This window comes from Palleniella muris (genome assembly GCF_004792655.1).
In the GTDB taxonomy this organism is placed as follows: domain Bacteria; phylum Bacteroidota; class Bacteroidia; order Bacteroidales; family Bacteroidaceae; genus Prevotella; species Prevotella muris_A.
Genome location: NZ_SRZC01000023.1, coordinates 1 through 57,671, shown reverse-complemented (window position 1 = coordinate 57,671; position 57,671 = coordinate 1). Strand labels below are relative to the sequence as shown.

General features: G+C 45.5%; 43 protein-coding genes and 1 pseudogene (1 of these 44 running past the window's edge). 27 read left to right on the top strand and 17 right to left on the bottom strand.

Going from position 1 to position 57,671, the window contains the following annotated elements:
• The 6 genes from E5358_RS12385 to E5358_RS12360 form a co-directional block, all read right to left on the bottom strand.
• Window positions 1-1,136, bottom strand: the 5' portion of a protein-coding gene (locus E5358_RS12385; protein ID WP_135940488.1) for an alpha amylase C-terminal domain-containing protein. The gene continues 937 nt to the left of window position 1, outside the view; 1,136 of the gene's 2,073 nt are visible here — the first part of the coding sequence; its start codon is at window positions 1,134-1,136; its stop codon lies beyond the left edge, outside the window.
• A gap of 42 nt (window positions 1,137-1,178) precedes the next feature.
• Window positions 1,179-1,622: a NanQ anomerase/TabA/YiaL family protein gene (locus tag E5358_RS12380; RefSeq protein ID WP_135940487.1), complete on the bottom strand. Its 444-nt coding sequence runs from the start codon at window positions 1,620-1,622 to the stop codon at window positions 1,179-1,181.
• Between the two features lie 42 nt (window positions 1,623-1,664).
• Entirely contained in the window at window positions 1,665-2,735 is a 1,071-nt protein-coding gene (locus E5358_RS12375; RefSeq protein WP_277821292.1) for an MORN repeat-containing protein, read from the bottom strand.
• A 131-nt stretch (window positions 2,736-2,866) separates the two neighbouring features.
• Entirely contained in the window at window positions 2,867-3,367 is a 501-nt protein-coding gene (locus E5358_RS12370; RefSeq protein WP_168354664.1) for a C-GCAxxG-C-C family protein, read from the bottom strand.
• Between the two features lie 40 nt (window positions 3,368-3,407).
• A complete protein-coding gene (kdsB, locus tag E5358_RS12365) occupies window positions 3,408-4,172 on the bottom strand; it encodes a 3-deoxy-manno-octulosonate cytidylyltransferase (protein ID WP_135940486.1) in 765 nt (254 codons plus the stop codon).
• A 97-nt stretch (window positions 4,173-4,269) separates the two neighbouring features.
• Window positions 4,270-5,616, bottom strand: coding sequence for a nucleotide sugar dehydrogenase (locus tag E5358_RS12360; protein WP_135940485.1), 1,347 nt, complete (start codon window positions 5,614-5,616; stop codon window positions 4,270-4,272).
• A gap of 188 nt (window positions 5,617-5,804) precedes the next feature.
• On the opposite strand from E5358_RS12360, the gene E5358_RS12355 reads away from it, so the two are divergent.
• Window positions 5,805-6,938 (top strand): SGNH/GDSL hydrolase family protein, encoded by a 1,134-nt coding sequence (locus tag E5358_RS12355; RefSeq protein ID WP_135940484.1) that lies wholly within the window; start codon window positions 5,805-5,807, stop codon window positions 6,936-6,938.
• Between the two features lie 286 nt (window positions 6,939-7,224).
• Here the strand turns inward: E5358_RS12355 and E5358_RS12350 are convergent, their stop codons facing one another.
• The gene (locus E5358_RS12350) at window positions 7,225-7,782 is read right to left on the bottom strand and encodes a sugar O-acetyltransferase (protein ID WP_422121084.1); all 558 of its coding nucleotides are present in this window, start codon (window positions 7,780-7,782) and stop codon (window positions 7,225-7,227) included.
• Between the two features lie 189 nt (window positions 7,783-7,971).
• On the opposite strand from E5358_RS12350, the gene E5358_RS12345 reads away from it, so the two are divergent.
• The 5 genes from E5358_RS12345 to queF are packed head-to-tail and all read left to right on the top strand — an operon-like array spanning window position 7,972 to window position 10,700.
• Window positions 7,972-8,364, top strand: a complete 393-nt coding sequence (locus E5358_RS12345; protein WP_135940482.1) for a SprT-like domain-containing protein — start codon at window positions 7,972-7,974, stop codon at window positions 8,362-8,364.
• A gap of 7 nt (window positions 8,365-8,371) precedes the next feature.
• The gene (gene purN, locus E5358_RS12340; RefSeq protein ID WP_135940481.1) at window positions 8,372-9,055 is read left to right on the top strand and encodes a phosphoribosylglycinamide formyltransferase; all 684 of its coding nucleotides are present in this window, start codon (window positions 8,372-8,374) and stop codon (window positions 9,053-9,055) included.
• Window positions 9,056-9,106: 51 nt separating this feature from the next.
• Window positions 9,107-9,841 carry a YczE/YyaS/YitT family protein gene (locus E5358_RS12335; RefSeq protein WP_135940480.1) on the top strand — a complete coding sequence of 245 codons (735 nt, stop codon included), beginning with the start codon at window positions 9,107-9,109 and terminating at the stop codon, window positions 9,839-9,841.
• 33 nt (window positions 9,842-9,874) lie between these two features.
• Entirely contained in the window at window positions 9,875-10,204 is a 330-nt protein-coding gene (locus tag E5358_RS12330; RefSeq protein ID WP_135940479.1) for a cupin domain-containing protein, read from the top strand.
• Window positions 10,205-10,226: 22 nt separating this feature from the next.
• The gene (queF, locus tag E5358_RS12325) at window positions 10,227-10,700 is read left to right on the top strand and encodes a preQ(1) synthase (protein ID WP_135940478.1); all 474 of its coding nucleotides are present in this window, start codon (window positions 10,227-10,229) and stop codon (window positions 10,698-10,700) included.
• 78 nt (window positions 10,701-10,778) lie between these two features.
• On the opposite strand, the gene E5358_RS12320 is transcribed toward queF, so the two are convergent.
• The 3 genes from E5358_RS12320 to proS are packed head-to-tail and all read right to left on the bottom strand — an operon-like array spanning window position 10,779 to window position 13,861.
• The gene (locus E5358_RS12320; RefSeq protein WP_135940493.1) at window positions 10,779-12,014 is read right to left on the bottom strand and encodes a M64 family metallopeptidase; all 1,236 of its coding nucleotides are present in this window, start codon (window positions 12,012-12,014) and stop codon (window positions 10,779-10,781) included.
• The gene (locus E5358_RS12315; RefSeq protein ID WP_135940477.1) at window positions 12,014-12,349 is read right to left on the bottom strand and encodes a 2-amino-4-hydroxy-6-hydroxymethyldihydropteridine diphosphokinase; all 336 of its coding nucleotides are present in this window, start codon (window positions 12,347-12,349) and stop codon (window positions 12,014-12,016) included. The genes E5358_RS12320 and E5358_RS12315 overlap by 1 nt, the downstream gene beginning before the upstream one ends.
• 30 nt (window positions 12,350-12,379) lie before the next feature.
• Entirely contained in the window at window positions 12,380-13,861 is a 1,482-nt protein-coding gene (gene proS, locus E5358_RS12310; protein ID WP_135940476.1) for a proline--tRNA ligase, read from the bottom strand.
• 812 nt (window positions 13,862-14,673) lie between these two features.
• Here proS and E5358_RS12305 point away from each other — a divergent pair.
• From E5358_RS12305 to rpiB, 8 genes are all read left to right on the top strand, one after another.
• Complete coding sequence (locus E5358_RS12305; RefSeq protein WP_277821291.1) at window positions 14,674-15,849, top strand: aldose epimerase family protein; 1,176 nt, start codon at window positions 14,674-14,676, stop codon at window positions 15,847-15,849.
• Window positions 15,850-15,899: 50 nt separating this feature from the next.
• Window positions 15,900-17,882: a sodium:solute symporter family transporter gene (locus E5358_RS12300; RefSeq protein ID WP_135940474.1), complete on the top strand. Its 1,983-nt coding sequence runs from the start codon at window positions 15,900-15,902 to the stop codon at window positions 17,880-17,882.
• Window positions 17,883-17,959: 77 nt separating this feature from the next.
• Window positions 17,960-18,625 (top strand): NUDIX hydrolase, encoded by a 666-nt coding sequence (locus E5358_RS12295; RefSeq protein ID WP_135940473.1) that lies wholly within the window; start codon window positions 17,960-17,962, stop codon window positions 18,623-18,625.
• A 33-nt stretch (window positions 18,626-18,658) separates the two neighbouring features.
• Window positions 18,659-19,357 carry an L-ribulose-5-phosphate 4-epimerase gene (locus tag E5358_RS12290; protein ID WP_135940472.1) on the top strand — a complete coding sequence of 233 codons (699 nt, stop codon included), beginning with the start codon at window positions 18,659-18,661 and terminating at the stop codon, window positions 19,355-19,357.
• A 117-nt stretch (window positions 19,358-19,474) separates the two neighbouring features.
• The gene (araA, locus tag E5358_RS12285) at window positions 19,475-21,022 is read left to right on the top strand and encodes an L-arabinose isomerase (RefSeq protein WP_135940471.1); all 1,548 of its coding nucleotides are present in this window, start codon (window positions 19,475-19,477) and stop codon (window positions 21,020-21,022) included.
• Between the two features lie 32 nt (window positions 21,023-21,054).
• Window positions 21,055-22,644 (top strand): xylulokinase, encoded by a 1,590-nt coding sequence (locus E5358_RS12280; RefSeq protein ID WP_135940470.1) that lies wholly within the window; start codon window positions 21,055-21,057, stop codon window positions 22,642-22,644.
• Between the two features lie 24 nt (window positions 22,645-22,668).
• The gene (locus E5358_RS12275) at window positions 22,669-24,693 is read left to right on the top strand and encodes a transketolase family protein (protein ID WP_135940469.1); all 2,025 of its coding nucleotides are present in this window, start codon (window positions 22,669-22,671) and stop codon (window positions 24,691-24,693) included.
• A gap of 74 nt (window positions 24,694-24,767) precedes the next feature.
• On the top strand, window positions 24,768-25,229 hold the full coding sequence (gene rpiB / locus E5358_RS12270) for a ribose 5-phosphate isomerase B (RefSeq protein WP_135940468.1): 462 nt from the start codon (window positions 24,768-24,770) through the stop codon (window positions 25,227-25,229).
• A 608-nt stretch (window positions 25,230-25,837) separates the two neighbouring features.
• On the opposite strand, the gene E5358_RS12265 is transcribed toward rpiB, so the two are convergent.
• Window positions 25,838-26,647: an ATPase gene (locus tag E5358_RS12265; RefSeq protein WP_135940467.1), complete on the bottom strand. Its 810-nt coding sequence runs from the start codon at window positions 26,645-26,647 to the stop codon at window positions 25,838-25,840.
• A 183-nt stretch (window positions 26,648-26,830) separates the two neighbouring features.
• Between E5358_RS12265 and E5358_RS12260 the strand changes: the two genes are divergently transcribed.
• From E5358_RS12260 to E5358_RS12235, 6 genes are all read left to right on the top strand, one after another.
• Entirely contained in the window at window positions 26,831-29,197 is a 2,367-nt protein-coding gene (locus E5358_RS12260) for a mechanosensitive ion channel family protein (protein ID WP_135940466.1), read from the top strand.
• Window positions 29,194-30,453, top strand: a complete 1,260-nt coding sequence (locus E5358_RS12255; protein WP_135940465.1) for a phospholipase D-like domain-containing protein — start codon at window positions 29,194-29,196, stop codon at window positions 30,451-30,453. The genes E5358_RS12260 and E5358_RS12255 overlap by 4 nt, the downstream gene beginning before the upstream one ends.
• A 12-nt stretch (window positions 30,454-30,465) precedes the next feature.
• Entirely contained in the window at window positions 30,466-30,876 is a 411-nt protein-coding gene (gene tsaE, locus E5358_RS12250; RefSeq protein ID WP_135940464.1) for a tRNA (adenosine(37)-N6)-threonylcarbamoyltransferase complex ATPase subunit type 1 TsaE, read from the top strand.
• Between the two features lie 164 nt (window positions 30,877-31,040).
• Complete coding sequence (locus tag E5358_RS12245; RefSeq protein WP_135940463.1) at window positions 31,041-31,796, top strand: biotin--[acetyl-CoA-carboxylase] ligase; 756 nt, start codon at window positions 31,041-31,043, stop codon at window positions 31,794-31,796.
• 159 nt (window positions 31,797-31,955) lie between these two features.
• Window positions 31,956-32,666 carry a UMP kinase gene (gene pyrH, locus E5358_RS12240; protein ID WP_135940462.1) on the top strand — a complete coding sequence of 237 codons (711 nt, stop codon included), beginning with the start codon at window positions 31,956-31,958 and terminating at the stop codon, window positions 32,664-32,666.
• 56 nt (window positions 32,667-32,722) lie between these two features.
• Window positions 32,723-35,266 (top strand): M6 family metalloprotease domain-containing protein, encoded by a 2,544-nt coding sequence (locus E5358_RS12235; RefSeq protein WP_135940461.1) that lies wholly within the window; start codon window positions 32,723-32,725, stop codon window positions 35,264-35,266.
• Window positions 35,267-35,398: 132 nt separating this feature from the next.
• Here E5358_RS12235 and E5358_RS12230 read toward each other — a convergent pair whose 3' ends face one another.
• The 3 genes from E5358_RS12230 to E5358_RS12220 all read right to left on the bottom strand — a co-directional run bounded on the left by E5358_RS12230 (window position 35,399) and on the right by E5358_RS12220 (window position 41,764).
• The gene (locus E5358_RS12230) at window positions 35,399-37,162 is read right to left on the bottom strand and encodes a BACON domain-containing protein (protein WP_135940460.1); all 1,764 of its coding nucleotides are present in this window, start codon (window positions 37,160-37,162) and stop codon (window positions 35,399-35,401) included.
• 26 nt (window positions 37,163-37,188) lie between these two features.
• A complete protein-coding gene (locus E5358_RS12225) occupies window positions 37,189-40,470 on the bottom strand; it encodes a TonB-dependent receptor (RefSeq protein WP_135940459.1) in 3,282 nt (1,093 codons plus the stop codon).
• Between the two features lie 409 nt (window positions 40,471-40,879).
• Complete coding sequence (locus E5358_RS12220) at window positions 40,880-41,764, bottom strand: Rpn family recombination-promoting nuclease/putative transposase (protein WP_135940492.1); 885 nt, start codon at window positions 41,762-41,764, stop codon at window positions 40,880-40,882.
• A gap of 240 nt (window positions 41,765-42,004) precedes the next feature.
• On the opposite strand from E5358_RS12220, the gene ettA reads away from it, so the two are divergent.
• Together ettA and E5358_RS12210 are read left to right on the top strand one after the other, a co-directional pair.
• The gene (gene ettA, locus E5358_RS12215; protein WP_135940458.1) at window positions 42,005-43,702 is read left to right on the top strand and encodes an energy-dependent translational throttle protein EttA; all 1,698 of its coding nucleotides are present in this window, start codon (window positions 42,005-42,007) and stop codon (window positions 43,700-43,702) included.
• Window positions 43,703-43,838: 136 nt separating this feature from the next.
• On the top strand, window positions 43,839-45,191 hold the full coding sequence (locus E5358_RS12210) for a glucose-6-phosphate isomerase (RefSeq protein ID WP_135940457.1): 1,353 nt from the start codon (window positions 43,839-43,841) through the stop codon (window positions 45,189-45,191).
• 159 nt (window positions 45,192-45,350) lie between these two features.
• Here E5358_RS12210 and E5358_RS12205 read toward each other — a convergent pair.
• The 3 genes and pseudogenes from E5358_RS12205 to E5358_RS12195 form a co-directional block, all read right to left on the bottom strand.
• Window positions 45,351-47,408, bottom strand: a pseudogene (locus E5358_RS12205) (ATP-dependent Clp protease ATP-binding subunit); the annotation flags it as partial.
• Between the two features lie 237 nt (window positions 47,409-47,645).
• Window positions 47,646-48,326, bottom strand: coding sequence for a polysaccharide deacetylase family protein (locus E5358_RS12200; protein WP_135940456.1), 681 nt, complete (start codon window positions 48,324-48,326; stop codon window positions 47,646-47,648).
• A gap of 3 nt (window positions 48,327-48,329) precedes the next feature.
• Window positions 48,330-51,656, bottom strand: a complete 3,327-nt coding sequence (locus E5358_RS12195) for a glycosyltransferase family 117 protein (RefSeq protein ID WP_135940455.1) — start codon at window positions 51,654-51,656, stop codon at window positions 48,330-48,332.
• Window positions 51,657-52,469: 813 nt separating this feature from the next.
• Here E5358_RS12195 and E5358_RS12190 point away from each other — a divergent pair.
• The 5 genes from E5358_RS12190 to E5358_RS12170 form a co-directional block, all read left to right on the top strand.
• Entirely contained in the window at window positions 52,470-53,654 is a 1,185-nt protein-coding gene (locus E5358_RS12190) for a hypothetical protein (RefSeq protein ID WP_135940454.1), read from the top strand.
• Window positions 53,651-54,166, top strand: coding sequence for a hypothetical protein (locus tag E5358_RS12185; protein ID WP_277821290.1), 516 nt, complete (start codon window positions 53,651-53,653; stop codon window positions 54,164-54,166). Before E5358_RS12190 ends, E5358_RS12185 begins: the two co-directional genes overlap by 4 nt.
• Before the next feature lie 16 nt (window positions 54,167-54,182).
• The gene (locus tag E5358_RS15125) at window positions 54,183-55,694 is read left to right on the top strand and encodes a hypothetical protein (protein ID WP_168354663.1); all 1,512 of its coding nucleotides are present in this window, start codon (window positions 54,183-54,185) and stop codon (window positions 55,692-55,694) included.
• Window positions 55,627-55,944, top strand: coding sequence for a hypothetical protein (locus tag E5358_RS12175; protein ID WP_135940452.1), 318 nt, complete (start codon window positions 55,627-55,629; stop codon window positions 55,942-55,944). Before E5358_RS15125 ends, E5358_RS12175 begins: the two co-directional genes overlap by 68 nt.
• Window positions 55,934-57,671 (top strand): DUF6443 domain-containing protein (locus E5358_RS12170; RefSeq protein WP_277821289.1); only part of this gene is annotated, 1,738 nt, incomplete at its 3' end. The genes E5358_RS12175 and E5358_RS12170, both read left to right, overlap by 11 nt.

Below are 57,671 nucleotides of genomic sequence, written 5' to 3'. Positions count from 1 at the left end.
TCGTCCTGTCCGCCATTGAAATAATCGCCATAGCCGCCGAAATCCACACCAAGACCGTGATTATAGTAAAGCATGGAAGTCACACCGTCAAAGCGGAAACCGTCGAAATGGAATTCATCAAGCCAATACTTGCAGTTTGAGAGAAGGAAGTGCATCACTTCTCCTTTACCATAGTCAAAGCACAAAGAGTCCCACTGGTTATGCTCACGGCGGTCACCGGGATAGAAATACTGATTAGGATCACCACAGAAATTGCCAAGACCTTCCACCTCATTCTTCACCGCATGAGAATGAACAAGATCCATTATGACGGCAATGCCCTTCTGATGTGCAGTGTCTATGAGGTCTTTAAGCTCTTCCGGAGTTCCGAAACGACTTGAAGATGCAAAAAAGTTTGAGACATGGTAGCCGAATGAGCCATAGTAAGGATGCTCCTGAATTGCCATAATCTGGATACAGTTGTACCCACCTTTAATAACACGTGGCAGAACCTTCTCCTTGAATTCTGCATAAGTTCCGACCTTCTCCTCATCCTGCCCCATACCGATATGGCATTCATAGATGAACAGAGGGTCTTTCTTGGCTTTGAAACTCTTCTTTTTCCACTTGTACTCTGCAGCAGGAGCCCAAACCTGAGCGGAGAATATCTTTGTCTCCTCATCCTGAACCACACGACGAACCCAAGCAGGAATACGCTCACCTTCACCACCTTCCCACTTGACTTTCAGTTTGTACAAGTCGCCATGCTTCATTGCAGTTGCCGGAAGTTTCAGTTCCCAATTGCCGGTGCCTTTGATTCTCTTGCAGGCATATTTCTTCTGCTCTTTCCAGCCGTTAAAATCACCTATCAGATAAATCTCTGTGGCATTAGGAGCCCATTCACGGAACACCCAGCCACCTTTCGCGTCACGATGAAGTCCGAAATACAAGTATCCGCTTGCAAAATCGGAAAGTGTTTTCTTTCCACCATTTGTAAGCTCATTTATCATCCATTCTGCATGGTCATGACGTCCACGGATTGCAGTTTCATAAGGCTCAAGCCATGGGTCATTCTTTACCAAACCGATATGTTGCGGTTTCTTTGGGGATTTAGGGGTGACAGCTTTCTTTGTGGCTGTCTTCTTTGCGCAAGTCATAGTGTTTTCATTTGTTTGTTAAGGTCTATGACAGGAACACAATCAGCACTTCACTTTGAAGACTGCCTTGTGGATTGTTCCTGTGCCTATGCAAGGCTGGTGTCCGTCCTGTGGCCAGAAAATAGCCATCATTCCTGGATGGCATGTGCAGAATCCTTCTGCCATTACACCGGGATATTTTGTTGCATCCTTCTCTGCGTTATACTCACACTCTGGGAGGAGTTCTGTTGGAGTGTATCCGTAAATCTCGTCATTATTCAACGGAATCTGGATGTCAAGCATATTTTTGTGTGTCTCCATTACAGCCTCTTCCTTTGTCTTGCCTGCGGTGTCCATGATGTTGACGAAACAATTCTTTCCGTCGATTTCATGTTTTCCGTTCTCCAACTTATTGAGGTCTGTGTTTTTGATGAACTCAATAATCTGTGGGAAATAAGGGTTCAGCGATGCATAATGCTGAAGATTCTCAATTTTGTCAATTACCATAATGATTCGATTTTATGAATTACAATTATATTTTCTATTCTATCAATAATTTCCTTTCTTGGTGACACGTCCATTGCGGTCTTTCATGACATAAACTCCGTCACGCTCTCCATTGCGATAAGAACCTTCGAAACGGTTTCCGTCCTTGTCTTCTTCGATAGCCTTGCCATGAGGATAGCCGTCTTTATATGTTCCTTTGAACTTGCTGCCGTCCGCAAAATGTATAATCATCTCGCCATTCATCTTGCCATTCTTGAAATAGCCGTCAAATGTGTCACCGGTCTTTTTCCTTAAAGTACCTCTGCCATCATATTTGTCACCCTTCCATTGTCCGGTATAAGAGTCTCCGTTTCTCCATACGAGAGTACCTTGCCCGTCCTTCTCGCCTGCCTTGAAATGCCCAGTGTACACATCACCGTTGGCATAACGGAAGATGCCCTCGCCATCTCGTTCACCCTGAACATAATTGCCTTCGTACACATCTTTGTTGGCATAACGGTAAATGCCTTTGCCATGCTGGATGTCATTCTGCCACATTCCGTTATAGACATCTCCGTCGGCATACCGATATATGCCTTTGCCTGAACGCTGATTGTTGAGCCACTGACCGTCATACACGGAACCGTCTCCCCAATCGTATTTACCTTTGCCGTTCTTCATGTCATTCTGCCATTCGCCATCATAATACGCACCTGACGCGAACGTATAACGACCTTTGCCGGAACGCTTGTCCTGAAGCCAGTTGCCGTCATAGATGTCACCATTGTAATAGTACATCACACCATGCCCCTGCTGGTAGTCACGGAACCAAAGTCCGTCATATTTATTATTATTGGAAAAATAGAACACTCCTTTGCCATGCTGCTGGTCTTGAAACCATTGTCCCTCGTATTTCTCGCCATCGGAGAACGAGTAGACACCATATCCCTGGCGCTTTCCTTTTGCATAGCTTCCCTCGTACATGTCACCATTCTTGTATGTGGCAACGCCCTTGCCCGTAGCTTTGCCGGACACCATCTCTCCTTTATAAAGTCCACCGTCCTTTAAGGTGTAGGAGCCAAGAGTTATTTTTTGGGCAAGAGCCGTTCCGCAAAAAAGAAATGCACCTGTCACAAATGACAAGAGTATTTTATATATTCTATTAGTCACAATTATAATTCATTAGTTTGACAATTCTTTAGCTTTACAAAGATACCTAATTTTTACTTAAAAGCATACATAAAGGCACATTATTTCAAGTTTTTTCACTTTTCTGCACGTTCTTCCAAGAAATGCATATAAATCCTTATCGCTGTTTCCACCATTCTCACACATGGACGCTTTTTGTAGTATTCATCCGTCCTTGCCTCCGGAGTGGCAGTGATCACTATGTCAGGAATCGTTCCGTCGGCACGCTTTTTATTCAATCCAAGCAGTTCTTTGCAACAAATGCTTCCTGTATGTGCCTTAAAGTCAGCAGCGAGCTTCTGTACTGCTTCATAATTCCTTTTCTTCACCTCCTGATTAGCCTCAACACTGGCAATCTCAAGTCCGGCAAGCATAAACATGCCAAGAGCAGAGCCACAGGTTTCGCGCATACGCCCTATACCTCCTCCGTAGCTTGCTGACATACGTGTCATAAGCGGCAATGGCACATCGTACCATTCAGCAAATGCCATTGCAACACTTTGGGAGCAGTTATAACCTTGCTTGAAATAACCGACTCCACGCTCAACCATTCTTTCTGTTTCTTCTTGCCAATTCATAAGCACATTTTCTGAACATTGTCATCATCCACCGGCATTATCACCAACTCATTTTTGCAAGGAATTTCTCTGCATTCGCCAAATCGTCCGGTGTATCAATACCGATAGTCTCGACATCAGTCAATCCCACCTTTATCTTGTAACCGTTCTCCAACCAACGGAGCTGTTCAAGACTTTCAGCTATTTCAAGAGGAGACTGTGGCAAGCGTGTCACTTCACCAAGTACAGCTCTTCTGTAAGCATACAGTCCTATATGTTTCAGATAAGGGAACGAATCCGCCCATTCCTTCCTTTCCTTTCCTCTGCAGAAAGGTATTACAGAACGTGAGAAATACAACGCATAACCTTGCCGGGACACTGCTATCTTCGGAGAATTAGGGTTCTCAACAGCAGTAATGTCGTTTCCAAAAGGCTTGCCGAGGGTAGCTATCTGTGTATTGTTGTCCTCAAAGCATTTCATCACAGCCTCGATCTGTGAAGGCTGTATGAAAGGTTCATCACCTTGGACATTTATCACAACATCCGAAGGAGAAAGCAAAAGACGTGATTCAAGTATCTCCACAGCCTCTTCTATTCTGTCCGTACCACTCTTATGATCAGACCTTGTCATCACAACATCACCGCCAAACTGCATGACAGCCTGCCGTATACGCTCATCATCTGTGGCAACGAAAACATCGTCTATGACTTTCTTTGTCTGCGTGTAAACACGCTCTATGACAGTTTTCCCTCCAAGCATTGCCAAAGGCTTGCCGGGGAATCTTGTTGACGCATATCGTGCCGGGATTACCGAAATGAATTTCATAAGTTTGTTTTCAACGACCGTCACATATATAAACAGTCATCCTCTTTGCTAATGTTACTATATTTGCCTGTCGCTTTTATGAAACGGCAAAGTGCAATCAATCACGTAAGAAAATATCACGAGTATAGACCTTCTCCCGCACATCATCAAGAACAGAGTCATAACGGTTTGCTATAATCACTTGTGACATAGCCTTGAACTTGTCAAGGTCATTCACAACCCTGCTGCCGAAGAACAGCGAACCGTCCTCCAAAGTCTGTTCGTAAATGATTACATGAGCACCCTTTGCCTTTATGCGCTTCATGATACCCTGAATGGCACTTTGACGGAAATTGTCCGAATTGCTCTTCATTGTAAGGCGATAGACACCTATCGTCGGAGCTTCCTGAAAGGCTGCATCGTTAGAGTCAAACTGATTGTTGTGGGAATAGCCGTACCATCCTGCCTTTTGCAGCACAGCATCCGCGATGTAATCCTTACGGGTGCGGTTGCTCTCCACTATGGCTGTCATCATCTGCTGAGGCACATCCTGATAGTTTGCAAGCAACTGTTTTGTATCCTTTGGCAGGCAATAGCCACCATAACCGAACGAAGGATTGTTGTAATGCGTACCTATGCGAGGGTCAAGGCCTACCCCGTCGATAATCGCCTGTGTGTCCAATCCTTTCACTTCAGCATAAGTGTCAAGCTCATTAAAATAAGAGACACGCAACGCAAGATATGTGTTTGCAAACAACTTTACAGCCTCCGCTTCTTTCAAGCCCATGAACAGTGTCGCAATGTCCTTCTTTTCCGCGCCTTCCTGCAACAGCCTTGCAAAAGTCTCAGCATAAGTCCCGGCATGGTTGCTACCGACAGCCACAATGGCATCGTTCTCCTCGCCAGACTCCTTTATCATCTTCGGATAGCCCACAATGATTCGCGAAGGGTACAAATTATCGTATAACGCCTTCGATTCACGCAGGAACTCCGGAGAGAAAAGCAACTTAAGCTTATAGTCTACAGGACGGTTCTCCGCCTTAAACCTCTTTGCATATTTAACATAAAGCGAGCGTGTATAGCCAACTGGTATTGTTGACTTTATCACCATTACCGCTTCGGGATTAACCTCCAGTACAAGGTCTATGACCTCTTCAACATGTGAAGTGTCGAAATAGTTCTTCACCGGGTCGTAATTGGTAGGCGCAGCAATGACCACAAAGTCAGCGTCAGCATAAGCACTCTTGCCGTCAAGCGTCGCTTTGAGACGCAGATTCTTCTCTGCAAGATATTTTTCTATATACTCATCCTTTATAGGACTTTTCTTCTGGTTAATAAGGTCTACCTTCTCCTTTATCACATCAACAGCCACAACATCGTGGTGCTGAGCAAGAAGAGTGGCTATACTCAGACCGACGTATCCGGTACCGGCTACCGCTATCTTTATGTCTTTGAAATCACGCATAATCTTACATTTATAGATGCGGCATGGAGAATCAACTCTGAAAACCATGCTATTGGGCAACTCCCCTATCAGGCGGATTCCGCATCAAACCGCAATGTATTTTGTGCAAAGATAAAAAAAATATTTGATATTTGTCTCTTATTTCAGAAATTATTAATAGTTTTGTAAAAAATATTTTTAATAATACCATGCCACAACCTTCAAATAACTTCACAAAATGGGTTGCCTGCTGGGGCAATGCCACATCTATCACTGACAGAAAAGAGTGCGTCTATGCAAAGGACATCACCTTACGGTACCCTATACGGATTGTCTTCTCAGGCAGCAAACTGAGATTCCGATTTTCAAACCTCACAGGAACAGAACCAATCACAATATCAGCGGCAAAAATCAACCATACAGCAATCACATTCCGAACAGAAGAAAGCGTCATCATTGAACCGGGAAAGGAGGTCACAAGCGATGAGATTGCGTTTGATGTAACAGCAGGAGACACTGTGGACGTAAGCATTTATCTCGCCGAATACACACAGATGAATGCCGGCACACTGATTACCGGACCGCTTTCAAAGGGGAAATATGCATACGGGAACTTCATCGACGAAGAAGAGTTCCCGACGGATTTGTCACGGAACACCAACTGGTTTTATTTCCTGAACACCATAGACATCCTGACAGAGGAGAAGAACCACGCCTTGGTGTGCTATGGAGACTCTATCACGGCACAAAGCTGGCCTGACTATCTTGCCATGCGAGCTTGGGACAAAGGCTTCAGGAATGTTGCCGTCATAAGGCGCGCCGTAAGCGGAACACGCATCTTGCGCCAATATGACTGCATCACTTACCAGGCATACGGGCTGAAAGGAGAGACACGATTCCCTATCGAACTCAATGTCGCCGGTGCCCGAGACGTCATCATTCAGCACGGTATCAATGACATTATCCATCCGGTCGGCTCCGATGTCAACATCTTCCGACCTTGGAGCGATATGCCTACTGTCGACGAACTGAAGCAAGGAATGGAGAATCTCTATATCCGTCACGCCAAAAAACTTGGGCTGAAAGTATGGAGCGGAACATTGCTCCCGATATTCGGATGGCGCACATACAACGCCGAACGTGAAGCTATGCGGTGCGAATTCAATGAGTGGCTGCGCACATCAACGTTGTTTGACGGTTGCATAGATTTCGACAAAGCTGTCCGCAATCCCGAAAAGACTGAAGCATTCAACATCGGTTATGACTCCGGCGACCATCTTCATCCAAGTGAAAAGGCATACAGTGCTATGGCAGACGCAGTTATGGAAGAGTTGTTAAGGTAACATTTCAACACCGCAGGGTAACCTCCCTCCTTCTCTTCCGACATGACTATGCAACATGGTTCCATAAGCTAAAAAACAAACTGCCAACAAGCGAAATACAAAGTGTAACCCTTTGCATAACAAAAGGTTATCTTTTGCAGTGTAAAGGGTTACCTTTTATTGTGCAAAGGGTTACCTTTTAATACACGAAGGGTTACTGTCTGAAATTCAACACTTTACCCCATACAACAAAATCTTATAGGAAGTGAAGCAAAACCTTATCAGAAAGCCCCCGTACTGTTATTGTTCATTCAGCCTTCCGGTGTGGCCGGCATGGATTTCCGTATGCCACAGCGCCGGCAGGAATGTCTCGTGTAACAACACTTCCTGCTCCTATGACAGCACCGTCGCCTATTGTCACCCCCGGCAGGACAACCACATTGGCACCTATCCAAACATTATTGCCGACATGGATAGGCTTGCATGTTTCAAGACCGACATTTCTCCGTTCCACATCCAAAGGATGAGCAGCCGTAGTAAAGCAGCAATTGGGGGCAATGAAACAGTTGTCACCGAAAGTGACCGGTGCTGGGTCAAGAATGACAAGATTATAGTTTGCAAAGAAACCCTCACCGACACTGATATTACATCCATAGTCACAGACAAACGGTTGCTCTATCAGCAGATGCTCGCCGGTGCTCTTAAACAGCTTTTTCAGTATGGCTGTCCGCCCCTCCTCCTCTGACGGGCGGGTGTGGTTATAGTCATAACACAACTCTTTCGCCTCCATACGCATCTTGACAAGCTCGGAATCGAAATTAGCATCATAGAGCATTCCTGCATTCATTTTCTCACGTTCTGTCATATTTTCCATACTATACTTTGTTTTGTTTCTATACCGCAAAGATATAAATTACCATGGATTTTTCAAAAGAAAACACCGAATTATAAGAAATAATTTCATTATTTGAGGATTATTTTGTATTTTTGCATTTATATTTCAACATACCTGCCATAATTTTTCCAAAGGAGATTTACAGGATAAAAGCAAAGGATGATAGCAACAATCCCATATATAGAAAACAAGTTTCAGGAATACAACGAATTGATATTTGACGGGAAACTGCCGGAACTGCCGATTAAACTAAGCAAGGCAAAGACATCACTCGGTCAGCTTGCATTCAAACGCAGGCGGACATGGTATGGCAGAACCGTATATTCGGATTTCCGACTCCGTGTAAGCACTCATTTCGATTTGCCGGAAAATGAGCTTGAGGACATCATTATCCATGAGATGATACATTATTATATATTCGTCAACAGACTGAAGGACAAAAGCGCACACGGCCCGTTGTTCAGACAGATGATGAAGGACACAAACATCAGATATGGCAGAAACATATCTATCTCGCGCAAGCAAAAGGAACTTACAACAGCAACACAATAACAGTGCCATGACAAAGAAGATAGCTGTTTTCGCAAGTGGCAACGGCACAAACTGTGAAAACATAATACAATATTTCAGAAACAATGGAGGTGCGGAGGTTGCACTCGTAGTCAGTAGCAGCAAGAGCGCATTTGTCCTGCAACGTGCGGAGAGATACGGCGTGCCGTCTGCTGTAATCACAAAGCAGCAATTCGAGAACGAGCAGGCTCTTGTCCTGCAAACCGTGGCGGAATGCGAATATATTGTACTCGCCGGATTCCTGTTAAGGATACCTGATTATCTTATAGAACGGTTCCCGAACAGAATCATAAACATCCACCCTTCACTGCTGCCGAAGTTCGGCGGAAAGGGGATGTGGGGACATCATGTACATGAAGCGGTGAAAGAAGCCAAAGAGGCTGAGACGGGAATCACTATCCATTATGTCAGTTCGGAAATAGACAAGGGCGGACATATCGCTCAATTCCGTGTCGCAATAGACGAGAATGACAGCGTGGAGGACATTGAGAAGAAAGTCCATGACCTTGAAAAAGAGCATTTCCCACGAGTACTTGGTAAACTGTTCTCAGAGTCGGATATGACGGAATATGAGCGTTACTGCAGGGAGCAGGCAGTGATACAGGAAGAGGAATTCGACGAAGAGCGGTGCTTTCCGGAAATGCCGGAAGGTCAGTTTGTCAGAGGTCACTGACCTAATAGTTCTTCTTCCACAAAAATATATTGAACATAAACACATAAATCCATGAACGTTAAAGACAGACTGATTTCTTTTCTTTGGCAACATTTTCTACTACTTGTATCCCTTTACATCATGACCTTTGGTGTAGCCGTATGCGTCCGTTCAGGTGCCGGGTCAAGCGTAATCAGTGTACTTCCTTATGTATTTGAAAGTGCAGGCAAGACTTTCCATAATGTCCCCTCATTGACAATAGGTCAATACACGTATGTCATGAACGGCATTCTTGTCTTAGGGCAGATAATGGTTTTACGGCGTAAATTTGAGTTGGTACAGCTCTTCCAACTTGTGATAGGGACAGTTTTCGGGGTTCTCATTGACATAAACATGTCCTACACAGTCTGGCTTGCTCCTGCGGATATATGGCAGAAAGCTGTAGCCCAGCTTGCAGGATGCACCATTCTTGGTTTCGGCATAGCATTTGAGGTCAGATGCGGCAGTGTCACCATGCCCGGCGAGGGATTCCCTGTGGCTTTAAGCAGAATCTCCGGAGTACCTTTCCCTAAAGTAAAGATAATAGTCGATACAGCGCTTGTAACCCTTGGAGTGATAGCCAGTTTCGCATTTTTCAACGAATGGATGTGGCATATCATTGGAGCAGGAACATTATTTGCAATGTTCTATGTGGGAATGATAGTACGTATTGTAGGGAAGCATATCGGATGGTTTGACAGGATTCTGGCATACAGACCGGGATTCCGACGTTACATATACGGACTTGCACGACACATTTATAGGTAAGAGAACAGCTGATAATATATAAAACACAAGATTATGGTAATTGATTTCAACACAATGGAAGCTGAGGAGTTCCGCAATTTCAAGGGCGGCGAGAAAGAACTCAGCGCAAAAATGTTCTGGGACGGTACGAACAGAATCTTCAAAGGCTCACTCTGCCCGGGCGCAAGCATAGGAGAGCATCTGCACGACACCAACTCTGAAATACTGTTTGTAATAAAAGGCGAAGGCACAATAATCGACGATGGCATCGCATCACCTGTCAAAGAGGGGCAGTGCGTCTATTGTCCGAAAGGTCATTCACACAGTCTTGTGAACACCGGCGAAGAGGATTTAATCTTCTATGCAGCTATCCCCAACCAATAAACCAACACACCAAAAGAACAAAATGAGTTACGACAGAGAAAGCGAAGGGCTTATGCTGCTTGGCAAAAAGACTGAATACAGAAGCGACTATGCTCCTGAAGTTCTGGAGACTTTCGAGAACAAACATCCGGAGAATGACTATTGGGTGCAATTCAACTGCCCAGAATTCACATCACTGTGCCCTATCACAGGACAGCCGGACTTCGCCGAAATAAAGATAATGTACCTGCCGGACAAGAAGATGGTGGAGAGCAAAAGCCTGAAACTGTATCTGTTCAGTTTCCGCAATCATGGCGATTTCCATGAGGACTGCATAAACAAGATTATGAAAGACCTTGTCCGTCTGATGAGCCCGAAGTACATTGAGGTGACAGGAATCTTCACTCCACGAGGAGGAATAAGCATCTATCCGTTCGCAAACTATGGACAGCCGGGCACAAAATACGAAAAACTTGCTGAGCAGCGGCTCATGAACCATGGCCTTGTACAAGGATAACAGACGAAACAGCTGACAAAGAATTGTGATGAAAACATACAATCTTTGTCAGCTGTCTTGCTATCATAAAAAACGGATTCATTCCGTATAGAACTTTATAAGTTCGGCGATTGCCTGACGACATGCGGGGCAGAACTCCGGATTCTCATTCGTACGCATACGGCAGTCACGGCAAGCGCGATAGACCCCTTTTAGAGAATAGCCCGCACCCTCAAACTTTCCGACACCGGGAACCTTGCCGATAAGATTCTCCCATTTGCCCTTGAAATCGACATTTGTCGTTATGTTCTTTTCCCATGGCTCAACATCAAGAGGATACATCGGAATACTTTCTTCCTCGTACGCATACTCGTCCGCCAATCCGGCAAAGCTATGACCGAACTCATGCACAACAACAGGACGGAATTTCGGATGGTGTGCCATTGCAAGATTATAGGAGTTCAAGATTCCACCTCCACCATACTTATCTGTATTCACAAGGACAATGATGTGCTCATAAGGTATTCCGGCAAGCCAATTGTGCAGGTCTTTCAGATGCAATGTTGTCAGGTACCTGTCGCTGTAGAATGTATCGAAGTTTGAATGCAGTGCGGTGTTGAGCCACAAACCTTGTCCCGGTTCGCTCGTACCACTGTCTACAGAAGGTGATTTGACTGCCACAATGCCAAACTTCTCACGGTAGGACTTGAACGGTTCATGTGCAAACAATGCCTCGACAGCAATCTGGGCATCACGGACAAACACCGGCATTTCTGATTCTTTATACCCTTCTGCAACAAACGCTATACGGATACACTTTTCCGGGTCGGACGGCTGTTGCAGAATCTCGTACGGAGTGGTTCCCGATTGAGCCAGACGGCGGATAAGAATGTCATTCGGGACAACAGTATGGGTCATCGTTGACATTACGTTACGTCGGTTATCCATCAGGTTGACAGTGACATCGACAGTATCCTTGGGCATCGGTACGAGGAAGACATTTTCAAAAGAGCGGTTCTTCTCCTTTGCCTCGTCATAACTGAGCCACTCCTGAAACAAAGTGGAGAATGAGTTGCGGTAAATCACACTGCCGTCCTTATGGGCACGGACGATTATTTGTCCATTGCCTTCCACTGGCACTTCAGGAAGATTATTCCGCTTTCCGTACCAACCATCGAACACAGACAGCTCGTCTACAGCAATCATCTGAGTATTGACATTGCCAGAGAATATATAGTCTATACGCAAGGTCTTGTCTGTAAAATAATCATCAAACGTCTGCGCTCCTGCCCAATAATGGAACATAAAGCACAAGATTGCAAAAAAGTATCTCATCATTCTAACTCCTTTAATAATATAATGTTATATTCACGCGCCATGTCTTCCGGTTTGTGGCAATGACCATTTTGCTCCAATATGTCAACATCTATCGGTATGGTTTCCCTGTCATCGGTTCTGCCGAGTCTCTTTTCCAAGCTCTTGGCATGTAACCTCAGTTCATCATATGAAAGAGCTGTCTCTCCCACCCCGACAGCATTGTAATAGCCGTCACCGGTATATTGCGTCGTAGAAAAACGAATAGCAGAGAAGAATGTCTTCAGCTCCTTCTCTGCTATCTCTATATTCTCAATTTGGTTCTTGTTTGAACCTAATGATACAATGACTTTCATAATAATGTATCCTTAACGGAAACTGTCGGTTTAGTATGAACGTGCGATGATGACACGGTGCTTAGCCGGTTTGCCTGAAACCATATCCACACCAGGAGTCTGCTCGTAGGCGAACGGCACGCAACGGATTGTCGCCTGTGTGTCCTCCTTGATTTTCGCCTCTGTCTCTTCTGTGCCGTCCCAATGGCAAAGGAAGAAGCCGCCGTCCTTCACGCGCTCCTTGAACTCTTCGTAGTTGTCACACTCGTAGACATGCTCGTCACGATACTTGCGCGCCTTCTCAAAAATGTTCTGCTGAACATCGACAAGAAGTTTCTCAACATACTCCGCAATGCCTTCAAATGATACAGTCTCTTTTTCAAGAGTGTCACGGCGCATCACTTCGATAGTGCCGTTCTCTATGTCTCGCGCACCCATTGCCAGACGGACAGGCACACCCTTCAACTCATAGTCTGCGAACTTGAATCCCGGACGCTTGTTGTCAGAATCATCGTACTTGACAGAAATTCCCTTCTTGCGAAGCTCTGTAATGACCGGCATTAACTTTTCTGTAACAGCCTCTCTCTGCTCCGGCTTGTTGGCAATAGGGATTATAACCACTTGGATTGGAGCAAGTTTCGGAGGAAGCACAAGACCGTTGTCATCGGAATGGGTCATGATGAGCGCACCGATAAGACGCGTTGACACACCCCATGAAGTAGCCCATACATATTCAGGCTTATTCTCCTTGTTGAGGAAAGTGACATCGAATGACTTCGCGAAGTTCTGTCCGAGGAAGTGTGATGTACCGCTCTGCAAAGCCTTGCCGTCCTGCATCATTGCCTCAATGGTGTAAGTGTCCAATGCGCCGGCAAATCGTTCTGTCTCAGACTTGACACCCTGCAGTACAGGTACTGCCATGAAATTCTCTGCAAAGTCCGCATAGACCTTAAGCATCTTCTGTGCTTCTGCCTCTGCCTCCTCACGTGTGGCATGAGCAGTATGGCCTTCCTGCCAAAGGAATTCTGATGTGCGCAGGAACGGACGGGTGCGCATCTCCCAACGCATCACATTGCACCACTGGTTGCACATCAAAGGAAGGTCACGGTAAGAGTGAATCCAATTCTTGTATGTGTTCCAGATTATTGTCTCTGATGTAGGACGTACAATGAGTTCTTCTTCAAGACGTGCCTCCGGATCAACAACCACGGAGTTGCCATCCTCTGAAGATTTCAGGCGATAGTGTGTCACTACGGCACATTCCTTGGCAAAGCCTTTCACATGCTCCGCCTCGCGAGAGAGGAAAGATTTCGGGATAAGAAGTGGGAAATAAGCATTCTGCACACCTGTCTCCTTGAACATACGGTCAAGTTCCGCCTGCATCTTCTCCCAAATAGCGTATCCGTAAGGCTTGATAACCATACAGCCACGCACTGCACTCTGTTCAGCAAGGTCAGCCTTTACAATGAGGTCATTGTACCACTGGCTATAATTTTCCGCTCTTTTCGTGAGCTCTTTCAATTCTTTTGCCATGTTTTTGTTTCTTTAATTCACATTTGGATGCAAAATTACAAAAAAAACTTGAATAATGTGTCATTATAAAAAAAATAATATCCTCCGTACGGAAAATATACAAGATTTTGTTTCCTGAACAACTCATACGGAGGATTTTTCGTACTGGCAAGCAACATACAATCTTTCAAAATCCGCTTTTTGTGGTTGGAAAAAAATGTGCACGAAAATGCGAAATTCTATCATGAGTTTTCTGATGTCCTATTTATCATAACGGGGAAACAGTATTCTGAATTCATTGTTCTTAGTGCTTGGAATAACCATTTTGATCTGTTATGCAGTCGTTTTTTGTCAAAAAACAAGCCAAAACACAAGTTTTTGCCATGCTGTCCGTTATACTTTGGACGGTAAAAAGTAATCTTTCACACTGCAAAAGGTTAGCTTTCACAAAAGCCACTGCCACACAAAAACGCGTTTATTTCCATAGCTCTCACAATAACAGCACATTAAAGCCACGCCTGAAAGTTTCTGTTTTTTCAACCAATGGAACTTTTTTTTATTTTTATGCGATTTATTTGAGTGTTTTTTTGGCGTGAGTTTTCTAAATTATAACAAAGGAATCCTGAATGCACAGACTATGGAAGCGAGCCAACGAGGCAATACGACAACAAAAAGGCATCATAGCACGCAAATCTGCAACCTACAAGGCGTTTTTTTGCAACAAATAACTTTTTTTTCATACATACAAGCAAAAAACATCATTTTTTGTCTTGATTTATAATAATTTTTAGTAACTTTGAACCCAAAATAGTTAAACTAACATGTTTTCAAAAATGAATTATCTAAAAACAATCCTAATTTCAACAGCTGCGGCTGCAGCCATAACAGCCTGCACATCAAACGATAACGCACAGTTAACTGTATCAGGGCTAAACCCTGCCGCATTCGATTCAATCATCGGCAACAAACCTGTAAAGCTATACACTCTGAAGAACAACAACGGCATGGAGGCGTGCATCACCAACTATGGAGGACGTGTCGTATCTCTCGTAGTCCCTGACAAGGATGGCAAGCCTACCGATGTAGTGCTTGGATTCGACAATCTGAAGCAATATACCGACACGCTGAATTCCCCAAGTGACTACGGCTCTTCCGTAGGACGCTATGCCAACCGTATCAACCAAGGCAAGATTACCATCAGCGGAACAGAGTACCAGCTAAAGCAAAACGACGGGAAACATTGCCTTCATGGTGGTGGCACAACAGGTTGGATGAACAAAGTCTATGACGCAGAACAAATCGGTGACTCCATCCTGAAACTGACAATAGTCGCTAAAGACGGAGAAAACGGATTCCCCGGCACAGTAACTGCCACCACAACATACAAAGTGACATCGGACAATACGCTTGACATCGTATGGGAGGCAACAACAGACAAAGAGACAATCATCAACCAGACCAACCATAACTACTACAACCTCAACGGCGATTTGTCACAGGTTGGAACAGACATGGTGCTTTATGTCAACGCTGACAACTTCACCCCGTCTGACGACACATTCATGACCACCGGCGAGATTGTCTCTGTAGAGGGAACACCTATGGACTTCCGCACTCCACATGCCGTAGGCGATTCCATAAACTCTGAATATGCACAGGTGAAGAATGCCGGAGGATATGACCACAACTACTGTCTCAACACTTACAAAGACGGTAAAGGTGACGACACTGCAGTCTGCGCTTCACTCTACTCTCCAAAGACAGGAATATTCATGGAGATGTTCACCAACGAACCGGGAGTGCAGGTTTACAGTGCCAATTTCCAAGGTGTCGGCAAGGAAGCCTCAATCGTACGCAAGCACGGTCTGAAATATCCTCAGCATGTCAGCGTATGCCTTGAAAGCCAGAAATACCCGGACTCTCCTAACAAGAAGGACTGGGTGCAGCCAACCTTGAAGCCGGGAGAGAAATATTACAGCCACGCTGCTTACAAGTTCTCTATCAAATAATAAGAAATAATAATAACAACTAACAATTAAATAGTAAAAACTAAAAACCAATGAGCGTAATTGAAGCATTACAGAACAACGGCTTTGCAACTATCGACTATGTCGTATTTGCCGCCTACATTGTCTTACTCGTAGGTCTCGGCATATTCCTCAGCCGTGGCAAGAAAGGAGAAGAAAAATCATCAACAGACTATTTTCTTGCAGGCAACACACTGACATGGTGGGCTGTCGGCGCATCGCTTATCGCAGCAAACATCTCTGCTGAGCAGTTTATCGGAATGTCCGGCTCGGCATTCGCATCAGGCATCGCACAGGCTGCCTATGAGCTTATGGCAGCTGCGACTCTTCTTGTTGTCGGCAAATTCCTTCTGCCACTGATGATTGAAAAGAAGATTTTCACCATTCCACAGTTCCTGCGTGAGCGTTACAACTGGGGAGTGGGACTCGCATTCTCACTGTTGTGGCTCTTCCTCTATGTATTTGTCAACCTCACTTCCGTAGCTTGGCTTGGAGCACTTGCCATACAGCAGATTCTCGGATTGCCGACGGACATGATTGTACAGTTCGGAGGAATGGAGATTGACCAGGTCCGCATGGTTATCATCCTTGTGCTCTTCGTCATTGCCGGACTGTATTCTATTTACGGAGGACTTGCTTCTGTTGCATGGACCGATGTGATGCAGGTGACATTTCTCGTTGGTGGCGGTCTCATCACAGCATACGCAGCACTTTCTGTAATCGGTGCCGAGGTGTGGGGCTGTGGAGCTCTTGAGGCTCTTGGCAACATCTACAGCTGGTGTATCGACCAAGCCGGCGACAAGCACTTCAATCTTGTAGTCACAAGAAATGAGGAGCTTTATCCTGTAATCAATGGTGTTGTTGAGAATGGAGTTACAGTACAGAAGGAAGACCCATACTTTACAAACCCTGGCATCGTGCTCATCTTCGGTGCTCTTTGGCTTACCAACCTTGGCTATTGGGGCTTCAACCAGTACATCATACAGAAAGGTCTTGCAGCAAAATCTCTTGCTGAAGCTAAGAAAGGTATGATTTTTGCAGCATTCCTCAAAATCCTTATTCCTTTTATTGTATGTATACCGGGTGTGTGCGCATTCTATATCATGAATGGCGATGGCGAAGCTCTTGAGGCTCTCCGACAGACTCTTGCCGGAGGAATCGAGCGTTCTGACGACGCATATCCTTTCCTTATCCGCAACTTCACCCCTACTTTCGTCAAAGGTCTTTCTTTCGCTGCTCTTGCTGCTGCTGTCATATCCTCACTTGCATCAATGTTCAACTCTACTTCAACATTGTTCACAATGGATATCTACAAGCAGTTCATCAACAAGAATGCCAGTGAGAAGCAGCTTGTCAACGTGGGTCGTATAACATCTGTCAGCGCACTTCTCATAGCACTCGTTGCCGTTTATCCTCTCATGGGAGGCATCGACCAGGCATTCCAGTTCATCCAGGAATATTCTGCATTCGTATATCCGGGCGTTGTCGTAATCTTCGGACTTGGCCTTCTTTGGAAGCGTGCATCCGGTGCAGCGGCAGTTGCAGCGGCATTCGGTACATTCTTCTTCTCTATCCTCTTCAAGTTCACATTGCCTGATGTACCGTTCCTCATCCGCTCCGGCTATGTATTCATTGTACTTACTGTGATGTTCGTCACAATATCTCTTTACAGCAACAAGGCTATCAAAGCAGACGAGCTCAGCGAGAAGACCATAAAGACACAGCTTTTCTGGAGCAAGGTGCTCTATGCTGTCTCTGTTCTTTCCGTAATAGTATTGGTGATGTCATTCTTCAATGAGACACTTACTATTCATGGTGTCCAGGGAGCGATGATATTCTTCGCTGCCATTACTGCTACTATCGGATTCTACCTCCGTTCTAATGCTCTTGACAAAGTACAAGACCCAAAACTTGTTGCCATAGACCTTGATATATTCAAGACAGACAACGCATTTAACATCGGTGCTGCAGGAGTTATCATAATACTTACCATACTGTACATAGTACTCTGGTAAACATGCATTTACAAAAGTGTAGCTTGCGGTCAGAAACCAAGAGCTGCACTTTTCAATATAATTCATTTGGCAAAAACATGATAGATCACTACAAAGAATACTCTCTGGCATACATCTCTGTAGACTGTATTGTATTCGGTTTCGACAATGGGAAGCTGAAAATGCTTTTAGGTCGCAGGCAGATTAATCCGGGACGAGGCGAATGGGCTCTCTATGGCGGCTTTGTCTCTGCAACAGAAAATCTCGAAAATGCAGCGGAAAGAGTGCTGACAAGTCTCACCGGACTAAAGAATATATTCATGCGCCAAGTTGGTGCATACGGAGCTGTCAACCGTGACCCGGAATCACGAGTAATATCAGTTGCATACTGTGCACTCATTAATGTAAAAGATTATGATGAGGAGTTACGGAAGCAATATGGTCTTGAATGGGTAAGCCTTGAGGAGATTCCTCCATTATTCTCCGACCATAGTAATATGGTGGAAGATGCGCTTGTCATGCTGCGAAGACGTATTTCCAATGAGCCAATATGCTTTTCACTACTTCCGGAGCTGTTCACTCTCACACAGTTGCAGAATGTATTTGAAGCAATAGTAGGCAAAGAGATTGACAAGCGCAATTTCCGCAAGCGTGCAAAGCAAAGCAATGTGATTGAGGAAACAAATATCATTGACAAACTGACCTCCAAACGTGGAGCTGTCATGTATCGTTACAATGGCAACGAGACTGACTTCAGACTCTAAACAGAATATCAACCTTAACAAACAGAAAGAACTATGTTGGAAGAACTCAAAGAAAAAGTATTCCAGGCTAACCTTGACCTTGTGAAACAGAATCTCGTGATTTTCACTTGGGGAAATGTCAGTGGAATAGACCGTGAGAAAGGACTCATGGTTATAAAGCCGTCAGGTGTTTCATACGATGATATGAAGGCGGAAGATATGGTTGTTGTAGAACTTGCAACAGGAAAAGTTGTAGAAGGGACGATGAATCCTTCTTCCGACACACCTACACACATAGAACTGTACAAAGCCTTCCCTAATATTTCCGGAGTCGTACACACACATTCCACATACGCGACAGCATTTGCCCAGGCAGGTCTCAGCATTCCTAATATAGGAACAACACATGCAGACTATTTCTATAAGGACATTCCATGCACACGCGACATGGTGGAAAGCGAGATGGCTGAGTATGAGAAAGAGACAGGAACAGTAATTATCGACGCATTCAAGGATATCAATCCGGATCACACTCCGGGTGTACTCGTAAAATGCCACGGTCCTTTCTCTTGGGGAACATCTCCGGCAAACGCCGTATACAATGCAAAGGTAATGGAGCAGTGCGCTAAAATGGCATTCGTGTCCTTAACACTCAATCCTGACACAAAGATGAACCCACTGTTGATTGAGAAGCATTATCTGCGCAAGCATGGTCCAAACGCATACTATGGTCAGCCGGGGCAGAAGCATTAATGCACTATTATAACAGGAAATACAGAAAACAATATAAATAACACTATGTTCTGAACATTCCCAATTTGGAATTGATATTCAACATATCATTCAGAGCATATTCAAAAACTAACCAATATGAAACCATTTGAAAATTTGGAGCTTTGGTGGATTACCGGAGCACAGCTCCTTTACGGAGGCGAAACAGTTAAAGTTGTAGACGGTCACTCACAGGAAATGGTAGACGGTCTTAACGCTACCGGCATAATTCCTATCAAAGTAGTATATAAAGGTACGGCAAATTCTGACAAAGAGGTTGCTGCCATAATGAAAGCAGCAAACAATGAAGAGAAATGTGTTGGTGTCATCACTTGGATGCACACATTCTCTCCTGCAAAGATGTGGATTCACGGACTGCAGGCACTTAACAAGCCTCTTCTCCACCTGCATACACAGTACAATCAGGAGATTCCATGGGACACAATGGACATGGATTTCATGAATCTCAACCAGTCTGCACATGGCGACCGTGAGTTCGGTCATATCTGCTCACGTCTTCGCAAGCCACGCAAGGTTGTTGTCGGCTATTGGAAGGAAAAGAAGACTCAGGAACACATCGCAGTTTGGGCACGTGTCGCAGCAGCAGTGGCTGATGCGAAAGACATGCTCATCATCCGCTTCGGCGACCAGATGAACAACGTTGCCGTTACTGACGGTGACAAGGTTGCCGCAGAGCAGGTTCTCGGCTATCATGTTGACTACTGCTGCGTATCAGAACTGATGGACTACTGGAAGAAGGTTGACCCGAAAGATGTTGACGCTCTGGTAGAGGAATACAAGAAACTTTACAAGATTGTTCCTTGTGAGGCAGGCGAAGAAATCGGCAACAAGAAAATCTGGAATGCCGCACGTGCAGAGCTTGCTCTCCGTGCCATTCTCAAAGCTAAGGGAGCAAAAGGTTTCACAACAAACTTCGACGACCTCGGTTCTTGGGATGACCCGGATTCAGAAGGTTTCGTAGGCTTTGACCAAATTCCAGGACTCGCTTCACAGCGTCTTATGGCAGAAGGATACGGTTTCGGTGCTGAGGGTGACTGGAAGTCTGCAGCCCTCTACCGCACATTGTGGTATATGACACAAGGAATGCCTACCGGATGTTCTTTCCTTGAGGATTACACACTGAATTTCGATGGTGAGAATTCTTCTCTCCTCCAGAGCCACATGCTTGAAGTCTGCCCACTCATTGCTGTCGATGACGAGCCGGTTCGCCTTGAGGTTCACCACCTTGGCATCGGTGTCCGCAAGCAGCAGACAGCACGTCTTGTGTTCAACTCAAAGGTTGGTGACGGTGTGACAGCAACAGTCGTGGACATGGGCAACAGATTCCGCCTTATTGTGAATGATGTGCACTGCATACAGCCAAAGCCACTGCCTAAACTCCCTGTGGCAAACGCTCTCTGGGTTCCGCAGCCAAACTTCGAGATCGGAGCAGGCTCATGGATTCTTGCAGGCGGCACACACCACTCTTGCTTCTCTTACGACATCACACCGGAGTATTGGGAAGACTATGCAGAAATGCTTAATATCGAGTACCTGCACATCGACAAGAATTCCACATTTGAGTCTGTAAAGCGCGACCTCCGTATCAACGAGGTATATTACATGCTTAACAAAGCATTGATGTAATATAGGACAAAGCGCTGAAATACAATACTATTATGACAGTAAAAGAAACTATCACTACAGGTAAAGCCATTCTCGGAATCGAGTTTGGCTCTACCCGTATAAAGGCTGTTCTCATCGACGAGAACAACAAGCCTATCGCACAAGGCTGCCATGAATGGGAGAACTCTCTCGTTGATGGACTGTGGACCTACTCCATTGAGGAAATTTGGTATGGCTTGCAGGACTGTTATGCGAATCTTCTCAAAGATGTAAAGGCACAGTACGATTGTGTCATTGAGAGCCTTTCTGCCATAGGAATCTCTGCAATGATGCACGGCTATATGGTGTTTGACGAGAACGACAAAATCCTTGTTCCTTTCCGCACTTGGCGCAATACAAACACAGGAAAAGCGGCAGCGGAACTTTCCGAACTGTTCGTGTACAACATACCATTGCGTTGGAGCATCTCTCATCTCTACGAATGCATCCTTGAGGACAACGAGCATGTCAAGAACATCAAATACCTTACCACACTTGCCGGCTACATCCATTGGCAGCTGACAGGCAAGAAAGTCCTCGGCGTAGGCGATGCGTCAGGAATGCTTCCTATTGACCCGGAGACAAAGGACTATAATAAGGAAATGGTGGAGAAGTTCGACAAGCTTGTCCAGCCAAAAGGATATTCCTGGAAACTTCTTGACATACTGCCGGAAGTCCTTTGCGCAGGTGAAAATGCAGGAGTGCTTACTGACGAGGGAGCAAAGAGACTTGATGTCTCCGGAAACATGAAGGGTGGCATACCTTTCTGTCCACCGGAAGGTGATGCAGGAACAGGAATGGTTGCGACAAACGCTGTGAAGCAGCGCACCGGCAATGTCTCTGCCGGAACGTCATCTTTCTCTATGATTGTCCTTGAAAAAGACCTCAGCAAACCATCGGAGATGATTGACATGGTAACCACTCCTGACGGTTCACTCGTAGCCATGGTTCACTGCAACAACTGCACCTCGGACATCAACGCGTGGGTGAAACTGTTCAAGGAATACCAAGAATTGCTCGGCGTTCCTGTAGACATGAATGAAGTCTACGGCAAACTCTACAACAATGCCATGACCGGTGATGCTGACTGCGGTGGCGTGCTGGCTTACAACTACATCTCCGGCGAGCCTGTGACAGGACTTGCAGATGGACGCCCGATGGTTGTGCGCTCTGCCAACGACAAGTTCAATCTTGCCAATCTTTTCCGCTCTCATCTCTATGCCACCGTTGCCGTGCTGAAACTCGGCAATGACATCCTTTTCAACGAAGAGAAAGTAAAGGTTGACCGCATAACAGGCCACGGCGGACTCTTCAAGACAAAAGGTGTGGGACAACGTGTACTCGCAGCCGCCCTCAACTCTCCTATTTCCGTAATGGAAACAGCAGGAGAAGGCGGAGCATGGGGAATAGCCCTCCTTGCAAGCTACCTTGTCAATAAAGAGGCAAAGTCCCTCGCCGATTATCTTGAATATGTCGTCTTTGACGGAAACACCGGTACGGCAATATCCCCAACACCGGAAGATGTGGAAGGCTTCAACAAATACATCGAATCTTATAAAGCAGGTCTTGCCATTGAACAGGCAGCTGTAGATCATAAGAAATAATCACTAAAACGCAAATAAAAAAACATGAACGACAACAAGACAATGAAACTTGCTGCTGACAACATCCGTATCCTGGCAGCATCAATGGTAGAGAAAGCTAAGTCCGGTCACCCGGGTGGTGCCATGGGCGGTGCTGACTTCATCAATGTCCTTTATTCAGAATATCTTAACCATGACCCACAGAACCCTGAGTGGGTAGGTCGTGACCGCTTCTTCCTTGACCCGGGTCACATGGCTCCTATGCTTTATGCTCAGCTTGCACTGACAGGCAAGTACACACTTGACGAGCTTGCACAGCTTCGCCAGTGGGGCTCCCCTACCACAGGACACCCTGAGTTCGAGATTGCACGTGGCGTGGAGAACACATCCGGTCCTCTCGGACAAGGACACGTGTTTGCTGTCGGTGCTGCCATTGCTGCGAAGTTCCTTGCTGAGCACACAGGAAATCCGACATTCAAGAAAGAGACAATCTATGCTTACATCTCCGACGGTGGCATACAGGAGGAAATATCACAGGGCGGCGCACGCATAGCAGCCGTGCTTGGTCTGGACAACCTCATCATGTTCTACGACTCCAACGACATCCAGCTCTCCACAGAGACAAAGGAAGTGATGTGTGAAGACACTGCCGCAAAATACAAAGCATTTGGTTGGGAAGTCATCGAAATCAACGGTAATGATGTTGACCAAATCCGCAAAGCCATTGAGGATGCAAAGAAAGTCCAGGGCAAGCCAACCCTCATCATCGGCAAGTGCATCATGGGCAAGGGCGCACTCAAAGCTGACGGCACATCTTACGAGTCCGACTGCAAGACCCACGGTGCTCCTCTTGGCGGCGATGCTTACATCAACACAGTCAAGAACCTTGGCGGCGACCCTGAGAATCCATTCGTAATATTCCCTGAAGTGCAGGAAATGTACAATGCACGTGCAGAAGAGCTGAAGGCTATCGTTGCAGAGCGATATGCAGAAGAGAAGGCATGGGCAGAGGCTAACCCTGAGAAAGCACAGCAGCAGGCAGACTGGTTTGCAAACAAAGCTCCACAGATTGACTGGACAAAGGTAAGCCAGAAAGCTAACGACGCAACACGCTCCGCATCGGCAGCCTGCCTCTCAGCACTCGCCGAGCAAGTGCCAAACATGATTTGCGCTTCCGCCGACCTCTCTAACTCTGACAAGACCGACGGCTTCCTGAAGAAGACACACGCACTCACAAAGGACGACTTCTCTGGAGCGTTCTTCCAGGCAGGTGTGGCAGAGCTCACCATGGCATGCTGCTGCATCGGTATGTCACTCCATGGCGGTGTCATCCCTGCATGTGGCACATTCTTCGTATTCTCCGACTACATGAAGCCGGCAGTCCGTATGGCTGCTCTCATGCAGCTCCCTGTGAAGTTCATCTGGACACACGATGCATTCCGCGTCGGCGAGGACGGTCCTACTCATGAGCCGGTAGAGCAGGAAGCACAGATTCGTCTCATGGAGAAACTCAAGAACCATGCAGGCAAGAATTCTGTCCTCGTACTCCGTCCGGCAGAAGCTAAGGAGACAACAGTCGCTTGGGCGATGGCAATGGAGAACACTGACACTCCGACAGCCCTCATCTTCTCCCGTCAGAACATCAACGACCTCCCTGAAGGCAATGACTACGAGCAGGCACGCAAGGGTGCTTACATCGTAGCAGGCTCTGACGAGAATCCTGACGTTGTCATGGTGGCTTCCGGCTCAGAAGTGTCAACACTCGTCAGCGGTGCAGAACTTCTACGCAAGGACGGCGTAAAGTGCCGCATCGTCAGCGTACCATCTGAAGGTGTCTTCCGCAACCAGCCAATGGAGTATCAGCAGTCAGTTGTGCCTGCAGGAGCAAAAGTGTTCGGCATGACAGCAGGTCTTCCTGTAAACCTTCAGGCATTCCTCATCGGAGCTAATCCGAAGTCCACCATCTGGGGACTCAACAGCTTCGGCTTCTCTGCTCCTTACAAGGTGCTTGACGAAAAACTCGGCTACACAGCAGAAAACGTCTACAACCAGGTTAAGGCTATACTTTAAGATTCAATTCAGTACAAATGCTCTGAGGTATTCTGCCTCAGAGCATATTCCATAACCCTAAATACTTTACAACTATGGAAATTAAGAAAGTAGGACTCGCAAGCGATCATGCTGGCTACCCATTGAAGAAATTCGTTGAGCAATACCTCGAAGAGAAAGGCTATCCGGTGCAGGATTACGGCTGCTGGAGCGACACAAGCGTTGACTACCCTGACTATGCACACGCCCTGGCGGAAGGCATCGAGGACGGCATCTGCAATGTCGGCATCGGCATCTGCGGTTCCGGCGAAGGCATGGCAATCGCCCTCAACAAGCATCAGGCAGTACGTGCAGGTCTTGCATGGTGTCCGGAAGTGGCAGGCCTCTGCCGCCAGCACAACGATGCCAATGTCATCGTGCTCCCGGGCCGTTTCCTCAACAATAACGAAGCAAAGAAAATCCTTGACACATTCTTCAAGACAAATTTCGAAGCAGGACGCCACCAGCGCCGTGTAGAGAAAATCTCTGGAAAATTCAAACTTGTGTTTGACAAATAACTCCCACTTTTCTGCATCATGCAGCAGACTAATGCATCGCAAATAGATATTAGTATACCGCTGTGAAAGTGAAACATAAAGTCCATAATGTTTTCAAGCATTATGGACTTTTTTTTCGCAGGATGGTTACAAATTCGTCGAACTCACGTTAACTTACACGCAATTTATGCTTATCAAACAGGTATATATAATCTATGTGGGGATTTCATTCGCGTAGTTTTGGACACATTTAAAACTTTGGGAATCTTGGGAAAACCACTCTGTACAATTCAAAAAGAGACATCTGCGTTACGCTTTCACCCGCGTTTCAGACTCCGACAACAAAAAGAATTGCTTCATATGTTCGCAAGTGTCCGAGTGTTCAAGTTAAATGGTTATTGAAATAATATGTTGCGATGTTCGTTTTGCGCTCCAAATGCTAATCCGCAGACAAGGAAAGGCCGGCGAGACGTATGGTAACGAATCACCATGTGATTAGCAACTAATTGCATTGAAAATCATATCTATCTGCAATGCAATTAGTTGCCACTTGTTTTTCCCGGCAGACCAATTTGTCGGTAGGACAGTCGGTGCTCTGCCATTGAGCTTTCGTTACCCCAATATGCAAATCATAACGGAGTTTTCAATATCCGACCAATTCTTATGTCATATCCCTCCGCAACGCTGCGGAGCTGCCGTTCATAATAAAACGCAATGCTGCCGACAAACGACACTGGCAAATCCGGACGATTATACGGAAGGATATTCTTTGCGAAGAAAGAAGAAAAATTTCCTTTTACAACATCCTCTATGACACTGTTATCAAGGTGGTTACTAATGAATGGAGACAAAGAAGCAAGCCATCTGTTAGGCTGTGGATTGCGATAAACGTTTTCAATAACGCCCAACATATCCATGCAGTGTTCTTTTTCAAATTCCGCCCTCAATTCCACCAACAATGGATTTTTATACAAAGCATTCAGAAACAGTTTCCCAAGGACAGCACCGGAGCCTTCATCACCAAGGACATAGCCAAGAGCCGGTGTTTGAGCAATCACCTCTCGCCCACTCCACAGGCAAGAGTTTGCCCCTGTTCCCAAGATGCATGCAATGCCCTCATTCCCGCCACAAACAGCCTTTGCCGCTCCAATGATGTCGCTGCCGACAACTATGTTCACACCATCACCAAAGATTCTCCTCAAGCAACCTTCCATCTTTGGTGTCGCGGAAGACAGACAACCACTTCCATAAAATTCTATTGCATCAACATGCAACATGCCGGGATGCTCACAGACAAGATTTGCAAGCACCTTCTCTATATCATGTTCCGCAACATGAATAGGATTCAGCCCCACCGTCGTGCATCTTTCAATACAGTTGTCTCCGTCACGCAGCACCCAATCAACTTTTGTGCTGCCACCATCTGCCAATAGAATCATCTCTTTTTAATGTTTTTTATCACTTTTGTTTCTGCAAAAATAATAAAAATACCCATAAGCCTCCGACATTTTACAAATATTTTTTGTAACTTTGCAGAATATTAAGTCATTTTACTATATCAAAAAAATTATTATATCCATATTACGCACAAAGCCAATAAGCTATAAAAGCAAACACAAGACATGAAAATACGTTCATTCTTACTGATACTGATGCTGACGGTCATAGCATTACCATCTGATGCTGTACTGAAAGAGAAAGACCTTACACAGACACTTTCCATACTACGCAATGAACTGGAGAAAGCACATGACGACCTCGGAGAAGAGCAGAAACGCCTCACAGAGGTCAGCGACAAGATGCGCAAACAGATTGTTGAGACAATGAGCCGTGCCAACCAGAATGCCCTGATGCTCTACTCGCAGAAACAGGATTTCGTATTCGACCTAACCTATGCCTGCCACGAAGCAACAGACCAATACAACAAATTCCACAATGACGTATTGCCATTCCGCCAATGGGTAAACAAATCCAATGTGGAAGTGGCACGCTATGACTCCCTGATACAAAGCCTTTCAACCATGCCCGTAATGATGCTTGACGAAAGAGCGAAGATAGACCGCAATGTCTGTCTGACACTCGCCGTCAACATACGACGCATGGTACTTGAGAATTCACAGACGCTGCAAGAATACATGAGATATTACCAGATGTCCGAGACACACCTGAAGAATCTCAATGACTATGCACAAAAACGCTACAGTGACATTCAGAACAGCATCTTCCGAAACGGAGATGAGAACTACCTGACCATAATAAGCAACCTACGCAGCCACCTGTCAAGTACAAGGCTGACCGTAGAGGGCAAATACACAACAGACAAGAAGGTAAGGTCACAGTGGGATGCCGGAGTAATCCTATTCCTCTTTGGTGCCATCCTCGTTTATGGAATAATTGCTGTCATACTGAACCAAATCATCATGCGCCTCATTGTCACACGCCTCATGCACAGAGGAATGTTCAATGAGAGCATCAAGACAAAGTTCTTCGCCAAACGCGCCTGCATCATCATGACAACAACTGTCATCACATTTGCCGTCATCCTGAACATTATCAGCGCGGTAATGGAGCAGAATTTCATCCTCATGGCAAGCAACCTGCTTACACAGTTCGCATGGCTCATGAGCGTGATACTCATCTCTATACTCATAAGGGTGGAGAGTGAACGGACAATGAAGACATTCTTCATCTATCTGCCACTGCTGTTTATGGGATTCATCATCATTGCTTTCCGCATAGTGCTGATTCCAAACGACATCGTCAACCTGTTCCTGCCACCTCTCCTCCTCGCATGCATGATATGGCAAGGCTACACAATAAAAAAATACCGCACCCTCGTACAGAAAAAAGACAGTTACTATGCTCTTATATCGCAAACAGTCTTTGTCATATCTGTAATATGCTCATGGGTAGGCTACACACTGATGTCTGTGCAGATTCTCATCTGGTGGATTATGCAGCTCACATGCATCCTGTCAATCACTTGCCTGAAAGATTGGTACTCCGGACTTGCGACACGAAAGGAAATTAGCTCCATGCCTATCACAAAGACATGGTTCTACTATTTCTTCACAAAGGTCATCACTCCAACCGCTGCTGTCGCTTCATTCCTGCTGAGCATCTATTGGGCGGCAGAGGTGTTCAACCTTACAGACATGACACGGAAGGTGTTCCTTGAGAAATTCATCAATTCCGAGAATTTCGTCGTGTCGCTGAACAGCATCTCCATCGTGATTATCCTGTGGTTTGTGTTCAGCTACCTCAATTTCATGATGAAATCTCTGGTGCGCTACCACTACAACAAGATTGACCGCCAGAATGCAGAAAGCCGCTCTGTAATGTTCGTCAATGTCATTCAGGTATTCATACTCGGAGCATGGTTCCTCATCTCTCTCTCCATCTTCCATGTGTCAAACGAGTGGATTGTCGTCATTTCGGGAGGCTTCTCAACAGGTATCGGTTTCGCATCCAAGGACATCATTGAGAACATCTACTATGGAATATCACTCATGGCAGGTCGTATACGCATCGGTGACATCATTGTCTGCGACGGCATACGCGGCAAAGTGAAGAGCATCTCCTACACCTCGACAATGATTGAGGCTGTCGACGGTTCTGTGATAGCGTTCACAAACTCACAACTGTTCACGAAAAACTGCAAGAACCTGACCCAGAATCACGGCTTCGAGGTTTCTGTCGTAGAAGCCGGCATCGCCTACGGAACAAGCGTTGACCTTGCCCGCAAACTCATTGTCGAAGCAGTCTCGGCACTGCCTTGCGTGGACAAAACGAACGGACATAAAGTCAGCGTGCTCCTGAAAGAGCTCTCGGACAGCTGCGTGACACTGAAGATTGTCAGCTGGGTTCATGCACAGACTGCAGCAGCTGACAGCTGCACTATCCTTGAATGCGTCTACAATACTCTTAACAAAAACAACATCGAAATTCCGTTCCCACAACGCGATATACATATTATTCCGGCAGAATGAGACATTTTGTTACAATAATAATCCTGTCCCTCTTCCTACAGGCAACCTTTGCCGATGAAATTCCTGTCACATCTGACAGCATAGTTGTCAATGAGTTGCGTAAAGACGGAGTAACGTTCACCAACGACAACGATGTGAAACTGCTTATGACAGGACAGGAAAAGTTTGACGACATGTTCGAGGCAATCCGCAATGCACGCCAGTCCGTACATCTCGAATATTTCAATTTCCGCAACGACTCCATAGCGATGCTCCTCTTTGACATTCTGTCAGAGAAGGCAAAAGAAGGCGTTGAGATACGTGCGTTGTACGATGCATTCGGCAATTCCTCAAACAACCAGCCTCTGAAGTCCAAGCATATCACCGCCCTGCGTAAGCGAGGAATACAGATTCACGAGTTTGACCCGATAAAGTTCCCATGGCTGAACCACATCTTCGGCAGAGACCATCGCAAGATTGTCGTCATCGACGGAGAGATTGCTTACACCGGAGGAATGAATGTCGCCGACTACTATATAAAAGGCACTCCTGTCGTCGGAGCATGGCGAGACATGCACTGCCGGCTGACAGGTTCGGAAGTGAACACACTGCAGAAGATATTCCTCCGTGCATGGCATAAAGTCACCGGTGAGATTATCGTTGACAAGAAATATTTCAACGCTGCGAAAAGAGATTTCTCTGACGGCGGAATCGCACTTAAGGGCAACATGATGTGCGGAATCGTGAACCGTGAGCCCCACCTCTCACCAAAGGCTGTACGACAATTCTATCTGCACGCTTTTGATGCTGCACAAGACACCATACGGCTCATAAACCCTTACTTCACCCTGATTCCGAAAATCAAGAAAGCCATCATCCGCGCAGTGAAGAGAGGTGTAGTGGTGCAGATTATGGTTGCAGAGCCAAGTGACATCCCACTGACTCCTGACTGTGTCTTCTACAATGTCAACAAACTGCAGAAGAAAGGCTGCCAGGTGTGGGTCTATCAGCCGGGATTCCACCATACAAAGGTCATCATGGTCGACGGAAAGTTCTGTACCGTAGGCTCTACAAACCTTGACGCCCGCAGCCTGAAATGCGACTATGAGGAGAATGTCGCCATCATCGACAAAGGCGTGACAAAACAATTGTCCGACATGTTCGACAATGACAAGAAAGATTCTTTCCAACTCACGGAAGGAGTATACAAGAAATGGAGAACCCCATGGCAAAGGTTCCGCGGATGGTTCGCACATCTGCTGAGTCCTTTCCTCTAAAAAAACAAACGCATGAAACTGACAATAAAGAACATCGAATCGATTCATGAGACAGCACGTGAATTCATCAACAGCATCGGAGACCACCGCGTCCTTGCCTTCTATGGAAAAATGGGAGCCGGAAAGACTACCTTCACAAAGGCTGTCTGCGAAGAACTTGGCGTGACAGACGTAATCACCTCACCGACATTCGCTATCGTGAACGAATATACAGCCGGAAACGGTGAGCCCGTCTATCATTTTGATTTCTATCGCATAAAGAAACTCGAGGAGGTTTACGACATGGGCTATGAGGATTATTTCTACAGCGGAAACCTCTGCCTCATGGAATGGCCGGAACTCATCGAAGACCTGCTTCCCGAAGATGCACTGCGGATTGCCATAGAGGAGAATCCTGACGGCACACGCACCGTAACATTCTGACACAGCTACGGGCACATCTCCACATATAAGTAACTGTTGAAAATTAGTTTATACTAAAAAACAACTGCGTCTTAGTACAAACAAGACTTAAATATAAAATAATTTACAATAGTTACTTAACATGGAATAACCTAATATTGAAAACCCCTTAAAACTAACAAACTATGTTGAGATCTTCTGTAAAATACATCCATCTCAAAGAGACGGACTCCACAAACAACTATCTGCGTAACTATCCCAATGAGAAAGGAAAGGAGATGACAGTCGTCAAAGCAGAATGCCAGACTGCAGGTAAAGGTCAGGGAAAAAATGTGTGGGAAAGTGAGGCAGGAAAGAACCTTCTGTTCAGTGTACTCACCCACCCCAAGAACGTTCCTGCCAACCGACAGTTCATACTATCCATGGCAATAGCCCTCGCAGTAAAAGACACACTTCACCACATTGTCGGAGATATACAGATAAAATGGCCTAATGACATCTATTGGCATGGACACAAAATGGGTGGCATACTCATTGAGTGCACACTCTCAGGAAGCATGGTCAAGGACTGCATCATGGGCGTCGGCATCAATGTCAACCAGGAAGAGTTCTTCACAGTGGAGAAACATCCACTGTCACTCATACATATCATACACCGTAAGACCAACCGTGAGGTGCTGCTCCACGACATCATCCATAACCTTCATGACTATCTGACAAGAATAGAACACAAGCAATACGACTTCATCCTTGCTGAATACGAACAGTCACTGTACCGTGGACGCGGATATCACAAATACCGTGATGCCAAGGGAACTTTCATGGCACGCTTCATCTCCATTGACCCGACAGGACATATCAACCTCAGAGATGATGACGGCATGCTGAGGAACTATGCCTGCAAGGAAGTTGAGTTCTTAGAAGAGGAAGAACAGTATTGATTTTCAATCACTTATACTGACAAAACAAAGTATTATCTTTTGCTATGCCAAAGGTAATACTTTATCATGCGAAAGATAACATTTCATAATACAAAAAGTTATCTTTTGCAAAACATAGCAGAACACATCAAAATATCAACAATAAAAGTTATACTCATAATGGCAAGATTCAAACGCATTCTACTAAAGCTCTCAGGCGAAAGCCTCGCAGGAGAACAGAAACAAGGTATCAACATTGAACGTCTCAACGACTATGCACGCCAAATAAAGGAAATAGCCGGAATGGGAGTACAGATAGGCATTGTCATCGGCGGCGGCAACATTTTCCGCGGACTTTCAGGTGCAGGAAAAGGATTCGACCGCGTCAAGGGCGACCAGATGGGCATGTGCGCGACAGTCATCAACTCACTCGCACTCTCCAGCGCACTCGGTGCTATCGGTCAGAAGAACCGTGTCCTGACAGCTATCCGCATGGAACCTATCGGCGAATTCTATTCAAAGTGGAAGGCTATTGAAGCCATGGAGAACGGTGAAGTAGTCATCATGTCCGGAGGGACAGGCTCGCCTTATTTCACCACTGACACCGGCTCTTCACTTCGCGGCATAGAGATAGAGGCGGACGTCATGCTCAAAGGCACACGTGTTGACGGCATCTACACTGCTGACCCGGAGAAAGACCCGACAGCAACAAAATTCCATGACATCACATACTCTGACGTAATAGCAAAAGGACTGAAAGTGATGGACATCACCGCGACGGCAATGTGCATGCAGAACAACCTGCCTATCTATGTCTTCAACATGGACATCCTCGGCAATCTGAAGAAAGTGATTGACGGAGAGGAAATCGGTACACTTGTGCATAACTGACAAATATAAAACAAAAGAAATAGCATTTTCGCCATATTCAGGCAGAAAATACAATTATGAGACATTATTACATCAAAACTGCCGTTACAGCCATTACCCTACTCTTGGCTGTAACGGCTTTTGCCATTCCGGCAAAACGCGTATGGCGAACAATGCAACTTGCTGACGGAATAACAATAAACGCCATGCTCGTCGGTGACGAAAACGGTCATTGGTATGTTGACGAAAACGGAAAAACTCTTGCCAAGAACAGTGACGGCAGACTGTATTACCTGACTGCAGAGCAGAGTGAAACAATGAAAAACACACGACTCAACCGTGCACGCAAGAACAACAACCGGAGAATTGCACGCCGTGAAACAGCTATGGCAAAAGCTTCCAATGGCAAAAAGAAAGCATTCGGAGTGCCAACAAAACTCATAGGCTCAAAGAAAGGTCTTGTAATTCTTGTGAACTTCTCCGATAAGACGATGTTGCAAAAGCATACTCAGTCTGTGTTTGAAGAACGTTTCAACAAAGAAGGATACAACGCCCCGGGATATATCGGTTCCGTCCATGACTATTTCTACGACCAGTCCTATGGCAAGTTCGACCTGACATTCGACGTAATCGGTCCTGTCACAGTAAGCAAAAGCCACAGCTATTACGGAGGAAACGACATCTATGGCGATGACAACCATCCTTGCGAGCTTGTCATCGAAGCTCTGAAACTTGCCGACAAAGCAGTGAATTTCGCCGACTATGACTGGGACGGCGATGGCGAAGTGGACCAAGTCTTCGTGATTTATGCCGGTACAGGTGAGGCGGCAAGCGATGTTGAAGACGACATCTGGCCACACGAATGGGCTTTGTCCGAAGGAGCACGATATGGTGACGGCACAGGCGCACAGACTCTTGACGGTGTGAAAATTGACACTTATGCCGTCTCTTGCGAACTTGGAAGTACCACAACCATCGACGGTATCGGCACTGCATGCCACGAATTCTCCCACTGCCTTGGCTATGCGGACCTTTACGACACAGACTATTCCGGAGGTCAGGGAATGATGAGCTGGGACTTGATGGACTCTGGCTCTTACAACGGACCAAACGGACATGGTGAAGTGCCTGCCGCATTCACATCATTCGAGCGCTGGTGGGCAGGATGGTTGGATTTCACAGAACTGGATTCTCCGACATACATCACCGACATGCCGGCACTGAACGATGAGCCTGTCGCATATAAAATAACAAACGACGCACACCCTGACGAATACTATCTTCTTGAAAACCGTCAGGCTAAACGTTGGGACAGCTATACAGCAGGAAACGGAAACGGCACAGGTCACGGAATGCTGGTTCTCCATGTCGACTACGACAAAAGTGTATGGCAGCAGAACGCTCCCAACGACATGGCATCAAGGCAGCGTATGACATATTTCGCTGCCGACAACAGCTATGGCACATTAGTAAATATTGGAAACGGAATGAAAGCGTACACCGCAACCTACGCCCAACTGGCAGGTGACCCGTTCCCCGGCACCGGCGGACACACTGCATTTACGGATGAGACAAAACCTGCTGCAACACTGTACAATCCGAATTCCGACGGTTCAAAGTATATGCACAAACCAATTACAGACATCACCGAATCAAGTGATGGACTCATATCATTCACATTCATGGGTGGCATGCCTGCTCCTGCATTAAATGATGCGACGAACATCACTTCCGGTGGTTTCACCGCATCATGGTCAGAAGTGGAAGACGCTGACAGTTACACACTTAAGGTATTCCCTTACACAAAACCTGCCATTGAAGAAGCAGAATTGCTCAGCAGAAAATTCAACTATGATGTCACCTCCGACAGTAACAAAGACATCTCAGGCAGCATCGGTGATGACTGGAGCGGCTCAAAACTTTACGAATCGCCCTACGGCATAAAGATTGGAAGCAGCAAAAGCGGAGTGCACAACATAATAACTCCTGCCGTCTCACCACAGTCCGGCAATATAACCATCTATACAGAGACGAAACAATATGGTAATGACAATAAGAACATGACCGTTATGCTTGCCGACCCGCAAACAAAAAGCGTCCTTACAAAAGCCGACGGAACTATGTACGCAAAGAGCTTCACAACAGATGCAGTGCAGACACCAACAGCCATAACCTTTGAATACGACAAGGACTGCCGTATAATCCTCGAGCCAACAAAACGCGTATATCTCAAGACAATAACCGTCTATGACGGCAATTTCACACTTGACGACATACAAAGTGTGGCTTCTGCAAAGACATTGCCGGTACTTGCTACCATAACAGAAGACGATGGCACCGTCATCATCGAAGGAATCACAGACAACCACTACACACTTACCGGACTGACCGCACCACAGTATCGGTTTATGGTAAAGGCTGTATTCGGTGACAAAGAATCAGCATGGAGCTCGCCAAAAACCGTGGAATTGTCCGGAACAGGCATAACCTCAGTTCGCACCGGAGAGAATGTTCCTCCCACATGCATCCTAAATCTCGCAGGTCAAAGCCTCGGCAATGACAAGGCAAAACTCGCACCCGGTATCTATATAATCGGCAGAAAGAAGATTATCATCAACTAACATGTCCCTGCCCTTTCCATAAAGAACAAGAACTTTTCAATCAACATAATAAGAATTGGGGCTGTGTCGTTTGACACAGCCCCAATTCTTATAGAGACATATCAGTAACTCTTACAAATTCAATTCTACTGCTTATTTCTTGCCGTTATGGCTGTAAATATACGCAGCGCCCTTACCCTGGGTCTCAGCAGTACCATTATAAACAGTAAGCGGACCATAAATAATAACATTGTCGCCGACTGCCATCTGAGGGTCTGTCTCAGAGTTCCATTTCTTTCCACCAAGGTAGTTCACCTGATAAGCCTCAAACTCAACAGACTTATCACCCTTATATGAGCCATCCTCAGAAATCCAGAATGAGCCGTTTCCATAATTCGCATCGAAACCACCCTTGACAAGCTCACAAACAGTTCCCTGAACATAAACCTTGTTTGTAACACCACCATTTGCAGCCTGAACACCGCCGACAGCATTGAATGGATTTGTCAGAGTACCGATACCGTTGGCATCAGTAGTAACACCATTCACACTATAAACGTAAGCTGCGCCCTTGCCCTGAGTCTCAGCAGTGCCATTATAAACAGTGAGAGGACCATATATGATAACCTCTGCACCTTCCTCAATCTGAGGATTATTAACAGTCCATTTCTTATTTCCAAGCCAAAGAGCCTGATATACTTCGAAGTCCTTATCAAGGTTTTCATTAAACTTACCATCAGTAGAAATCCAGAATGAGCCATTGCCATAACCGGAATCGAAGCCACCCTTTACAAGCTGAGAAACTATGCCCTTCACATATACAGGAGCAGTGGCACCTGATTTAGCTGCAGCGATAGCCTCTTCCGGTGTCATTGGAACCTCAAGAGTTCCTAACATACCGAGTTGAGAAACGTTTATTGACACAGAAGAACTGTTGCCTTTCTCATCAGAAGAACCAAGTATGATGTCTGTATTGCGAGGAGCAGCATTGTTTGCCTTTACATTGAAGGTAACAAGGGTCACATCCATACTCAGAGTCTCATCCTTTGGATTTGGCATTGTTCCACGTTTAACAGACTTGAGAGAAATCCATTTTGCTTGTTCAGGAGTAAGGTCAACAAGGACACCGTTAGTTCCCTTAACTGTACAATAGGCTGTGAACTCACCACCTTCTGAAGGTATTGCGTCAGCAGGCTCAACTTTCTCTATCTTGAGAAGAGACTTTTTAATCTTGATGACTGTCACATCAACAAGTTCTACTGTTGTTCCATAGACTTTTTTAGGACCTTCTACTGTAACTTCGTCACCTACCTCAATACCGAGAGAAGCGAAATTCTTTGCCTTACCATCCTTATCAAGAGTACCATAGATGAGAATTTCTCCTGTCTCGTCAGCAAGGTTCCAGTTGCCATAAATTGTGTTTGCGATGCTCTTTACTGTACCCTTTACGCGATAATTCTTTTCCGGACCTGCAATAATCTCGGCACAAGTTGCTTCTGAAGGAGTCAGGACACCTTGCTGAACAGTCAAACGTTGAGTGTTATTTCCACTAAAGATGATGAAATCATGTGAGCGGCTATCGTTCTTTTCAGAAACAGAGAATGTGACTTTTGCTTCACCTGCTTCACCAGAAGCAGGAGCCACATTAACCCATGAAGGCCATTTATCAGAACTTGGGTCTACATAGATAACCTTATCTTTACCATTCTCATCTTTTTCAGTTGCATAGGCTTTTATTTCCCAAACATCATTTGCACGGACTATGATTTCCTCGGCACCACCCTCTGCATCAATTGCTATATATGATTTTGATACTTGCAGGTCATCAAGATATGTAGCCTCAAAATCTTCATCACAACTTGTCAAGCCAAATGTGAGAACTGCCGCAAGTGCTGAAAATAAATATCTTAGTTTCATACTATTATTCTTTATGTTTTATGTGATTAGTTGAAGAAATATTTAACACCAATAGACATAAACCAGCACTGACCAAGGCTGTGATTAGGAACAAAAGTCTTAGTGTTTCCATTGATTGCCTTTGGAGTAGAGAATGTTGCATAACCGTCTTTGTCTATTCCTTCGTATTTCATTATACGTGCCTCATTACCAATGGCAGGATTAAGATATTTTGCTACGCCCCACTTGCTGCTGAAGAGATTAAGTACATTCTTAATGTCAAATCCAAGCTGGAGCTTGTGATTAATCTTGCCGGTCTTAACCTTGAAGTCGTGCTTATAAGCAACGTCAACACGGTGTACCCATGGAGAGTAAACACTGTAAGCTTCAGCATACTCTCCCTGATGGTTCTTCAGGTAGTTGTCGTTATGGACGAAATCCATGAAGCGGTCAGCGTCATCCTGAGAAACGAAACGGAAATCACCGTTCTTTACCTGCTCATCAGTAGGCACATAGACTGCGTCATAGTTGTAACCGTCAGCGTTGATATCGTTAGAGAGCATGTAAGAGTAGTTGTAACCACCGCGCCAAGTCTCGTAGATAAGGCTGAGAGAGTTACCACTCTTATCGCTGAATGTACCACTGAGGATGAAACGGTCAGGAGTTGTATTAATTGCATTGTGCAACTGAATGTTGTTAGGACCTTCTACAGTAGGAACGTATGTGAATGCAGACTCAGCATTTGAGCCAGGCATACTTGTAATTTCCTTCTTTACAGAGTGAGTGTAGGAAGCCATGAGGCTGATGTTATCTGTTGGACGTGCATTCACTGTGATGCTACCAATCCAGCCGTAACCCTTACTTGTGTTATCGAGCATGAAAGCCTTTGTACCTACATGATAATTCGCAGGGTAAATAGGGCGATTGTCAACACCATTGAAACGTGCGAAACCTCCTGCATTTGGTACAGACCAGTCAGAGATGCAAACATCGTTTACTGTCTTGTTAAGAATCAATTCACCAGTTACTGTCAATGGGAAGCTGACAGGAAGAGAATAGTCAACAGCGATGGAAGTCTTCCATACCTGTGGCATCTTGAAATCATGAACAACACCTGCGATTGCTGATGGAACAGCTCCCTCTTCTGGAGTGATATTCTCTGGATAGCCAAGACCGATAAGCTTCTGCTTCAGTGACTCAGCGTAAGACATTCCATCGTTCTTTACAAGTCCGCCATTGAAAACGCTCATGTCAAAGCCATTCTTTTCTGCATTCTTTGCATTGACCTGTGCCTGATACTGCACCATACCACTATTTGTTGGCATATTTGTGAAGAACACAAGTGGGAGGCGACCGGAGAAGAGACCGGTACCACCGCGTACTACGAGAGACTTGTCGCCAAGAACATCATAAGAGAAGCCGACACGTGGAGAAACAGTGAAACCGTTCTTAGGCCATTTGCCTGTATCGATGTGACGACCGTTATAGTCAAGGTCACGAATTGCATTGTTTGTCATCAAATCTCCATTATCAAACATGAGATTGTCGAAGCGAATACCACCTGTAAGGCTGAGTTTGTCAGTAGCTTGCCATACGTCCTGAAGATAAAGACCAAGCTTGTTGAATGTCACACGTGCAGCAGGATTTGCTTCACCACCGTAACCATAAGTGAGACAAACTACTTCAGGAGTAGCACCATTGATGAAATCGTCAACAGAACGATAACGATAGTAACCAGTACCGTTACGCATATAAGCATTGTCAGCCATCTGGTGTTCATAAGAAAGTCCTGCAGTGAGTTTGTGTGCACCTGTATAATAGGTCACATCGTCGCGTACATTATACACCTCATTGTGTACAGCATTGTTGTGTGTGAAGAGCTCATAGCCAAGAGCCATATAGTTCTGAGGGTCGCCATTGTCATCGTTCTTAAGAATGTCAATGAATGGGAAATCAGCAGAGTTTGTACCACGAATATCATCAAGCTTAGAATATGTTGCAAGCAGCTGGTTGGAGAGTTTCTCACTGAAGCGGCTATTCAAATCCAATGACCAAGAGTTCACCTTATTCTCCATTGAGTACATAGAGTTAGCAAAGGCCATAGAATACTGTGACATACGAGAACCTGACATACGATCGCCACCATCCATAGAAGTTGCGTTAGGGGAAATCCAATTCTCATTGAGAGTGTGATTGTATCGCAAAGCAAGGTGATGATTGTTTGTAATGTTCCAATCAATACGAGCAAGAATCTTGCGGTTTGTCTTGTCTGCGGGGAAGTCTGTCCATGAGCCTGTATCATAGCCATACTTATTCATTACAAATTCTGAAACACGCTGCATGTCAGCGTTTGTAGTACGAGAAATGAAATTGTCTGCATCAGCAATTCCCTTATCAGATGCACGCCAGCGGTTAACGACAGTAGGGATCTTTACCTCCTCATAGTTAGCAAAGAAGAAGAGTTTGTCCTTAAGGATTGGACCACCAAGAGTGAAACCGTAAGTTGTCTCACGGCTCTTCTCACGAGCACCAGCAATCTGCTCACCATAGACGGCGTCACCCTGCATGTTCTCGTTCTTGTGGTACACATAGGCTGTACCCTTGAAGGTATTTGTACCTGACTTTGTGATAGCATTCACACCACCACCGATGAAGTTTGTCTGACGGACATCGTATGGAGAGATAACCACCTGCGCCTCCTCGATAGCATCAAGAGAGATAGGGTTACCACCACCGGGCAGACCGTCTGAAAGTCCGAAATTGTTGTTGAAGTCTGCTCCATCCACAGTGAAGTTGGCTGTACGACCGTCACTACCGGCAAATGTCATGCCATTACCTCCATAAGGAGAAAGGCGTGTAAGTTCGGTAATGCTACGGTTAACATTAGGCATGCTGGTAATCTGAGCACTTGTGATATTGGTAGCTGCGCCTGTTTTCATTGTGTGGAACTTAGTCTGCTTACCTGTCACAACAATTTCTTCCAGCATATCTGCACTTTCCTTCATTTTGGCATTCAGGCGATATGTCTCACCAAGCTGGAGAGTAACACCTGTGAATGTCTGAGTTGCAGAACCGAGATAAGAAATCGTTACTTTGTATGGTCCACCGACACGCATACCTTGTACAGAATACTGTCCATTTATGTTGGTAACAGTATTGTACTGTGTACCGGAAGGTTCATGAACGATTCTGACAGTAGCACCAATGATTGGCTCGTCCTGAAAATCAGTTACCATACCTCCCATTGAAGAAGTGGTTACTTGCGCATTGACGCCTGATACAAGTGTCAGCATCAATACAGCCATAATAAAACTTAGTTTCTTGAACATAATTTATTAGAAAAATGTTTAATATAAAATCGACTGCAAAATTACACATTTAATTTTAAATATAAGTTACAAAATCAAAAAAAAATGCTTATATCTATGCGATAAGTGCTTTTAACGCATAAATAATGTAAATATTGGCAAGTTTTCACACATTTCCAGACGAATGTGCATATACACTCATGCAAAATCATTCAAAAAGAACACACCAGTATATGCACAGTTTGTTTTACGTGCGTATATATAATAAATAGGTGTATCTTTCTCAGATTCCCATAGGGAAAGCTCAAACAAACTCCTCGCTAAAGTACCTACCATACCAAGACATTTTACAAACAAATAAATCTGCATAAGCCCAATATAATGAACTTATGCAGATTTCCATAAAGCACAGAATGATTGTGCGATTTCACTATAGATTCAACAGTTTTCGTATCTCTTCAACCGGCAAGCCTGTAGCAACAGACATGATGTCTATGCTTGTTCCCGCTTCTCGCATACGTATTAGAGTAGCATGCTTTTCTTTCGACTCGCCTTCCAACAAACCTTTCTCCATACCTTTTTCCATACCTTTTGTAAAGCCACGGTCCAATGCGCTTTCAACCAAAGTCCTCTCAGTGCGGATAATATCCCAAAATTTATCATAGCCGAGAAGCTGAGCAGGAGTGTAGGCTGACTCTTCAACGACTTTCAGAGCCTTTCGTATATCAGGTGTATCAAGCAATTCCTGCGGAACATCAACCGTCTTTTCCTCTATCTCTGTAAGATACCTCAACCACAGCACCTGCATTTTCTTCTCCGTCAATGTGTGAGGCTTGAATTTCGGAAGCTCGACAAAGATAAGGTGAAGACCATCAATCACCTTCTCAGAGTACAGCTCATGAACCAGACGATAATAATGATAATATTCCGGAATATCCTTTTCAAAAATATCGTTGACAAGATTCAGGGAATATACAGGTTCCAGAAATTTATAATGTTCTTTGCCATCCAACTGCCTAACATAAGCTTTCGCAGAGTTGAAGAGCACACGTTGCATGAACTCTTTCGACCAAACCATCTGCATCTCCACAATAAATTGTCTGCCGCAATTGTCACGGCAACGCACATCCACGATGATGTTCTTGCGCAGAGGATTATCAGGCACAAGCTCTGTCGGGAGATATTCCACAGATTCTATCTCCTCCCCTTCACCTTCAAAAGGGAGGAGTGCGTTAAGCAGGCTGATAACAAGATCAGGGTGCTCACCAAACACTCGCTTGAATGTCAAATCCGCTTTCGGATCTAAATATCTGATTGCCATAATCTATTCATGTTTGATTAACTGTGGCAAAGATACATATATTTTCTATATTATCCAAATATGCATCACCCAAATTAGCACGAATTTTCAGAATGTTAACGCATTATTCTATTAAAAACATCAGATGAAAGACAAACGCTGACACATGTTTTTTTTACAAAATTAACAATAGGCTCTTCTTTTTCTCTAAAAATTTCATTAACTTTGTAGGCAAAACATATAAAAACGAACAGAATGGCAACAGTAGACGACAAGAAAGTTATCTTCTCAATGGTTGGTGTGAACAAAATCATCCAACAAAACCAAAAACAAGTCCTTAAGAACATATATCTCTCCTTCTTCTATGGAGCGAAAATAGGTATCGTTGGTCTTAATGGTGCCGGTAAATCTACGCTTATGAAGATTATCGCCGGTATAGAGCAACCTACTTCCGGAGATGTGGTGTGGAGTCCCGGATATACCGTGGGCTATCTGCCTCAGGATCCGCCACTCAATGAAGAAAAGACAGTGAAGGAGAATGTGCAGGAGGGAGTGCAGTATGTTTACGATGCGCTGAAGGAATATGACGACATCAATGTGAAATTCGGATTGGAAGAGTATTATTCCGACCCGGACAAGATGGATAAACTCATGGCACGCCAGGCGGAAGTGCAGGATATCATCGACAGTACGGACGCCTGGAACATGGACTCACGCATAGAAAGAGCCATGGACGCATTGCGCTGTCCTCCTGGCGATTGGGCTGTTGACAAGCTCTCCGGTGGTGAGCGTCGCCGTGTCGCTCTCTGCAAATTGCTTCTTCAGAAGCCGGACGTGCTTCTTCTCGATGAGCCTACCAACCACCTTGATGCGGAGTCCATAGACTGGCTGGAGCAGCACTTGCAGCAGTATGAGGGCACTGTAATTGCCGTGACACACGACCGTTATTTCCTTGATGATGTTTCGGAATGGATTCTTGAACTTGACCGTGGCGAGGGCATTCCATGGAAAGGAAACTACTCATCATGGCTTGACCAGAAGACTTCACGCATGGCTCAGGAGGAGAAGAGTGCGTCAAAGCGCAGAAAAGCCCTCGAACGTGAGTTGGAGTGGATTCGTATGGCTCCGAAAGCACGTCAAGCAAAGGGCAAGGCGCGTCTTAACAGCTATGATGCGATGCTTAACCAAGAGCAAAAAGAGCGTGAGGAGAAACTTGAAATCTTTATTCCTAACGGTCCGCGTCTCGGCAATAAGGTCATCAACGCGGAGCATGTCGCAAAGGCATTCGGCGAGAAGACTCTGTTCACAGACCTCAATTTCATGCTGCCTCCTAACGGCATCGTTGGTGTCATCGGACCAAACGGCGCAGGAAAGACCACACTATTCCGTCTTATCATGGGACTTGACAATGCCGATGCAGGAACATTCGAGGTTGGCGATACTGTAAAACTCGCTTATGTTGACCAGCAACATAAAGACATAGATCCGAACAAGACTGTGTACGATGTTGTATCAGGCGGCACGGAATCTTTCCGCATGGGAGGAAAAGACATCAACGCACGTGCTTATCTCAGCCGTTTCAATTTCTCAGGCAATGACCAAGGAAAGCTCTGTGGTGTGCTGTCCGGCGGTGAGAGAAACCGTCTGCAACTTGCGCTTGCACTGAAGCAGGAGGGAAATGTGCTGCTGCTTGATGAGCCGACCAACGACATCGACGTGAACACTCTACGCGCATTGGAGGAAGGTTTGGAGTCTTTCGCAGGATGCGCTGTAGTCATATCCCACGACCGCTGGTTCCTTGACCGTATATGCACACATATCCTCGCATTTGAGGGTGACGGCAATGTATTCTTCTTTGAGGGAAGCTACTCAGACTATGAAATAAACAAAGCGCAGCGTCTTGGCACTGACGAGGTAAAACGTCCACGCTATCGCAAACTTATGGAAGGATAATAATCATAGGTTATGGGTTGTAGGTTGTAGATGGTTATTTGACAAGCCTATAACCCAAAACCTAAGACCTATCCCCCCCTATAATCCACAACCTAAAACCAAATAACCAATAACCCAAAACCAAATAAACAAAAACATGAAAAGCATTTCGTTAGACATTACAAAAGCGCAGCAGTTCCTGCCGGCAGGCGCAATCATGGCACTTAAAGAGCAGACTGTTGCTGCACGTAAAGGACTTGAAGAAGGCACAGTACCGGGAAACGATTTCCTTGGTTGGCTGCACCTTCCGTCATCAATCACACCGGAATTCCTCGCTGAAGTAAAAGCTGTGGCAGAGGACTTGCGTTCAAAAGCAGAGGTGATTGTCATCGCAGGTATCGGAGGCTCTTATCTTGGTGCAAAGTGCGTCATTGAGGGTCTTTCAAACTCTTTCCAGTGGCTTGTGAAAGATGCAAAGACTCCTGCTATTGTATTCGCCGGAAACAACATCGGTGAGGATTATCTCTACGAGTTGACACAGTATCTGCAAGGCAAGACATTTGCAATCATCAACATCTCTAAATCCGGCACAACAACAGAGACTGCACTGACATTCCGTCTGCTCAAGACACAATTGGAGCAGCAAGTCGGCAAGGAAAAGGCAAAAGACCTTATCGTTGCTGTGACTGATGCAAAGAAAGGTGCTGCACGCACTTGCGCTGACAAGGAAGGCTACCGCTCATTCATCATCCCTGACAATGTCGGCGGACGCTTCTCTGTGCTCACTCCGGTAGGTCTTCTTCCTATTGCATGTGCAGGTATCGACATCGACCAGCTTGTTGTCGGTGCACAGGCTATGGAGCTGCAGTGCGCTGTTGACGTTCCTTTCGAGGAGAATCCTGCAGCAATCTACGCAGCTACACGTAACGCACTGTACCAGAACGGCAAGAAGATAGAGATTCTCATCAACTATCAGCCAAAACTCCATTTCTATGCAGAATGGTGGAAGCAGTTGTTTGGAGAATCCGAAGGTAAGGACAAGAAGGGAATCTTCCCTGCTTCCTGCGATTTCACAACAGACCTCCACTCCATGGGACAGTGGATTCAGGACGGCGAGCGCACAATCTTCGAAACATGCATCTCTGTAGAGAATCCTGACAACACATTATTGTTCCCACACGACGAGGAGAACCTTGACGGCCTGAACTTCCTCGCAGGCAAGCACATCGACGAGGTGAACAAGAACGCAGAACTCGGCACACGCCTTGCACATGTCGACGGCGGTGTTCCTAACATCCTAATCTCTATCGAGAAACTCGACGCTTACAACTATGGACAACTCATCTATTTCTTCGAGATAGCATGTGGCATCTCCGGTCAGCTTCTTGGTGTGAACGCATTCAACCAGCCAGGTGTAGAGGCTTATAAGAAGAACATGTTTGCTCTTCTCGAGAAGCCCGGATACGAGGAAGAGACAAAGGCTATCCGCGCAAAGCTTGCTGCGGAATAACCGGCAGAAATCAAAGATTAGCATTCATTGCTCTAAGAAATCAAAGAAAAGAAAGAATCTATATTCTTAAACAAATCCCGAATCCATTCCATAGTATTTGGGATAAACAAAAAAGTCGGCAAAGACAGGGGCAAGTACCCTACTCTGCCGACTTTTATTTTATTTGTTTGTGAATACCAATCCATTATCAGATGAATCCACACTGATAGGATGTGCCGTGGTAACCGCTCCGCTCAACAGCTGGCGTGACAATTCATTGAGCAGCAAATGCTGTATTGCACGTTTCACAGGACGAGCACCGAAGTCCGGGTCATATCCTTCATGTGCAAGAATGTCCATTGCTGCATCACTTACACTCAGTGTGAAACCTTGCTCAGCAAGCATCTTGACAACCTTATTGATCTGAATGCGTACAACTTCCTTGATTTCTTTCTCTGAAAGCTTATGGAAATCTATAATCTCGTCAATGCGGTTGAGAAACTCCGGACGCATTATCCGGTGCAGCATCTCACGCTTAGCATTAGATGTCATGATGATAATGGTGTTTTTGAAGTTCACCGTGCGTCCCTTATTGTCCGTCAATCTGCCATCGTCAAGCACCTGCAGAAGGATGTTGAACACATCAGGATGAGCTTTCTCTATCTCATCAAAAAGGACAACACTGTAAGGCTTTCTGCGCACAGCCTCTGTGAGCTGACCACCCTCATCATATCCAACGTATCCCGGAGGCGCGCCGATAAGTCTTGACACACTGTATTTCTCCTGATACTCAGACATGTCAATACGTGTCATCATTGTCTCATCATTGAAGAGATAATCAGCAAGAGCCTTCGCAAGCTCAGTCTTACCCACACCTGTAGTGCCAAGGAATATGAAGCTGGCAATAGGACGCTTAGGGTCTTGCAAACCGGCACGTGAACGGCGGACAGCATCAGAAACGGCTGTGATAGCCTCTTCCTGCCCGATTACACGTTTGTGAAGCTCATCTTCCAAATGCAAGAGTTTGTCTTTCTCGCTTTGCATCATCTTGCTTACAGGTATGCCTGTCCAACGAGCTACGACCTCAGCAATGTCATCAGCGGTAACTTCCTCACGTACAAGCGGAGAGGTATCAACAGAATCTACGCCACGTTTGCTTGTCAACTCCTCCTTAGCTTTCTTCAGTTCAGCCTCCAGACCTTGAATCTGACCGTAACGTATTTCCGCAACACGACCGTAATTGCCTTCACGCTCGGCACGGTCAGCCTCAAACTTCAAGTGCTCGATGAGCTCTTTCTTCTGCTGTATGTTGTTTATCAGCAGACGCTCACCCTCCCAACGGTCACGGAATTCCTTCTCCTGTTTGCGAAGAGAATCAATATCCTTGTCCAGTTGTATGAGCTTGTCTTTGTTGTCCTCACGCTTTATCGCCTCACGCTCAATCTCCAATTGGGCAAGCCGGCGAGTGATCTCATCAAGTTCCTCCGGCACAGAATCACGCTCCATTCTTAACTTTGCAGCAGCCTCATCCATAAGGTCAATAGCCTTGTCCGGGAGGAATCGCTCAGAGATATAACGCTCGGAAAGTTGCACGGCAGCAATACAAGCATCATCCTGTATACGCACCTTATGATGATTCTCATAGCGTTCTTTCAGTCCACGAAGGATAGAGATTGCACTCAGCTCATCCGGCTCATCGACCATAACAGTCTGGAATCTTCGTTCAAGGGCCTTATCCTTCTCGAAATATTTCTGATACTCATTAAGAGTCGTCGCACCTACAGCCCTCAGTTCGCCACGAGCAAGAGCCGGCTTCAATATGTTAGCGGCATCCATCGCACCGTCACCGGCGCCAGCACCGACAAGAGTGTGTATCTCGTCTATGAAGAGAATGATCTCGCCATTGGACTGTACGACTTCATTGACAACACCTTTCAGTCGCTCCTCAAATTCACCCTTATACTTCGCTCCTGCAATAAGTGCACCCATATCAAGAGTGTACAGTTGCTTGCGCTTAAGGTTCTCCGGCACATCGCCTCTTACAATTCGCTGCGCCAAGCCTTCCACAATGGCTGTCTTACCAGTACCCGGCTCACCAATAAGTATCGGATTGTTCTTTGTACGACGTGAGAGAATCTGAAGCACACGGCGGATTTCCTCGTCACGTCCGATTACAGGGTCGAGTTTTCCCAGTTTTGCATCCTCCACAAGGTTCTTTGCATACTTTGGAAGATGCTGCAAGGAAGTGTTACCTCCATTACCTGCATTGTTCATGTTGTAGTTGTTCATCATTAACTCCTTTCTTTATTATATATGTATTAATGTTCCTTTCTCCGGTTAAGCCTTGCTAATAAGGCGTGGCTGACAATAGAAGAATGTTTCTAAAACAAAGAACCTCAAAGGTCGTGCCTATGAGGTTCTTATGTCATTTTGGCATTCTGAAAATGCCAAAATGTCAATGTTACATATATCTTTTCAATCGAAAGTTCTGAACTCATAGCCCTGTGATTTCAGCCATCGTAACGATGCTGGAAGGGCAAAATACAACTTGTCTATGGACTTCAACGAGTCATGGAATGTTATTATACTGCCATTACGAGTATAGTTCTTTACATTACGCACGACATCATAAGGGGAAAGCAATTTGGAATAGTCGCGTGTGACAAGATCCCACATGACAATACGCAATTTGTTCTTATACCGCAGATACTGCGTCGGACGCATCCAACCATGGGGAGGACGGAAAAGATTGTTGCGGAACGCACAAGGATTCACCTTTTGTGACACACCGCCATTCATATCGGAGCATAATGCTCCTTGCTCTTCCATTATACAGAAGCACTTGTCAACATTCTTCTCAAAGAATTTTATTGAATGACGTGCCGAACCTATGTGGTTGTAAGTATGATTGCCTACCTGATGCCCTTCTTCCAGGATCCGGTGGTAGAGTTCCGGATACTTTCTCACATTGTCCCCCACAACAAAGAAAGTAGCCTTGATTCCGAACTCACGCAGCATTTTCAGAATATATGGAGTGGACTCGGGTATCGGACCATCATCAAAGGTCAGATACACCGAGTGCTCACTTTCATCCATTCGCCACAATGCCTTAGGATAAAGCCATCGCAGCCATTTTGACGGTTGTTCTATAAACATCCATTAGAACTCATCAGGAATTATTCCGCCTCTGCCCTGGTATGTATTGACAGTTGAAGAAAGCTGCTGCACCATCTTGTCTGCGTGTGCAGAGTCCATCACATCTGCCAAATCTATCAGTGACCGCATGACATATATCTGATACAGACAGTCACGCTGTGCCATAGAGAAACGGTTCGCGTCAAGAGAAAGATACCAACGCATATACTGTGTACAATTCTTCCACATGCTGTTGACTATCTGCATAGCCTCTTTCTTCATTCCCAGCTGCGCATAGCAACGGATGAAGTCAAGACCTCCTGAGAGATAGGTTGTCGGAACATTGTACTCCGGCATGACCTTGTTCATGTATGCCAGCACCTTCTTAGCCTTATCTGTCTTGCCTTCCGCGATAAGGTTTGTCGCAAGATTGGCAAACAGGCGCTTGTGAGTGTAGCACATGCGCATAACCGTCTCGTCAAGATAGAGCCCTTTCTTGTCCAATCCGCCGAACTTGAAGCGGTTCATCACATTGTTATATACGCGCTCTGTATCAAAGTTCTTCGCGCCTTCAACATTTGTTGTGAAAGGAGTGATGCGGTTGACAAGACCCTCCTGCACGAAATTGTCGCCGAGGTTCATGTAATTCTCCTGTCCGACAGTCGTAGCAACGTACAACGGACGAGTCCAGTTAGCGTTGGCAAGCATCTCCAAAAGCATCAGGTCGCCCTTGTACAAAGCACGCTTTCCTGCAAGTGAAATCACCATCCTGTCAGGAATGGAGTCTGACGCCATCAGCATTCCGGACTTCTTGACAGCCTCCTTGTCGACAGTAAGATAAAGCGTATCGGTAGGAATGATATGGGTTCCATCAGCATCCTTGCCCTCACGCACCCAATACTTCAAGATATTCTTAACCTCAAACGGCTCTTCACCCCAAGCAGCCTTTGCTTCTTCAGGATTCTCTGCATAGAGTTGTCTTATCTGTGACTCATATTCCGGCTCTATGGTTATGTACTCATTTGTTCCGGAACAATAGTCTACACGTGGCCATGTGATAGGCAGTGAAGGAGAATCGTATGCAGGGCGCACCATTTGGTCTATGTACCAATCGGTCTGCAAATAAGAGAGATTGCAGACGCGCGCATTGGTGCCGACACCTTCCACATCCTGATTGTACCAAAGAGGGAATGTGTCATTATCACCGTTGGTGAATATAATCGGATAACCGCTGTCCTGCATTGAGTTGAGATAGTTCTGCCCGAAATCACGGCAAGTGTATCTGCCTGAGCGGTCGTGGTCATCCCATGTCTGGCTTGCCATCTGTATAGGCACAAAGAGACATGCCAATCCAATGACAGAGGATATGGCGACATTGCTCTTCTTGAATTTCTTTTCTATGATGTCAAGTATCGCAGCGACACCCATACCACACCATATAGCGTAAGCATAGAACGAACCTGCATAAGCATAGTCACGCTCACGAGGCTGGCTCGGTGTCTGGTTGAGATAAAGGACAATGGCAAGTCCTGTCATGAAGAAGAGGAAGAAGACCACCCAGAACTGCTGGATGCCCTTGTCGCCACGGAATGCCTGCCAGAAAAGACCTAACAGTCCCAAAAGCAGTGGAAGACAGTAGAAGACATTATGCCCCTTGTTTTCCTTCAACTCATCAGGGAGAAGCGACTGGTCGCCAAGCATCCAGTTGTCAATGAACGGAATACCTGTTATCCAGTTGCCATGCTCCAATTCACCATTACCCTGCAAATCATTCTGACGACCTGCAAAGTTCCACATGAAATATCTCCAATACATGAAATTGCACTGATAAGACAAGAAGAACCTTATGTTCTCCGCCATTGTCGGCATCTTCACAGTAATAGGCTCGCCACAACGGTCAAAAGGAACTTCCGTGCCCTGCACGCCACCCATCCAGTCCTCATACTGCTGTGCGTGTGCAGAACTGTGCATACGTGGGAATAGCATGTTCTGTGCATAGACATACTTATCCTTCGTGCGTACAGTGAAGTATCTGTCCGGCTCGTCCTCACTGTGCTTCTCCACTTTCTGTATAACCGGAGCACCTGTCTTCATTACAGGCTTGCACATGTTGCCCTCTACTTCCAAAGCAACCTGTGACGTATATGCCTCGCCATAAGCCAATGGTCTGTCACCATACTGGTCACGGCTCAGGTAATTTCCCAAAGTGAAAATGTCCTCCGGAGAGTTCTGGTCCATAGGAGGATTGGCTGCAGAGCGTATGACGATGACGGCGTAAGTGCTGTAACCAATCATAAGCATCAGCATGCAGAGAAGCGTCGTGTTCTTGAACCTTGAAGTCACAAATGCCTTTCCCCCACGCTTGTACTGCATGACGCCCCACAGCACGGCAAGAACAACGACTCCTATTCCAAAGGCTGACCATCCATAGCCGTAGAACGGGATGCCAAGCATTCCGACAGAGGCAAGGAAAGACATGTCTTCGCGACGCTTGTTCTTCCCTGTATAGCTTTCGTAAATAGCCCAAAGGACAATGGATACAAGGAGAATAAGGTAGATTATCACACCCGTATTGAACGGACATGAAAGAGTGTTGACAAAGAACAGCTCAAACCATCCGCCGACTGTGATGATTCCCGGCACAACGCCATAAAGCACAGCAGCGACAATGACGAAGGAGACAGCAAGCGCAACAAGCGATCCCTTCAGGCTTGCAGCCGGATTCTTCTTGTAATAATACACCAGGACAATCGCCGGAATGCAGAGCAGGTTCAGCAAATGGACACCTATCGACAGACCTGTCATGTAGGCTATGAGCACAAGCCAGCGGTCGCTGTGGGGCTGGTCGGCATTGTCCTCCCACTTGAGGATAAGCCAGAACACCACAGCCGTAAAGGCAGACGAATAGGCATAGACCTCGCCCTCTACTGCCGAGAACCAGAATGTGTCAGAGAAAGTGTAAATCAATGCACCCACAAGTCCGGATGCCTCTATGGCAACCAGCTTTGCTGTGTCTATCACCTCATCCTTGCCAATGATAAGTTTGCGCGTAAGATGCGTTATCGACCAGAACAAGAAAAGGATACATGTGGCAGAAAGCAAAGCCGACATCGTGTTCACCATCCTTGCCACCTGTGACGGATCACTTGCAAACTGTGAGAAGATGTTGGCGGTGAGCATAAAGAACGGTGCGCCCGGCGGGTGACCGACTTCAAGTTTGTAACCTGTGGTAATAAACTCCGGACAGTCCCAAAAAGACGCTGTCGGTTCGATAGTAGAGCAATAGACGAAAGCGGCGACAAGGAACGTCAGCCACCCCATGACATTGTCTACAAGTCTAAACTTCTTCATTCTTTTGTTTTTATTTCAATGTTTTTTTGCTCTTAACGCACAGTTGTCGGCGCGCCAATAAAATATTAATAATATGCAAATGTTATGCAAACCGAATGCAATAGAACTTGCTCTAAATTGCTGAGGTGCAGTTAACATTATGCAAAGATATAAAAAATTACCGATAGAGTGTATCGCTTTTATAACAAAATACAATTTCGTAAGATAATTTAAGTTAGTATGCAAAATTAATCCCATAAAACACCGCTAATTCAAGACAAGAAAAAATGACATGAGTTTTCTAATGCGCTATTTATCATAATGATGAAAAGCAACATGAAAATGGCTGTTTTTACAGTTCAAGACCACCTTTTATGGTTGCTTTTATAGCAAAAAGGAGGTGAAAATGCCACTTTCCGCACTGCATTTCATTACCTTCTGCACTATAAAAGGTTACCATTCGCTTTGCAAAAGGTTACCCTTTGCAAAAACAACCGTTAACACAGTTATCATAATCCCACATAACCATCAGAGTTACAGCTGATTACTTAGATTGCGGAATTTTTGCGATTTCCCGAACTTCTGAAATACTTTTTGTTTCTACGCGATTTATTTAGCGGTTTACAGGCATGAGTTTTCTAAAATGAACTGTATCTCGGGCTGCAAAGCACTCTGCATCTGTCCTCACCATTCCATTACAATGCAACGCACAAGAAAAACAGAATTAAGTGTATAAAAAGTACAGAATTTATTTGGTGTTATATGAATTTATTTTTAACTTTGCGTCATAGTTTTTCAACAAAATTCACCAATTATATAATTATGCAAACTACCATGCCGACAAAAAAGAACAAGCACACCCGAATCCTATTGCTATTCCTTTCAATCATTGTTCCTTTCTGCCATTGTCAGGCACAGGACAGCATCACCTTGGAGTGCAATGCTCCACGTGACGGAGACCGTCTCCGAAAGCTGCAGATTGATGTCGTCAGCCACGGTGACCGTGGCAAGGATGCTGTATGGGAAGTAATCAGAACCGATGAAGGCAAAGGCTATACGCAGGAGTTTTTCGCAAAAGGCGACAGCATGGTATGCCAAGAGCACAGTACAAACTATTACTACACGACATGCGGAGACAGCCTTTTCCTCAAAGGTTTCCGGAACCGCACAACGAAAATGGACTATGTCAAACCCGTCCTTCATCGCACAAAAACAATGGCTTACGGTGACAGCATAAGCTCGGAGTTTATGGCGCGAGGCACTTACTGTGACAAGCTGCATATCGGCATGTGGGGACGGAACAGCGTTGTGGCAGACGCCACCGGCATAATAATCAACGGTGAGGACACATTAAGAAACATACTCCGTCTGCATCGGCGTACGGAATTCAGGCGCACCTCTGACACAAGACATCTGCCGGACACTATGTTCACCGATGCTTATCTGAGACAGTGCATTGACTCACTTCCCTGCGACAATGTCTGTGAGGACCGTTATCTGTGGTATAAGATTGGTCACAGATACCCCATTATGGAAACGGTTGTCACTTCCCACGTACAGAATGATTCCATACACAGTGGGATTGCCACATCATTCCTTTATCTTCCGGAGGAGCAGCTCTCGGACTTGAACACCGATTTGGCTAACGAAAAAGTGCAGGAACGCATGAGACTCAGGGATGAAGCGGCATCAGGCAGAAAACCACGCGACAGTTTCCGTGATATGGCGCATGACTGCTCTCATGGTGGAACCTATGACGATTTCCCAATAGCGGTGGACGCAAGATTGGATGCCGACGGCAACCGTCTTTTGTTTGACTATGTCATGAAAGAGGAAGGAGAACTGAGTCTCGGCATATACACTGACGGAGGTGCCACTATTGCACAAAGGAATTTCGGCAAACGTCATGCGGGAGCTTATTCTGAAATCATACGCCTTTCGGAAGCCATAAATATTGGCTATGTATTAATAAAGATTGAGTTCGGAGAACAAAACAAAGTGATAAAGATAAGAAAATGAGACATATAGTAAGAAACATTTTATTTATTTGGATGTTTGGAACCACTGCATACTCACAGCAAATGGTTCCCGGAGCGATACCAACGCCAAACGCTGCCGACTTGGGTAAATACGGCGAGATTCCGGTATCGTATTATACAGGACGTCCAGATATTTCCATCCCTATTTACAAAATGGTGATACGAGGCTATGAGTTCCCCATCTATCTCAGTTATGATGCCGGCGGAGTGATGCCAAACAGCCTGCCGGGATGGGTTGGCAACAACTGGACATTGGTTGCCGGTGGAGTGATTACTCGTGTGAGGAACAACTATGATGATGAGACCATTCCAATAGGAGGAAATTCAGATCATTTTTCTAACTATTTCTCATCATATAAAAAACTGAAGGAAGAAAAGTATAATGTTGACAAACTCAAAGATTATGTGGTGATGACTCGTTACGATTTTGCTCCTGACATCTTCCATTTCAATTTTATGGGGGAAGACGGGAAGGTTTTTCCTTGGCAATGACGGCCAGTGGAAAGTCATGTCTGATGAAAATCTGGATATTATTTTCGACATCAAGGCTAACAGCAATTTCATCACACCATTTGTCACAAAATATCCTAACGGAGACACTAATGAACCGACACGTCATAGCATGCCGAGAGTCATAAAAGGATTTACCATCCGTGATGATAAAGGCTATATTTATGAATTTGGCGGAACTAATCATGCGATTGACTATTACGCAATGTTGTTCACTAAGGGTGATGTGCTGCATGCCGGCAGTTGGTATCTTACAAAAATAAGCGACAAATATGGGAATATGCTTTATCAGTTAGACTATAAGCGTGGATGTTACATTGCCCAAGTGTACAACATGGATTACACTTCCACTGTGGAAGAATATCATGACCCGGGAGGATTAATGCCGGATTATGGACAGAAATTATCATATTCACCAAATTTCAAGTATGATGGCACGCTGAATTCACCGGTCTACCTTGAACGCATTGTAGCTGCAGACGGCACTATGGTTAAGTTCAATTCAGCAGATTCAGGGATTCCACTCAGGGATTTGTATCCTAAACTCAACATTTTCGGAGCTTATGAAAACTATAACTATTCATCATTTTATCCATTTTGGTATCTGCAGACAGAGCATGAAGAAGCGGCAAAGTATCAGTATGTAGAACCCGGCTACTACAAACGGGTGTACCCATTGAGTTCATGCCGGCTTAAACAACTTAATTCAATAAACATCTATAGATCATCAACTGACGAGCGAACTGCACGAAGGATTATTAGGTTAAAATACGAATATGGATCACGGATGAATCTAACAGATGTCATAACTACGGGAAATGATACTAATAGTGTACAATCTATGAAATATCACATGGAGTATAATTATTTAGGAAAGTCGTCACTTGGTTACCTAACAAAAGCTGTTGACCATTGGGGATACTATAATGGCAAGACAACAAATGAGTCAAAAGCATTTCTATATGCTGACCGCACACCCTTTGGCACAAGTGGTGGTATGCTGAAAACCTTAGTCTATCCGACAGGAGGATGGTCGACTTTTGAATATGAACCACACGACTATTCTTCGTATCTCTCAACAGACAGGAACAGGATGGTTAACAACGGTGGCATTGCAGGAGGCTTGCGTATCAAGTGCATCACAGATTATAGTGACGAAGGTACTGCAATTGCAAACAAGCGCACCTTTGCATATAAACAGTCCGGTTCAGACAAATCCAGTGGAGAACTTTTCTCAACGCCAATCCACACTTGGCAGAACTGGTATGCGGAGCTTAGTGTTGCCGGCGCATATTCCACTATGTCTATGGAGCGTTCATCGTCCATAATACCCATGTCCAACTCCTTCGGTCCGCATATAGGCTACTCCAATGTGGAAGAAACAAAGCATGACGGCTCAAGGACTGTCTACAAATACAGCAACATATCAAGTTCCAACACCATTGAAATCCGTACAGCGTTATTGGCAGAGAGGAAAAGGCTATACACGATTTGTCTGGACAGGAAGTGACAACTACATACACAATCTAATAGAAGAAGGTGATGGGGACAACAAACTATCTCAAAAAACAACCTATTTCTATAACAGTCCATGGCAAATAGACGAAGTAACCTATCCAAACGGATACGATGTCATGTACTATTATGACCCGCTGGACAGATTAAGGGAGGTAAGGGAACTGATAGGCTGGAATGACTGGGAGTACTATGACTATCTGCTGAAACAGTATGAATATAATTACAAGCAAAATGGAAAGTAGACTCAGATACATGTTTGCAGCGGTGCCGCTAATCACCTGTCTTGCACCTTGCTACGGGCAAAGTGTAAAACAAAACTATGTGAAAACCATAACCATGATGAAGGCCTATAACGGTGAGGCTGAAGGAGACTCAATGGCTGTGCATGCCTCTCTTGTCTCAAAAACAGATGTCCAGTATTGTGACGGCCTTGGCAGACCGACATATTATGTCCAGAACGGTGTGAGCCCGGCAAACAGGAGCATAGGAGCGCTTACTGAATACGATAATGCGCAACGGATGACGGCAAACTGGCTTGGAACACCAACTTCCAGCTCATTGGACTATCCCGACATAAGGGGATTCAAGACCGAGTCATCGGCGAATTATGGCACAGGGCATGCCTACACAGTGGCCGTAACAGACGCCTTGGACCGTAAAGACTATAGCATTAATGCTGGCGAACAGTGGCATTCTGGCAACAAGATTGTCAAGACCGAATACATGACCAATGGGGAGAATGATGTGAAAATGTACACCGCACCGACAGATAAAATCTCACTGGTCAATGATGGCTTCTATGAACCCTGCATGCTTGACGGAGTGAAGACAACGGATGAGGACGGGCATACGCTTGAAGTATATACGGATATGTTCGGCAGGAAAATCCTTGAACGCCGAAATGGAGATAATGATACATATTTCGTATACAACACTCTCGGGCAGCTGCGCTATGTCCTTTCACCCCAATACCAGAAAGAAGGGAAGAAAGCCCTTTACGCCTATGAGTACCGTTATGACTCTCATGGAAACGTGACTAAGAAAATCCTGCCCGGCTGTGAGCACATACAGTATTGGTATGACAACAACGACCGACTTATTGCCATGCAGGACGGTAGAATGCGTAACGATAATGGTAACCGGCATTTCTTTTATGTATATGATGGACTGGGAAGATTGGCAGTTCAGGGCAGCTGCTATGGTCTTGCTCATCCTGGCGACAACCTCGCTGTGCTGGACATTACCGCACCGCATGAGAAAACAAAAAACTCCGGTGGTTACACCATTAAGTATCCATATTATCTCAATGGTCCCAAAGCAGATATTGTGAACTATTACGACAACTATGACTTTGTCGAATATTGCTGCATATTGAAAAACCTTCCAGCTGACAGCCTGAAGTATGAGCCGGTACGGAAACCTGTCGTTGAAGGCAGCGTGGAAGAGTTGGATTACGGCAAAGGACAGCTGACAGGCCAGTTGGTTGTGGACTCTGACAAGGAATATGTCCTGACAGTGTTCTTCTACGACATACGCGGAAACGTAATAGCCTCAAGAAGCGTCTCATCCAACAACACCTACATGTCAACCAATACAGAGTACACATTCCTTAACACAGTGAGGCGCACAACGCAAACCCTAATCAAAGGTTTTGGCACTCAGAAGGAGACGATGTATAGGACATGCCTGACAAACACTTACGACGAAAAGAGCGGGAAGCTGCTATTTTCTGACCTGACTGTTACAGACGGCAACAGTTCAAAGACGCAACGCATAGCATCCCATGAATATGATGACCTCGGACGCGTCAGCAAGTTGGTGCAGGGCTCTGGGGCGAACAGCACATCCTACTCTTATGACCTGCACGGATGGACGACCTCCGTCGCAGGCGATGCCTTCACGGAGTCTATCGGCTATGCCTCGGGAGCGAACCCGTGCTACAACGGCAGCATAAGCTCCATGGAATGGA

Coding starts and splice junctions, on each gene's coding strand:
- E5358_RS12235 (WP_135940461.1), top strand. CDS start 32,723: ATGAGACATTATTACATCAAAACTGCCGTTACAGCCATTACCCTACTC.
- tsaE (WP_135940464.1), top strand. CDS start 30,466: ATGAAACTGACAATAAAGAACATCGAATCGATTCATGAGACAGCACGT.
- E5358_RS12355 (WP_135940484.1), top strand. CDS start 5,805: ATGCCACAACCTTCAAATAACTTCACAAAATGGGTTGCCTGCTGGGGC.
- E5358_RS12245 (WP_135940463.1), top strand. CDS start 31,041: ATGTTGAGATCTTCTGTAAAATACATCCATCTCAAAGAGACGGACTCC.
- E5358_RS12260 (WP_135940466.1), top strand. CDS start 26,831: ATGAAAATACGTTCATTCTTACTGATACTGATGCTGACGGTCATAGCA.
- proS (WP_135940476.1), bottom strand. CDS start 13,861: ATGGCAAAAGAATTGAAAGAGCTCACGAAAAGAGCGGAAAATTATAGC.
- kdsB (WP_135940486.1), bottom strand. CDS start 4,172: ATGAAATTCATTTCGGTAATCCCGGCACGATATGCGTCAACAAGATTC.
- E5358_RS12350 (WP_422121084.1), bottom strand. CDS start 7,782: ATGACAGAACGTGAGAAAATGAATGCAGGAATGCTCTATGATGCTAAT.
- E5358_RS12230 (WP_135940460.1), bottom strand. CDS start 37,162: ATGAAACTAAGATATTTATTTTCAGCACTTGCGGCAGTTCTCACATTT.
- E5358_RS12275 (WP_135940469.1), top strand. CDS start 22,669: ATGAACGACAACAAGACAATGAAACTTGCTGCTGACAACATCCGTATC.
- E5358_RS12330 (WP_135940479.1), top strand. CDS start 9,875: ATGGTAATTGATTTCAACACAATGGAAGCTGAGGAGTTCCGCAATTTC.
- E5358_RS12345 (WP_135940482.1), top strand. CDS start 7,972: ATGATAGCAACAATCCCATATATAGAAAACAAGTTTCAGGAATACAAC.
- E5358_RS12185 (WP_277821290.1), top strand. CDS start 53,651: ATGAGACATATAGTAAGAAACATTTTATTTATTTGGATGTTTGGAACC.
- E5358_RS12300 (WP_135940474.1), top strand. CDS start 15,900: ATGAGCGTAATTGAAGCATTACAGAACAACGGCTTTGCAACTATCGAC.
- E5358_RS12320 (WP_135940493.1), bottom strand. CDS start 12,014: ATGAGATACTTTTTTGCAATCTTGTGCTTTATGTTCCATTATTGGGCA.
- E5358_RS12290 (WP_135940472.1), top strand. CDS start 18,659: ATGTTGGAAGAACTCAAAGAAAAAGTATTCCAGGCTAACCTTGACCTT.
- E5358_RS15125 (WP_168354663.1), top strand. CDS start 54,183: ATGTCTGATGAAAATCTGGATATTATTTTCGACATCAAGGCTAACAGC.
- pyrH (WP_135940462.1), top strand. CDS start 31,956: ATGGCAAGATTCAAACGCATTCTACTAAAGCTCTCAGGCGAAAGCCTC.
- E5358_RS12200 (WP_135940456.1), bottom strand. CDS start 48,326: ATGTTTATAGAACAACCGTCAAAATGGCTGCGATGGCTTTATCCTAAG.
- E5358_RS12190 (WP_135940454.1), top strand. CDS start 52,470: ATGCCGACAAAAAAGAACAAGCACACCCGAATCCTATTGCTATTCCTT.
- E5358_RS12195 (WP_135940455.1), bottom strand. CDS start 51,656: ATGAAGAAGTTTAGACTTGTAGACAATGTCATGGGGTGGCTGACGTTC.
- E5358_RS12295 (WP_135940473.1), top strand. CDS start 17,960: ATGATAGATCACTACAAAGAATACTCTCTGGCATACATCTCTGTAGAC.
- rpiB (WP_135940468.1), top strand. CDS start 24,768: ATGGAAATTAAGAAAGTAGGACTCGCAAGCGATCATGCTGGCTACCCA.
- E5358_RS12255 (WP_135940465.1), top strand. CDS start 29,194: ATGAGACATTTTGTTACAATAATAATCCTGTCCCTCTTCCTACAGGCA.
- E5358_RS12305 (WP_277821291.1), top strand. CDS start 14,674: ATGAATTATCTAAAAACAATCCTAATTTCAACAGCTGCGGCTGCAGCC.
- E5358_RS12210 (WP_135940457.1), top strand. CDS start 43,839: ATGAAAAGCATTTCGTTAGACATTACAAAAGCGCAGCAGTTCCTGCCG.
- araA (WP_135940471.1), top strand. CDS start 19,475: ATGAAACCATTTGAAAATTTGGAGCTTTGGTGGATTACCGGAGCACAG.
- E5358_RS12225 (WP_135940459.1), bottom strand. CDS start 40,470: ATGTTCAAGAAACTAAGTTTTATTATGGCTGTATTGATGCTGACACTT.
- E5358_RS12380 (WP_135940487.1), bottom strand. CDS start 1,622: ATGGTAATTGACAAAATTGAGAATCTTCAGCATTATGCATCGCTGAAC.
- E5358_RS12315 (WP_135940477.1), bottom strand. CDS start 12,349: ATGAAAGTCATTGTATCATTAGGTTCAAACAAGAACCAAATTGAGAAT.
- ettA (WP_135940458.1), top strand. CDS start 42,005: ATGGCAACAGTAGACGACAAGAAAGTTATCTTCTCAATGGTTGGTGTG.
- queF (WP_135940478.1), top strand. CDS start 10,227: ATGAGTTACGACAGAGAAAGCGAAGGGCTTATGCTGCTTGGCAAAAAG.
- E5358_RS12370 (WP_168354664.1), bottom strand. CDS start 3,367: ATGAATTGGCAAGAAGAAACAGAAAGAATGGTTGAGCGTGGAGTCGGT.
- E5358_RS12335 (WP_135940480.1), top strand. CDS start 9,107: ATGAACGTTAAAGACAGACTGATTTCTTTTCTTTGGCAACATTTTCTA.
- E5358_RS12280 (WP_135940470.1), top strand. CDS start 21,055: ATGACAGTAAAAGAAACTATCACTACAGGTAAAGCCATTCTCGGAATC.
- E5358_RS12360 (WP_135940485.1), bottom strand. CDS start 5,616: ATGCGTGATTTCAAAGACATAAAGATAGCGGTAGCCGGTACCGGATAC.
- E5358_RS12265 (WP_135940467.1), bottom strand. CDS start 26,647: ATGATTCTATTGGCAGATGGTGGCAGCACAAAAGTTGATTGGGTGCTG.
- purN (WP_135940481.1), top strand. CDS start 8,372: ATGACAAAGAAGATAGCTGTTTTCGCAAGTGGCAACGGCACAAACTGT.